Source organism: Kosakonia sp., assembly GCF_032052965.1.
GTDB lineage: Bacteria > Pseudomonadota > Gammaproteobacteria > Enterobacterales > Enterobacteriaceae > Kosakonia.
Genome location: NZ_DAMBVN010000003.1, coordinates 1 through 55423 on the forward strand (window position 1 = coordinate 1; position 55423 = coordinate 55423).

Here is a 55423-nt window from a genome sequence, read left to right on the forward strand (position 1 = left end):
AACCAACCGACATTACTAACTGAAGGTTGTATCTAATCCTGGGGGCAGGTCACACGGCGCTAGCGCCAAATCAGAGGTACAGGATGGTTATACAAGAGAAAATCAGGCTCTGTCTCTTGTGAAACTAATGGATGCGCTGGGCTATGACAAAGCGAATGTGATCGGCTACTCAGCCGGAGCCTGGTTGGCAATGGGACTGCTGGATTTGTATCCTGAACGGGTGGCTTCCGTTGTTTTAGGTGGTTGGGACTGCTTAAACGGGATTCCGGAAACACCTTTCGGCAAACTCAGTTTTGAAATGTTTATGGACTTCGCTCGAGAGACTGCACCCGAGCTCACCCATTCTCTGTCAGCTGCGGATGAGAGAAGTGCGGAGTGCTTTTTTAATGAACTCAGTAAACACTGCAACGATGATGGCGATTTACTGACCCGAAGCACACCTAAATTATTTTGGGTGGGAGCCAGTGATCCCTACTACACGCCTATGTCAAAACTGGCAGAGAAACAGGTAATACCGTTGATTTTAGGTAAAGGAGACCATCTGGGTGAAGTGAATAACCCGGACAGGACAACAGTAATGGAGATACTTAAATTCATTAAAGGCTAGATATTTTCCTGGTATCTAAGAGGGTCCTGAGACCCACATGTTCCCACGTCTGGCATGGACCGGACGGACCGTCCGTTTTGAGCGAGGAGCGGACAATGAGAAGTGCCGTTGGATTCCCGTTTTTTATGGCCGGAAAATTCTTCTGCAAAACTGAGTGAAAATTAGATAGCCACGACCAGCTCCGATCGTCAAGATACTTGTCTGCTTGAGCTTGATTTTTGTTGGCTGCTACACAGCACGCTATTGAAGGTGAAAGGGTAGGAAATAAGATAACTCTCATCTGTTGCTTTTCATAATGATGTAACATTACAGCGCTTTGCAATGCTTGGTGCTCGTTGTCTTCAGAGGGAATTTTATGGGATGGAATAAAGAAGCAGCAGTGGATTATCTTATAAAACACGCAGGGCAGACTTCAAAGAGTAAGTGTGCAGTTTATACGCGCCTGGCTATTGCAGCCGGAGGAATAAATATTCTGAATACAGAATACGCAAAAGATTATGGCAATTCACTGCTCAAGGCGGGATTCACTGCTTTACCCTCATCTTCAAATCCTGAAAAGGGCGATGTTGTTGTTATTCAGCCATATCCTGGAAGCCGCCTTCAGGCTGGCCATATGGCTATGTTTGATGGGAAAACGTGGTATTCCGATTTTAAACAAAATGGTTTATATCCCGGTAATGGTTACCGGAGGAATCACCCACCTTACGTTATCTACAGGAAGAATTGATGCGCCTGATACTCACCTTTGTTCTGGCTTTTTACCTGCCTTTTGCCAGTGCAAGTGCACCCGTTAGTGCTCAGAAGAGCGTCACAGAGTTCTATCAATTTTATCTGGCCGATTTTACTAATCTCTCTCCAGATAATTCTGCCCATAAACAAAAAATGACACAGTGGGTATCAAAAAAGCTCCTTGCCCGCCTTGATGCGATCTACAACATTCCCGAACAAGAGTTTCTTGAAGCTGATTATTTTACCTATACGCAAGATTATGCAACTGAATGGATATATCGCTTACGTACAACCCCTGGCATTGCGGATGGCAGCAGCCAGAGAGTGGATGTCTGGTTGGGTATACAGGATAATAAATATAAGCATTTGCAGGTCTGGACCCGAAGGGAAGATGGCGAATGGAAAATCTGGCGAGTGGTTGATGTAGGAAACCATATCGAGCAGAAGCTCTATTGAGTTCTTAAATTATCCGGTGGAAAAGCCTGTGGCGATGTAAGTATCCCCACAAAACGAACCATTAATTTTTTAAGAGTCTCCAGGACGCCAACTTTCGCTCCTGGCACAGGGCTGCTGTTGCAGCCCTCACAAATTAAACTTCAATAGACTCAGATATCTCCAGGGCATCATCCACTTCAGTACCGAGGTAACGGACTGTACTTCGAGTTTTTTGTGACCTAACAGTAGCTGGATCACTCGAAGATTCTTCGTTTTTTATAGATCAGATATGGCTTGGTTCTTCGCATAGAATGCGTACTTTACAGAGTCTCGTCGAGATCCAGCTTATCAATCCATCCATGAAAAATACGGTTATATTGCCTGGTTGAGATATGTCGTGAAGAACCGATGACCTGTTCCCCGTAAATCAACGCAAACTGATGTCAGCAACGTCCACTCCTGGCACAAAGCTACCCGTGAGAAGCCCGGAGCGGGCAGCTTGAGCAAAAAAGCGAACTGTTATCAACCGGTGAATGAAGTTCGAAAGCGTTCAAAATCAAATGGCTTGAAATACCAACCCCGTCAGGTTTCAAGAGCAGCTAAGATTGCCGCTTCCATTTTCTCCGGGGTGGTGATCGGTGCAAAACGCTTGAGTGGTTTACCGTCGCGTCCGATCAGAAATTTAGTGAAGTTCCACATGATCCGCCCACCAAACACACCGGGTAATGCGTTTTTCAAATAGCGAAATACCGGGTGCGCTGCGCTTCCGTTGACCTCGACTTTCCCGAACATTGGGAAACTCACCCCGTAATTGATGAGACAGGTTTGGGCTATTTCGTCGGCGCTGCCGGGCTCCTGTTTACCAAACTGGTTGCAGGGGAAACCAAGCACCACTAAACCTTGGGCGGCGTATTTCTTATAGAGCGTCTCAAGGCCACCGTATTGTGGCGTGAATCCACACCGGCTGGCGGTATTAACGACCAGAACCACCTTACCGGCATAGTCGCTCATAGCGATAAGCTGACCGCCCAGACTGGTGGCGGTAAGTTGATGAAAGGGTGTCATAGCGGGATCCTTAAAGCAGAACCTGTTCAGTGTCGACACTGCCACGCAGCATGTTGCTGCCGGTGAACAGGCCATGTGGAGCCAATCCCTTTCTGAGGGTGTAGCAGGTCAGGGATCGCGCGGTACATCTTTGCAAAGTCGAACGAAAAGAACAACAAACAGGCAGCCCGAAGCGAGAAGAATACGTTCTATTTTAAGTGGAGATGCATTGTGCCAGCTCCATTCGCTATGGCAATTCACTGCCGCCTCAGGTTGCTAAGGTTATATCGTTCAATTTCTGCTGCATGAAATCAATAAGCGCTCTTGTTTTCGCCGGCAAATAACGCCGATCTGAATAAAGTGCAAACAATTGCAATGGCGCAGCCGCTTGTTCGAACTCAACCTCAATTAACCGTCCATCGCGAATATAAGGTTGGCAGGCTTGTTTCGACAGAATGGCAAAACCCACACCCGCTACCGCAGCGCGTCCTGCCATCTCTCCGCTGTTTACCCGATAATGCCCGTTCACCTTAATTGTCTCGAATCCCCCCTTAATATTGACAAACTGCCAGGGCGCACCTTTCAGTGCACTTACCGTGGTAATACAGGGTAACGTTTCAAATTGCTGAATATGAGAAGGCGTGCCATAACGCTGAATGACGGAGGGAGCAGCAACCACGGTGCAAGGGATAGTCATCAAATGACGGGCTATATAGTCACTGTCATCCAACTGACCACGAGTAATAATGACCGCTAAATCCAGCTCATCTCTCAGGGATTCAAAACCTGACAAATTGGTGACACAGCTTATTTCCAGATCCGGGTACTGGCAGGCAAAATCGGCGATAACAGAACCCAACAATGCAGGACCTACTTCATTGGGAATACAGAGGCGCAACGGGCCCTTGAGCTGCATTTGTCGCGATGTTAATTCGGTTTCAGTTTGCTCCAGTGCCTCCAGTAAGGGTTTCGCGCGTAAATAGAGCACATGCCCCGCCTGCGTGAGTTTCATATAACGGGTGCTACGCTCAATAAGCTGAAGATGTAGTCTTTCCTCTAATTGAGAAATACAACGGCTCACATTGGATGACGGCATTTCGAGGACTTTCGCAGCCCCAATAAAACTGTCGTTTTCAACCACTGCAATGAAGACTTTCAGGGCAGTAAAGTCAAGAGCTGGACGCATTAGCTATCCCACAATTGATAATAATGATCGCCATTTTTACCATCTAATCATCATTTTTGATAGCGGTTAAACTCGGATATCTTTCATCCACAGGTTGCTTGCTATGCCACCGATCACCCCAATGTTTGATCATAAAGCCCTTATGCGGATAGCCATTGTTATGGCTTTTATCCAGTTCACGAATGCGCTGGAATACATGATGTTTAACCCTGTATTTGCGTTTATGGCCGCAGATTTCTCAGTTCCCGTCTCATTCTCCGGCTATGTGTCCGGGATGTACACCTCGGGTGCAGTCCTTTCGGGTGTTATCGCTTTTTACCGGATTGGTCGTTTCAATAAAAAACGTTTTTTAATCGCCAATATGGCACTACTGGGCCTGCTGACACTTTTGACCACATTCACCGCCAGTTTTAGTCTCCTGCTGATATTACGATTCTGTGCAGGCTTAGTTGGAGGGACAACAATGGGGGTGGGTACCAGTATATTAATCAATAACGCACCGACTCACCTGCGCGGAAAAATGCTGGCAACGGTCATTGCGGCATTTTCGTTGGTAAGCATTGCAGGAATGCCGGCTATATTATTTTTGTGCACGCATTATGGCTGGCACGTTGCGTTGTGGTTAATCAGTGTACTTTGTTTATTGGCCTTGCCGCTAAGCGTATTCATCCTACCCGCAGACGCTGGCTCTTACGACACGCTCCGCACGCCGCCTCTTGATGGGAATACTTTATTGTTTGCATCCAGTAATGCGCTTGTACAGTTTAGTCCAATGCTGGTCATTCCTGTTCTGGTACCGTTAATGACACGGCAACTGGGCGCTTCGCAAGACTTGTTGCCCTGGTTGTTCTTCGGCGGGGGTGTGGCAGGTTATCTGTCTACAAAAATTACCGGCCTGTTAATCTCCCGGTTTTCTGCTTTAGTTTTGGCTACAGGTTCAACAATCCTCTTTATCGTGAGTTTGCTCATTCCCGTCCTGGGATATTCGCACGCGGCGTTATTTATCACTTTATTTCTCGGTGCGTCTTACAGTCGCCTGGTTGTATCTTCGGTGGTGACGATCCCGTTTCCAGATGACAGACACCGGGCGGAATTCTCTTCATTACAGACATCAATCATGTATCTGATTACAACCGTCGCATTTTTCCTGTCTGCTTTTTTATTACCTGAACATGGTATGGCACCACAAAATGTGAATACGTTGCTGGCGGTTTGTGCCGTTTCCGCATCAGGGTTCCCGATTATCGTTATCATTCTGCAAAAGAAACTGGCTAAACGTACTGCCCAGCCAGACTAACTCATCATTGATGAGTTCTGGCTCTTATTTCTAACGAAGGGTGAAGGATAAGATAAATCTCGTGTTTACTGTTTGCCCTGTTATGCATTCCACGGTCAGCCACTGCCGGTAAAGGGAGGCTATCCGGCTGTTTAATACAGGCAATCCCGGCTATCTGGGTGATTTGCGGAAAAGGAAAACAAAAAAATCGGCAGGGGACATCATCTCCTGCCGGCCAGACACATAAAGCGGCACCGTGACCTTGTGCTCTGCATCCCGACCTGGTAACAGCCATCGTCTGCAGAGATGAGGGGCAATCTTGTGCGTGTGCCGCACACTATAGAGATATTCAGGTAGATTTTTCACGGTCCACGCCTGGCATAAGACAGACCCGGCACATGCCCATGTCCACACCGCGCGTAAAAAAGACTGTCGTGTGGCAAAACATTCTTTTCGAGGATGCCTTACATAATAAAAATTACATTACCCTTCATGAAAAATACTATAATAATGAAATCCGTTAATAGCTAAAAAATATAAACATCTCACTCCCACAGAGTGCATCTCAATCAATCCCATACTGGCATTAACATTTGCACCATTACAGTTTACTTTTAAAATGGATATTATGAAAAATAATATACCTTGCATTTCAGAGCAGGTTTTCTATTAATTTTTTGCAAATAACTCACAAATTACCCCCCCCGCATTTTCGTTACAAGTTAATTATCAATCGCTGAAGGATTCATGAAAAAAACCGCTGGGATAAACCGCAACCAAAAAGGCTTTTATTGCTAAAATATATGCTTTTTTATGTGATCAAGATCACAATACCACTATCTGCAATAACCACAGAATTAGAGAGGCTAATAAAAAAGGACATCAGCATGTTTAATATCAGCAGGATTGAACCCGTATTTAAAGAAGATATGTATGGTTTCACACAGAGCCTGCTCAGTTATATCAATGGCGAAACGAATAAATCACCGGATAGCGAAACACTGCGCGATATAATGCAACGGGCCTATTATCAGGGCGTGGCCTCCGACCAGAAAATTGCCCAGCATGCACTTTTTATTATTTACCAGAGCGTACTGGCCCACCCGCTCTCCGCCCCTGCATCACACCAGTACGACCCGGCGCTGCTGGAAATTAAAAAGACCATTGAGGATGGATGGCTGGAACATGAATTCGGCCAGCTTTCTGTGCCCCAGGAGGTGAACACAGCCCCGCATTATGGGGATTATTTAAAAACAGTGTGGCATGCACATAATGCCTCACATCATCCTCTTTTTGAGTTTCTGGAAAAGGACGCCTCAACAGAGCAACTTTATTATTTTTTTAAAAGTGACAGCGCACTCAACCTGATTTTCTTTGATCTGGTGGCTTACACCCTCATAGGCTCCCAGCCAGAAACACGTGGAACGATCAGTGAAAACCTGTGGGATGAAATAGGGCATGGTGACAATGTCTTCACACATGTCAATCTTTATAAGGACGTGCTGGCACGGCAGGATATAAAACTCCCTGATAACCATTACATCGACATGTACGGGGCTGAGGCCCTGGCCGGGCATAATGCCTTTATGATCGGTTCCGTTAACCGTAGCCACTATTACAAATTGCTGGGGGTAATGGCGATGACTGAAGTACTCGATCCGCCCCAGTATGAAAAACTGGTTAATGGATGCCTGCGTCTGGGGCTTATCGATCGCGATGTAAAATATTATACGGAACACATCACTATTGATATCAAGCACGGGGATGACTGGCTGTATAACGTTATTGATGTGATCGCCGAGCGGTACCCTGAAACCCGCAAAGAATTCTATCTCGGCAGTTTACTGAGGCTGAGGACTGCGGAGCGCTATTACGATCAACTGATGCAGAAACTGACGAAACTCTGATGATACCGGCCCGGAGAGCGCTCCGGGTTTTTAATTGTGCTGAACGGGAGTGAATGTGTGGCTTACTTATTACTGGCGCTGGCCGCAATTTTTTGGGGTGGGAACTATGTCGTGGGGCATATACTGGTGCAGTACGTCGACCCCTATGGGCTGAGTCTGATCCGCTGGGGTGGCACCACCCTGCTGATGCTTTCATTTTACTGGAAGCGATTCTGCATCGATTTCGCCTCATTGCGAAAGAATATTCGCATAAATATTCTCCTCTCTTTTTTGGGCCAGGTTTGTTTCCCACTGAGTTTATATATCGGCCTTCAGTACACAACCTCCCTTAACGCAGCTATCTACATCTCCAGTACCCCCTGCCTGGTTCTGTTTATTAATCATTTCCTTTTTCGCGAATCCATTTCGGCGCGAAATATTGCTGGCGTTGTGGCCAGTACGGTGGGGGTGCTGTACCTCGCATTTTCCAGTGCCAGTGGCAACGGGCGGATGCAGGCTTTTGGCTGGGGGGATGTGCTGACCATTATTTCCGCATTGAGTTGGGCATTTTATTGCGCGTTCTTACGCCTTAAAGACACCTCGGTAACAAATACGTCCTTTGTCGCTTTCAGTTCCCTGCTGGGTACGTTAATTCTCGTACCGATGTTTATCCTGCATGCCCTGTTCGCACCGGAGTACCAGGGCGTTATTTACCGAGTGTCCCCCTCCGTCATCGCCGGTATTCTTTACCTGATTATTTTCCCGTCATGGCTCTCCTATGTGTTCTGGAATAAAGGCGTATCACTAATAGGTACCACCCGGAGTGAGATTTATACCCATCTTATCCCTGTCTCCGGCGGTATTATGGGCATCGTGTTTCTTGGCAATGAACTCCGAACTTACCACATCGTTACACTGGTTTTGATTGTGTCAGGTATCGTGTGCTGTTCGGCCCGACATCGCGTCAACCACACCCGCGAACAACAATGAGGCTTGGCATTTTGGCGTTGCGCCATTATAACTACACATTCAATGTGTCCATTTACGCTATCCGATGAGCAATTTTATGAATGAAGACAACGCCTGGAATAAGTCTTATAAGATCACGGTAAGAAGCAAGCCGGAAGCAATATGGCAGGCGTTTGTCGACACCGATAACTGGAAGCGATGGAACCCTGGCGTAAAATCGATCACTATCGAGGGGCCATTCCAGACGGGAACATGGTTCACCATGGAATTACCGCAAGGCGATATTGTCCGTAGTCAGCTCACCGATGTTTCAGAAGAAAAACATTTCATTGATGAGACATGGGTGGATGAAACACGGGTCAAAGTTGAACATCGTATTGAGGCATCCGGCCCCGGTGAGAGTACTTTGATTTATGCTATTAGTACCCATGGGCCTCAGGCGAAGGTTTTCGGAGAAGGAATTAGCGCGGACTTCCCGGAAGTGATGGAGGGATTAGCTCAATACCTTGCCGAAACAGATTCACTGTAAATGATATTTGAAAGCATCAAGCCTCTCCCCCCATCATTGAAGTTCATGCCGCAGAGCGGGCTGAAAAAAGGCATCAAGCCGGCTCTGAACATGACGCGGACATTACACCTTGCATATTAATGCGCGGCACCTTCAACCAATACAAACGTTCCGGTTGCAGCACCCGACCGTATTGACCTTGCTGCCTGATAGTCCGGGCTTTCATAAAAACGTTTCGCTTCCGCAAAAGAATCGAATTCAAAAACGACATGACGATCATGCGATTCGCCCTCCAGATTTTCGTACTGCCCGGACCAGGCAATTATCTTCGGATTAAAATTCTTCATGACCTCTCCGGCCGCTTTGGCATACTCAGCGTATGCGACGGGGTCTGTAACAGTCACATGGGCGATTAAATAACCTTTATTCATCTCTTTATCCTTTCAGGCGAGGGTGTATTCCAGCGTAAGTCCATAAAAAAGCGATAACTTAAGCTGAACTGGTTTTCAGACTTCAGTGTCACCCGATGTATTTACGATGCGTTCACGATGTTTTGCTTATCCATCCCGTTACCCTCATCAAGCGTGATGCGAGATACGCGGTGTGAAAGCAGTCTATTAAGTATTAATATCGCCATAAATAGCGAAAAAAATAACGCACTGTTACCCAAAAGGTGAACAATGAAAAATCTGGACGCATTGATAATTTTTGCGCGTGTGGCGGAAATGAAGAGCTTTACGCAGGCGGCTGAAAGTTTAGGCATCCAGAAAGGACGCGCGTCTGTGGTAGTCCGCGAGCTTGAACAAGAGGTCGGTGCGACGCTTTTACACCGGACAACGCGAACAGTGCAGTTGACGGAAGACGGGCGGACTTTTTATTCGCGCGCCCGCGACCTTCTTTCAGAAGCCGAGGAATTGAAATCCATGTTCTCCCTCGAGGGGACATCCCTGCGAGGGAGGATACGCGTTGACATGCCCACGGTATTGACACAGAGCGTGGTGATCCCTGCTCTGCCCCAGTTGATGGAAGCACACCCTGACCTTGAAATTGAGCTTTCAAGTACTGACCGCCGGGTCGATCCGGTTCAGGAAGGGTTTGACTGCGTGGTTCGTCTCGGCCCCGTTGTTGATGAGACGCTTATTGCACGTCCACTGGGACATCTGCGCATGATCAATGCCGCAAGCCCGCGTTATCTGGAGCGATTTGGGGTACCACAGTCTCTGGATGATCTGCTCAAACAGCAGCACAGGATGGTGCACTATGTGCGTAATTTGGGTTCGAAACCTGACGGTTGGTCGTATCCGACGAGTGCTGGCTATAAGTCGCTGATCTTACCTGGCGCGGTGAAAGTCAACAGCGTACCGGATTATCATGAGGCAGGGCTGGCGGGGTTAGGTTTGATTCAGGGCGGTTATTCCTCGCTGTTACCTCACATCAAACGTGGCGCGCTGGTGGAAGTTCTTCCCGACTTGCGTCCAGAGCCGCTCGCGGCGTTTTTTGTCGTTGCGCACCGGCGTAATTTGTCGCAGCGAGTCCGGGCCTTTATGCACTGGACTGAAGATATTTTAAAACCTTACTTTGACAGTCCTCAGGCTTCATCATCGGTATAAGTAAGGCAAGTTTGCCACGTCCGCATTTGGCGCAAAGCGCCTGCATTACACCGCGTCGATACGCACCCGCCTTGCCTCATGCCAATACCTGCGATTGCCCCCAGCCCTCCGCGGGTTGCGGGCGAATGTTCAGGCAGATGTGTAGCCTGGGAAATCAACCGTTACCATGAGGCCACCTTCTGCAGACGTGCTCAGGCCAACGCTGCTGTTGTGCTGCTGCGCAACCGCTTTGACGATTGCCAGGCCCAGGCCACTCCCGCTTTGCATCTGATTTGGATCGCGAAAAAATCTGTCAAACACCCGTTCTCTTAACTCAACGGGAATGCCGGGCCCGGCATCGGAGACTCGGAGCTGCGTGGCGGTGTCGAATGATCGCACATCCACTTCTACCCGTCCGCCCTCTGGACTGTACTTCACGGCATTTTCAATCACATTATCAATCAGCGACATCAGGCGTTCCCTCGCCCCTGTGATCCAGATTTCATCCTGCGTGTAGAATTCAAGTTCAATCCTGCGTTCGGCAGCGAGAGGGGCTAACGCAGCCATGCGCTCTTGTATGAGCGTGGTCAGCGGCACAGGCACCATAACCGTGTCAATGCGCGCTTCGCTGTGCATCATCAGCAGCAGTTGATTAACGAGGCGGGCCGCACGGCTATTGCTGCGAACAATCCCCGCAAGCAGCTCTTGTTGGCTATTGCTGCTGACATAGGACTGTAGCGCCTCAACGTTGATGCGCATTGCCGCCAGTGGCGTTCGCAATTCGTGGGCGGCGTCTGCAATGAAAACCCTTTCCCTTTCCGTGCTTTCTCGCACCCTGGCAAGGAATCCATTAACCGCATCGACCATTTGGCGAAGCTCCCTGTGCCTCGGGACTGCTTTTAAGGGAGAGAGATCTTCCGGCGTTCGTAAGGAAATTTCCCTTACCACTTTGCTCCAGGGGCGCATGGCAATGCGAATGGACAGCCACGCGGGAAACACAAGAAAAGGGATGCACACCAGCAACGGCAGTATGTAGTAGCCGCGCGAGTTAAGGTAAATAAAGAAGTTCCAGCCTCCGGCAGGAGTGATAAGTGTCACCTCCGCGTCGGAATTCCCGGACATCAGGGTACGGCTAGTCCAGGTACGACCGTCACTCTGAATACGCTGAATTTCCCCATAACGGGTGTTGGTCACACCCGTCGGGGCGCCAGCAGATGAAAACAGTATCGCGTTATTCTTGCGCACGATGAGGCTCACTGACAGTTCAGGATCATCACCACCGCCATAATCTTCCTGCAATGCCTTGCTGAACGCCGCTAGCACATTCGCCCGATCCTGCGGGCGATCGTCCATGCTATCAATCACGGTAAACAGGGTTTCGTAAGTCTTATTGCCCGTTAATATTGGGGGGCTGCGCAGGTCCTCCCACAAAACGTAGGTCAGAAAAAGGCACCAAAGCAGTGTAAGCAGTACCATCTGGGCGATCATAATTCGCCTGACGAGTGTTGGGTTCCTCAGGTGGTGCCAAAAATTTTGCATCAACCTGCTCCCTTCTGAATCGGTACGGTATCAATGACATACCCTACCCCCCTCACCGTGCGCACATAGCCGTCGCCGATTTTGCGACGCAGGTTCCCCATATGCACATCGAGCGCATTACTCATATTTTCTTTGGCACCAAAGATCCTCTCTTCCAGAAAACTGCGTGTCAGCACGCGATCAGCACGCAACATTAACGTTTCCAGCAGCGCGTATTCGCTGGCTGTCAATTCAACATGGCCCGTACTCACGGTGACGCGGCGCGTCGGCACATGGAGAGAGAGCCCGCGGATTTCGATCGCCTCATCCTGAAAACCATAACTGCGGCGTGCCAGGGCTCTCACCCTTGCCAACAACTCGGCGAGCACAAAAGGTTTGACCAGATAGTCGTCTGCACCGGCATCCAGCCCGCTCAGGCGATCTTGCAGGGTCCCTCGCGCAGTCAGGATGATGACAGGGATGCCCTTGCAATGCTGACGCAAGCACGCCATCAGGCTCATGCCATCGCCATCGGGCAGCCCGAGATCGAGCAGCACAAGTTCTGGCACACAAACATCAATTTGATGCAGCGCATCCTCTTTGCGGCGAACCCATATGACGTCAAATCCTTGATCAGCAAGCGCAATGCGCACGCCATTGCCAAGATCCAGGTCGTCTTCGATTAGGAGAATTTTCACGATGGTTACGGTATCAGCGGTGAATGAAGAACGTCTGAAGAAAAAATCGGTATCAGGAAATCTATCAGATTTACGTTACCAGTTTTTACTTCACTCTTTCTTCATTTTCGGCTCATCAGAACTTTAGGGTAAGCATTCAACATGAGCATTCTGGCGTTAACCACTTACTTCTATCGTAATCATTTGAATCCACAAGGACTTCTTTAATGAGAAATACCGAACTGCGTCATACATTCCCCCCATTGCGCTCGGGTCGCAGCCTGAAAAAAATAGTGCCGGGCGTTGCACTGGCGTTGCTCGCCACCCCAACACTGGCGGCAGAACAGCAACAAGCCACCGCGCTGACTCTGGGGGGAGGCGTGAATGTTGCGCCGCGTTATTCTGGTTCGGATAAGAGCCACGCCACAACCGCCCTGGTGCTTGATTACTCCATGGCAAATGGCTTCTTCATTAGCAGCACGCGGGGCATCGGTTACGGCAACACGCTCGGCAAGCTGAATTTCAGCGCTGCGCTGAGCTATCGCGCAGGCCGTAAGGATCATAACGCTGACAGTGGCTCGGTCAGCAGCGGCAGCGATGAGTTGCGGGGAATGGGCGACGTCAAAGGCTCGGCTATCGGTGTACCGACATTGGGGTACAAGGTGGCCGACTGGCTTAATTTGCAACTGCAGGCTGAAGTGCCGCTTTCTGAGCGAAGCAACGGTACGGCGCTGCATTTTGGCATTACCAGCCCGCTGTATACGTCAGCGAAAAACTCCGTGACGCTGGCCCTGACCGGCAATTGGGGGACGAGCCAGTATATGCAAACTTACTACGGCGTAAGCGCCTCACAGTCGGCCGCCTCAGGGTTTGCTCAGTATGATGCCGGTTCGGGAATGTATGCCTATGACATGAATATTGACTGGACCTACAAGCTCACCCCGGACTGGAGCATAGTGACGACAGCAGGCTATACGCAGCTAACGGGTGACGCCCGCAACAGCCCGATTGTGCAACGAAAATCATCACCCACGGGAAGCCTGATGGTGACCTATAGCTTCTGATCGTTATTCCACGTGTTTCGCGTCAGCGTGTGGCTCTTCACGCTCACTGACTACGCAGGCGATCCGCCCCGTTTCGGATAACGGGGCAAGCCTCAACTCCCCCCGCCCTGATCATGCCCGTTACGCAGCGTCTTTGCCCTTTGCCCTTTGCCCTTTGCCTCAGCTCAGGCTCCGGACACGCCGGGTAGCATCAGCCCGGAACAGAGCAAAAGCCAGGAGCGGAATGAACAGCATGTCGCTTACTACCCAGCGTTGCATTGCGCCAGTGCCTGCACTAACCGCGCACGAATTTGTTCGTCCGGCTCCTGCTGGCATGCCGTTTCAAGCAGGCTATGCGCCCCATCGGGAAGCGAATGCGGCGGCCAGCTTTCCAGCGCAGTGAGCGCCATATGGCGATTGCGGATCACCGGGCTGCGCAGACCCGTTTCGATAAAACGCCAGCCGATGCCGGGGAAGCGATCCAGCTCCTGCAGGATAAAGTCCAGCATGCCATGCTGCTGATAATGCGGGCCTACCCCCGTTTGCATATCCGGCCCGCTGGCAATCGCCGCCAGATCCAGCTGCGATTCGGCCAACCCCAGCACCTGCTCAATGCGCGCTGGAAAGCGGCTCTGCATTAAATCGTACCAGTTATTTTCCTGCGCATCGGCTGCCTGACGGTCAAAAACCACAGGCCAGGTATCAATGCCGAACAATTTCGCTGCCCGCAGCGTGATATAAAAATCCGGCGCGTCGCGGTTAGCAAGATTGCGTTCCACTCTTTGTCGCCATTTCGGCTGCGCGAAGATAGCCTGAACGTCGTCACGAATACGCTGGCGAAGATCTTCATTCCACCCCAGCGCGAGTAATGGTTCCCACTCCTTTTCGTCATCGTTCACAAAATAACCGATTGCATCCACATTGAGCAGATGGCGCAAATCATCCTCCGGCGACTGGCGGACCCGCGCCAGCCAGTGATAGCAGGCCTGTGCGCCATCGGCATAGTCGGCGATGTCGCGCGCAGGCCCGCCGTTAATTAGCGCCGAGAGAATGTCACCCGCGCCAGCCAACAATGCGGTATCCGGCTGGCCCTGCATTAATGCCGCCAGAAGCTGCCCTTTGGTGGCGCAATCCCAGGCGGTGTATTCCTGCATCACCGCATTGTCGTAGCCTTCACGCAGCAACCAACCGCGGGTCGCGGGGGATACCACTTCCGGCAAGCGTTCAATAAGCTGAATACGCCCCCAGCCCTGCACCCGTTTCGCCAGCGTCACCAGCGCATCTTCATGCAGATTTGCCGGCAACATGTTGTGCAACGCGACGGCGGTAAACAGGGTAAATTCTTCGTGCAGCCCGAGCGTAGTCACCCGCGCCCGGTTCTCTTCTGAAGGGAAAAAAGCCAACAACGCAATGGCGCATTTCACCGGGTTACGATCGGGGCTCTCTTGCGCCAGCCACTGCATCAGATCGTGAACTTTCTGCGGCGAGAGTGAGGCGGTCTGCGGCAGTTTTTCCATCAGGCTGTCAATGTAATCGATCGGTGAATGCCCGGTGAGCAATGCATACAGTTGCTGCAGGTTGCCGGGCGTGGGCTGCTCAGTCGCGGCAATCAGGGCGCTGACCAGTTGTTCCGCCGTTTCCTCTGCGTTTCCTCCACCGCCATGATGACCGAATGCACCATCCATGCCGCCAGCGACCCAGCGTAGCTCCCCTTGCAGGCGATCATCGTCCGGCAGGGTTTGTGCGCTTTCCGGCAGCGGACCGGCTTTCTGCGCATAAGGCAATAAAAAACGATAAAGGCTCTGCCGGTGGCTTTCCCAGGGGATCGGGAATGCACCATCTGTGGTGTTGGGTTGCGCGGGAGCGTGTTTGCCAAAGAGTTTTGCCAGCCATTGCTTCATGCGGGTTTCCTTATCAGAGATTCCTGCTCTAATTGATCTTGCGGCTTTTTATAGCGCATTCCTGATGCGCTTAATAGCGGTGATCCCCTGATCCAGTAGGTGCTCACACCGGGCCGTTCGCGTCAGAATGTCGCAGGATATCTTCCCTCTAACCACCGCCACAAGGAAATGCAGCGATGATCAACCCGCCCGGTAGTCGCCCCTCACTTCACCCTTCGACGGTGGAGAGCGGTCGCACGCCAGCGCAGCCCGTTTCATCTGCTGCCGCGGAGAATGCAAGCGTAAACGTTAACAGCCAGGTAAAAAACGCCGTGGTGTTGTCTTCACTCGCACAGCAATTAAGTGACAGTGCAAGCCGGGCGGATACCGGGTATGCCGGTCTTAACAGGAAGGCACTCGCCGCGAAGGCTGCCGCACGTTTACAGGAGATAAGCGGCCCTGCATGGGATGCCAGCCGCGCGCGTCATGACGCAGACGTGCCAGATTCAACCGATCCCGAGCGGCTAGCCAGGGCCGAAGCGGCCACTCAGTTTGTTCATCAAAATGGCAAAAACCCCTTTGCTGGCCTGTCGCGCGACAAGCTGGCATTAATCACCTACGACGACAGCGGGCTCTACACAATCAATGAACGGCGGGCAGCATTGAAAGAGACGGCCGATCAGGAGTATGCGTGGCGAAAAGAGGTCGTGGCCAAAGCCATGGCTGAGTACAGCCGTAGCGGCAAATTAACGGATTTTTTTAGCGAGGTCCTGGAGCATTATCAGTCGCTACCGGCTATCGAGCAGGCGCAATATCCGGACGACTACGCAGCAAAACTTCAGCAGTGGATTGATCTCGACTACAACTATTTTACCGATACCGTAGAGGGTAAAGGGCAGCCGGGCGATATTCTCACACTGCAACAAAGCCTCGACATCCTGAAATAAGCGCCGCGATCTGGCCGTTGATTTTACCCATGCATAACGTAGCAAGCGTTATGCCCACAATGAGAACAGGAGCGAGCCAGTGGCCAGTTTCTTAAAAAAACTGTTTGGCAGTAAAGAGAAAAACGCCGGCAACGAGCCGGAAGTGCTTTCAGAGCCGGAACTGACCCTCGCCCGCGCCAATAACGAGCTGCAGTTGCGCACTCAGGCCGCCGTGGAGATGTGGGGGATTGATACCGCCTCATGGGCCGTGGATCTGGACGAAGGCACCATCACCTTTACCAGTGAAGAAAAACAGCGGGTGGCCACCGCCCCGGTGCAGGTCATTGGTACCTACAATACCGATGATGGCACATGGCTGTGGGGCTGGGATCATCCCTCTGTGAGCGAACCGCTGGCCGCTTTTGCCCGTCGCGTACGCGACTTTGGCGAGCAGTACGGAAAGGCGGAACTCACCACCCGTACTCTTTCGGCGTCGATGGAAGAGGTCTGGGCGTTTACAGCCCTGGCCTGCCACCTGAACGGTGGCGAAGGCGCTTACAGCGGTGCATCCGGATCAACCCGTGTGCAAATGGTTTATGGCCCGGTGACGCTAAGCCCGTTGCAAGATTAACCCCCTGCCGGCCCTGCTGATCTTCACTATGTTACAGGGCCCGTTGCTCCCGGCGCCAGGTCCATGCTGGCGGTGATGAGGCATCAAAAGAGGTCGTACAACCCGCGCTGCAAAATCAGAAATCGTGACATTGTTACGCGCTTCGCCTTGTCCTATCTTCGACGTGTGTACTTCACCTCAAGGGTTCAACATCATGCTTACACGTCGCACTTTTAAAACTGCACTTGCGGCGGTTATCTCTCTCGTTATGGTTGCTTCACCTGTCTATGCCAACCCCGGTAACGGCAATGGCGGCGGCAACCATGGAAACAGTGGCAACCACGGAAACAGCGGGAACAATGGCCAGGGGAATGGCAAGTCGAATAGCGACCATGGCAACCGCAAAAACGCCGGTAAACCCGATAATGTTAACGCTGATATCACCTTCGCGCGCGCCCGCTCCCTTGCTGTTAATTATGGCCTTGTCGGCTATCAGGCCCTGCCGCCAGGGATCGCGAAAAATGTCGCCCGCGGGAAACCGTTGCCTCCAGGTATTGCCAAAAAAACACTTCCTGCCTCTATGCTTAACGCTTTGCCCTATTATCCGGGCTATGAATGGCGGGCGGTTGGCGATGATTTAGTGCTTATTGCGTTAAGCACTGCCATTGTGACTGCCGTCATCAACGGCGTGTTTGATTAACCTCTCCCCTTTTTGGAGCCCCGCCACAGCGGGGCTTTTTTGTGTCCGCGCAGCGTCATCATCGTCTGGCGACGAGCATTCGGCAGGCCTGCCGTTATGAGATATAGTAGCCGCTTATCTTTTGCAAACAGGTGGCACCCGCCATGGCTCTGATCCCAAAAAACTACGCGCAGCTGGAAAGCGGCTACCGCGAAAAAGCGTTAAAAATTTACCCCTGGGTGTGTGGACGCTGTTCCCGCGAGTTTGTCTATTCCAACCTGCGTGAACTCACGGTTCACCATATCGATCACGATCATACCAATAACCCGGCAGATGGCAGCAACTGGGAACTGTTATGTCTCTTTTGCCATGATCATGAACATGAGAAGTACACAGAGGCCGACCAGTACGGCACACGGGTAGTGGCGGGCGAGGACGCCCAAAACGACGTTGCAGCCGCCACCTGGAACCCGTTTGCCGATTTACAATCGTTGCTCAATAAGAAGAAGTAGTCTCGCCCGCACGGTGTCTCTGGGGCGTCACAGAGACACTGGCGGATAACCCGGCCACTAACTCTACCCCTTCAGGCAAAGTATCAATGTGAATGCGCACCGGAATACGCTGTGCAAGCCGCACCCAGTTGAAGGTGGGTTCCACATTGGGCAACCCCAGCCCGCCTGTCTCGTCATTATTGTCACCGATCCCATGCCCAATGCTTTCCACATGGCCGCTGAGGGTAGGCTCAACCCCCATCAGGGCGATTTTGGCGCTATCCCCCACACGAATATGGTGCAGTTTTGTCTCTTCAAAATAGCCAACGACCCAAAAACTGTGCGCGTCGATAATCGCCACGTTCGTCTCCCCGGCCGTGGCATAGTCGCCGGCACATAACCGGAGATGCGTGACATAACCCGAAACAGGCGCCCGCACCACAGCGTGAGCTAAATTGAGCCGGGCCAGCTCCAGCGCAGCCTGCGCCCCCTGATAATTCGCGGCGGCCACGCTTGCGGCACTGCCTGTTTGCTGGAGGTCTTCGCCAGAAATCATGCCTTTAATCTGTGCGCGTCGCCGGGCTGCATCCTGGCGCATCACCCTCTCATGGTGCTTTGCCTCAACGTCAGCCTGCGCACTGGCGACGGCCAGCTGCAGCCAGTGCGGATCAATGGAATAGAGCACATCGCCACGTTCCACCCACTGATTATCGCTCACAGCCACCTGATTCACGGGACCGGAAACGTCTGGTGCAATCCGTACCACGTCCGCACGCACCCGGCCATCACGCGTCCAGGGGGTTTGGGCATAATGTTTCCAGAGAAGGTACGCCAGAAACGCTGCCATCATCACGGCACTTAACGTCAGTGCATAGCGGCCCAACAGAGAAAAAAACGATTTCATGCGAATAACCCCAGCGCATTCAGCCCCTGCAACAGCAAGGAAAAGGTGACGATATACAAAGAGAGCCCCATCAGCGGGCGACAAGGCAAGCGGCGGCAGAACCTGCTAAAAGCGAAAAATGGCACCCATCCCAGTGTGCAGAGCAGCGCCGCCAGCGCGATGAGCAGCAGGCCGGGTACATAGACACCGCCAAGATTGATGTCATTAATCACTCATCTGCTCCTTCTCCCGCTCCCACAAGGCGCAGTGCAGATCCACCAGTCGGTCAGTCAGCACACGCGTTGCCTCATCCGCCGCAGGCGAGTAAATACCAATCAATACAACGATACGCTGGCGTAAAGCCGGGAGGTCTGTCCGCCGGCTTAGCCGGGCCAGCACCTCATTGATGTCGCGAGCCACATCACTGCCAGCCGGGGCAGTGATGCGGCGTAAATGCAGAACAGCGAGGCCAAGACTCAGGTAATGCAGTATCTCGTTAAGCACCTGCCCGGAGGCGCGATCGCTTCGCTGCAAGCGCGGCAGCAACAAGGCTGTGCGGTCAATCATCAGATTGGTCCAGTGCACGTCATCATGCTTAAAAGTGCCTTTTATGCTGTGCCGAATGTCGCGCCGGCACAGGGCCAGCAAACGGTTGATGGCGGCGTCGGCCTGCACGGTTTGCAGCAGGCTCATTCCAACCACCGCAAAACCGGTAGCAGCAAATAAGGCGATCGCGGTGTTCACCGCCGCCGCAAAGTCACCGCTGTAGTGAGCGCCTAACTCACATAACACCGGTAATGTCAGGGTGATGCCCATCGCCATAAAAGTGGTAGGTGGCCGCGCCTGCAGCGATCCGGCCAGCAGATAAGCCGGGGCGAGCACGGCCACCAGCACCGGAAATTCAGCCACCTGCGGCAGCAGGGCAAAGCTGTAGAGCAGGCTTATCACCACGCCCCAGAAAGAACCGATAATGTATTTCACAATGTGTGGCGCAGGCGTGTCGAAACTGCCAAACAGCGTGCAACAAACCCCAAGAATAGAGACCGCCGTCCCCCCATCAGGCCAGGCCGGGAAAATCCACACCAGGCAACCGCTGAAGATAATCACCGCCGCGCCCAGCGCAGTGCGCGCGGCCGTCAGGGGATCGCGATGAAACACATAGCCTTTTATCCCCTGCTCTTGCGCCTCCATCGGCAGCGGTTTCGCATGGTGGATAGCCGCGGCAAAACGCTCGCTTTGTTGCAGCAGTGCAACGGCCTCCGTCAGATGACGGGCGATGCTCAATTGCACGGCCTGCTCACGATTGCGCACATGGGCAGCGCGCTGCTGCATTACCTGCTCACCGTATTGCTGTAGCGCACACCCCCTGGTTTTGCGCTCCACGTCTTCCTCACAGGTCAGCCAGGCCTGCACATCGTTCAGCAGTCTCTGCAGGTCGGCTGGCAGCGCGTTAATCATCTGTAAGCGATCGCGTAATTCGCCGCTCACTATCAACAACCGTGCCAGTCGATCGTGAATGGCTTTTCTCGCCTGTCGTACAGGTGCCGAGAGAGTGAAGTCATAAGGAATATGGTGGCTGATGCCCTGCAGGAACTGCAGTGACTGAGCCAGCCGCATAGTGACGTGTAGCTCATGCACATTGCCGCTTAGGGTGTCGGCAAGGCGCTGCCGTGCAGAGCGCAGCGTCTCTGCTAAGGTGCTGTTGAACAGACCGGAAAGCCGTTTCGGCAACACATAGCGATGGATCACGGCGGCGCAGAAAAGACCAATGGTGATCTCCTGTACCCGGGTGATGGCGGTGTCAAACATCGCCCCCGGATCGGTAACCGCAGGAAAGCCAATCAAACTGGCGGTGTAACCCGCCAGCACAAAAGCGTAAGCGCGCGGCGTGCGCTCAAGTAGCGATAAAAAAAGGCAGAACGTGATCCAGCCAGTAAGCACCGCGCTGCATAGAATCGGCATATTCACGAAGGCAGGCACAATCAACACGGTCGCCCCGGCCCCGATGACCGTTCCAGCCAGACGATAGAGACTCCGACTCAGCGACGCACCCACCGAGGTTTGCGACACAATATAAACAGTAATGATTGCCCAGGAGGGCCTTTGCAGGCCGACTGACAACGCGATGTAATAGGCCAGCATCGCGGCGGCAAAGCTTTTGGCAGAGTACAGCAGCGCATTGGCATCATTCAGTACGGCAGGGGCAGCAAGCGCCCGCAGCACCCGGCGACACACCTCGCCGGTAGCCCGCCAGGCGGGCGAGTAAAAGCAGTCTGTTTTGTTCATGCCGGGATTATTACCGGCTTGCAGATGCGATTAAATACTCTATTCTGTCAAAAAATACCTAAATGTGGCCAATCACGTGAACCCTCAATTCGCTACAACCTTGTTTGACCCCGATAGCACCGCGTGCCCGGCTGTCGCACGTCATCTGGATTTTATGGAATATGCCGCAGAAGTGCCGGTGCATACCCACCGCAAAGGGCAACTGATTATTGCGCTGTACGGCGCGGTGATCTGTCGCGCGGAAAACGATATCTGGATAGTGCCGCCCGATTGTGCTGTCTGGATCCCTGGCGGCATTCCGCACAGCGCCACTGCAACCTGGAATGCGCATCTCAATTATTTGTTTATTGAACCGGGGGCCGCCGCGTTGCCGGAAAAATGTTGCACGCTGGCGATTTCCCCCCTGATTACTGCCCTGGTGGACCGGTTAACCCGCGAAGGGGTGGATCAGCCGCCGGATAGCCATGTCACCAGGCTGACCCGTGTGACGCTGGATGAACTGGTGACAATGCCGCAGCAAAAACTGAGCCTGCCGGTTTCCGCCAACCCTAAAATCCGTGCCATGGCCGATACGCTGGTCAGCCACCCGGAGGATCGCAGCACCTTTAAAACGTGGGCAAAACGGCTGGCGCTCAGCGAACGTTCCCTTGCGCGTTTAATGCTGCGCGAAACCGGGCTGACTTTCGGGCGCTGGCGTCAGCAACTGCATTTGATCATTGCACTGCAAGAGCTGGCCAGCGGCGTATCCGTGCAAAATGTGGCAGCGAAACTGGGTTATGAGTCGGTCAATGCCTTCATTACTATGTTCAGGAAAACCATGGGCAGCACACCTGCGCACTACTTTGCCGAACGCAAAGCCGGTGCGCGCTAACGGTGGGCATGCCCCTTACTCAGGCTGCGCGAAAAAACGACCTTTACGACGATCCTGTTCCAGAATTGGTAGATACCCAGCGACGAACAATCACTGTATATAGAGTCAGTATTATCCGCGTTCAGGGAACCGCAGCATGAGTCGGGACAGATATCACCTTTCTATTGCCGTCTTCGTCTTACTTCTTGAAGGAGACGAGATTTTGATGCTACAACGCGCCAATACGGGCTGGATGGATGGCTGCTATAGCTTACCCGCAGGAGGACTTGAACAGGGGGAAACGCTATCTTGTGCCGCAGCCAGAGAATTAAAGGAAGAGACCGGTGTTGAGGCCTCGCCTGCCTCAATGCATCTTGCTCACACCCTGCATGTGTGGACTGAAAACCGTTCCTGGATGGGTCACTTTTTTATCTGCCGTCAGTGGCGGGGGCTGCCTTTCCTGGCGGAACCCGACAAACACGCAGACGTCCGTTGGATGAATATCACCATGTTGCCTGACAAGACCATCCCGTATGTGCGCCAGGCGATAAACGCCATTCATGACGGGCAAACCTATTCAGAATTTGGCTGGGATGAAAGGGTTTGAAACGGGTTAGCAGCAGGAAGTACAGCGTCTGCCCTTATAATAAGCAGCCGCTTAACACTGAGCAACACGAGACAAAACATTGCCAACATTAAGGGTAAACAGGAAAGAAATATGACCAATCTTGCGCGCACTGCGGCTAACAATACCACGGGCGTTTTTGCCCTTCAGAACTATAAAGATCAGGGATACCGCATCCATTGCAGCCGGGAGCAGGTGAAAAAATTAACGGGCGTTGAAGTTAAACCGGAACACCGCCGCTTTTTCACACACGCGCGTGGCGAGGTGTATCTTTCCCAACCTTACCCCACGGTTGAAGAAGGCAAAGAAGCCGCAATCAAGTTCTTCTCGCTGATAACGGGCGTTCAGGTCTACTGGAACCCTAACGAAAAATAACGCTATTGCAGAGGTAGCGGCGAAATGATTGAACGCCTCCCTATTCATACAGACATCAATGGGATTTTTTATCGGGCAATCGATCCCCTCTACCGGGAATTTGCGTTGTCGGGCTCCAGCGCGCCTGGACGCTATTCGAACAGCCATCAGCCTACGCTCTATCTCAGTTCCTCTCCCGAAGGGGTAGAAGCCGCAATGCAAACGCATAAAGGCAACCGGAGCGCCCGCCTGGAAATTGTAAAAGTCAGAGTTATCGCGCATAAGATTCTGGATTTGAGAAACAGTGAGGCACGACGGGCCGCTGGCATTGACCTTAACGATGCGATTTCTCCCTGGCAGGAAGCGGTGAAGGAGGGAGGTATTCCACGCTCATGGCATGTCCGTGAGCGCCTGGAATCTTTAGGAATAAACGGGTTAATCGATCCCTCCCGCAAAGCGCCCGGCCTCTGGCATCTGGTGCTTTTCTCCTGGAATGGCAGCGGCCTGGCTCAGGTGTCTCTTATTGAATAAATGATTCCCCCAAAAGCGGTTACGCCAACAAGGGGGTAAAGATGGTGTTAACTGAACCGGATATGACGTCGGTATTGCCGCGGTGATCACCTCATAAGTGCTATCGACTGCTTATGTGGTACAGTACCGCGTCTGCTTTCATGCGAGTCCATTTCCCAATGTAAAGATGCTCTCTTTTTAACAGTTTTGCCCTTCCGCACTGCCAGTGGGCTTTGCGGGCTTCTGTTATTTATGATGAGAATCTTTATACATGAATACCTTACTGCTTGCGCTCATTCGCGCACTGCGTCGCCATGGCTGGCTGCGCTTCCTGGGTTTTGCCTACATTTTGTCATCACTCGGTAATGGGCTTACTCAGGTCATTGTGTTTTCAACACTTTTACACTGGCAGGCTTCCCCTGCGACACTTACCCTCGTTTATCTGTTGTCGATGGTGCCCAGTTTTATCGGCAGCTTGTGGGGCGAGACGCTTTGCAAGCACGTTTCACCGCTGCGGATCCTTATTCTGACGGAGCTACTCGGGCTGCTTGCCCTGGCTTTCCCATTATGGGGGGTGTTGTGGCATAACATTCCGGCGCTGCTGGCTGTTCAGAGTCTGGAGGCCCTGCTCAGCGGCATGAGTTATCCGGCGCTGACACTGCTGTTTAAACGTGGCTTACATCATGACGAGTTACCCGCAGCCACCGCGATGGAAACCCTCATTTTTGCCGCCCACGTACTCCTGGGAACCGGCCTGGGCGTATTACTGTTCGACGTGATGTCGCCTCTCCATCTTCTTGCCATAGACGCCCTGAGCTTTGCCGCGTCTGCTGTTTTATTGCTGGCCTCGGCGTCTGTATTTCAGGTACTGACGTGCCATCCTGAAGAGAAAGCAACGGTTATGCAGAAACGCTTCTGGCCAACGCTATCTCCCTTGCAAAAACGAAGCGTGATGCTGTTACCTGCGCTTGCCGCAGTGGGTTCTCCGGCTATGGCACTTTTACCGGCGCTGGCACAGGAAGTCAGGCCTGAAGATCCCGCCAGCCTGGCACTCCCGTTGCTTTTCGCTCGTAGCCTTGGGCAACTCTGTGGCCCGCTAATGCTTGATGCCCGTAAAATGCAGCGCTATGGCGCGAATAACCGACTGTGGCTGGTATGCCTGGGCGGGTTTATTGGCGGGTATTTTCTGTTACCGCTCTCCGCCGGATCCCTCTGGGCCGGGCTGGTGATAATTTTCAGTGCCCACGTGGCGTCGAATATGGTGTTTGCGTTGGGAACCTTCGGCGTGCTTAAACACTTCCCCGAAGACCAGGTGGCGAGAGCCAGTGCAATGACATGGCGTTCACAAGTCATGACCGCCGCGTTCTTTACCGGCATCACCAGTGTGATCGCAAACAACCTGAGTGCATTTACGGCGCTTTACAGCATGTCACTCCTCAGTCTGGGTGGCGTTGGCGTTTTGCTCTGGGTCTATAGCGCAAGCACAACAGACTAAAATCCGCCCGGCCTGTTTCTGGCCGGGCATATCAATACTTAAGAAAGGACTGTGGTGAAGCGTGCTGCCCTGGGCGGCACGCTTTGCATCACTGACCACTCATTAATCAGTTACTTTGCCGCGCGGATCCTCAATGTGCTGTTTCGCGACCTCATAGCGAACCCCTTCACGATGCAGGATGCGTACATGTTTAACTACCGTCGCCAGCGCCGTTAAAAACGTCTCTGCGTTTTCATGCCGTTCATACGCCTCGATGTCGGTCCAGCCCTCAGACAAGTGAAAAGCGTCCGGGTTAAGCAGATCCTGAGAAAAGGCATAAAACACGCAGCCTGGCATTTGTTGTGCGGCCTGCATGTCCGGTTTTACGGCATCGATAAAAGTCTGGCGATCCTCCGGATGTACGCGGTACCAGGCGCTCACCACAATTTGGGTGGCCTGCGTTTTATCATGGTCGCCCATAGAAGACGGACGTGCAGCCGTTGTATTTCGTTTCATTTTTCTCACCTTAGTGTCGATAAATTCAGAGCGTAAAGGATTAAACCGACGGCCATCAGGCGGACTGCCCGCCGCCGAAGGCGCGCCATGCTGCCAGCGTATCCAGCGACTCACGCAGCAGCGTGATTTTCCCCCCTTCGGCCACCAGCCGTCCGGCATAGGTCTGTTTATAAATACGGTCGGTCCCGGCGATTGCCGCCTCTACGCTGTATTCACCGAAAGCCTGGGTCGGGGTATCGATAAAAAACTGGATATGTCGGAAACGAAAATCCGGAACCTTTGCCAGTAACCCGGTGATGAAGGCCTCGATTTGGGCAGGCCCCTGTGCGCGATGCGGCAGACCCAGCGTTTGCAGGTAAGGCAGCTCTAGCACGCCTTCATCGGCAAAAAGGGCGGCGGCGATGCCGGGATGCTGAATGCTGTCCAGGTAGTTTTGCAGTAACTGCACGGCGGTTTTCATGGTGAGTACGCTCCTGTTATTGAGGTGCCGGGCCGGTATCGGCGGCGTTAAGCCACAATAAAGAGACTCAGGAGCGTGTGAAATAGCAAAGAATGAAACTCATCCTTTCAAAAATGAAAGGATGGCCGCCACGGGGAGATCAGCCGGGCCAGCGCCAGACGGGCTGGCTGAGATGCCGGGCAAAGAAGTCGGACAATACTTTGACTTTTAACGGACGACTGCGCGATGTGGGCGTAACAAAATAGAGCCCACCCTGGGTCATGGACCACGGTTCCAGCAGCTGCACAAGTTGCCCGTTTTGCAAATACTCTGCTGCAATAAACTCCGGCAGCTCGGCTATACCCAGTCCTGCCAGCAGCGGCGGCAGCAACGCATCGGAATTGGTCACTCTGAGCGGGCCGTTGGGCACGATATCCTCCTGCGCGCCGGACGGATGGGTAAAACGCCAGACCTGGCTGCGTGCCCGGTAGGCATAACTGAAACAGGGCCGGGAAGATAACTCGCGAGGATGCTGTGGCGCGCCGTGTGCTGCAAGGTACGCAGGGGCGGCCACCAAATATTGCGTTACCGCGCACAGCTTGCGCGCCACCAGCGAGGAGTCCGGCAACGCGGCAATACGCAGCGCGGCATCATAGCCTTCTGCAATCAAATCAGCGGACGCATCAGACAGATGCAGATCCACGCTCAGCTCAGGGAACGCGCGGATCAGTTCTGGCAACAGAGGTGCCACCCAGCGCAAGCCAAACGACATTGGCACCGCCAGCCTTACCAGGCCGCGCGGCTGCACCGACAGTTCATGCGCTTCGCTCTCCACCTCTTCCGCCTGGCGATACATCTCCGAGGCTTTTGCGGCCATGCTCTGACCAAACTCCGTGAGGGCAAGCTGGCGGGAGGTGCGGTTAAACAACCTGCCGCCCAGGCGCTCTTCAAGCCTTGCAACAGCACGCGAGACGGTCGGCACGGAGACGCCCATCACTCTTGCCGCTGCGGCAAAAGAGCCCTCTTCGGCCACTTTGGCGAACATCGCGAGTCCTTCGAAATCAGGGAACCTGGTCATTTCAAATCTGCAATGATGAATTTCGAATCATTCTATTTTGAAAACATCCTGCCGTCGATATGCTTTTCCCATCGCAACCCTGACAACAGGAACAACCCCATGAAAACGAACCGTATCACTTCAACGCTCTTTGCATCTTCGCTGCTGTTAGCCGCAGCCAGCATGGCTGCACCGGCTTTCAGCGCCCCGTCCGCGCCGCTGGTCGCCGTGGCGGGTGTCGATCATACCGGCATCAATGTGCCGGATCTGGACAAGGCGATCGTTTTTTTCCAGACCACCTTCGGCGCGACGCTGGAGACAGACGCGACACCTGGCCCCCTCCCGGCAACGTGGAAATCTGCCTTCAACTGGCGCCGCTCCAGCAAGCTAACGCGTTTTGTCATGTTGCGTCTGCCAGACGGGACCGGGGTGGAACTCTTTCAGTACCGGGGCGAGCACATTAACCATCACCGCCCACACCAGGATGACGACGCGGCCACCCATATCGCGCTGAGAACGCATGATGTCTTATCCAGCTATGAGGCGATCAAGAAAGCGGGACTGAAAACGCTTAACGAACCAGTGACTAATGCCGATGGTACTCAGTGGTTTTACTTCCTGACACCCTGGGGCTCGCAGATTGAACTGGTGGGCAACGCCCGCCCGAGACAGTGACGGCCTGCACTCACCGGAGAAAGCAATGAAAACGTTAATCCCCAAAAGGATACTGCTGGCTGCACTGCTGGCAGGCACATCTGTCACCTTCGCAAAGAGCACGACCATGAACATTGAGACAACCCAGGCAGCCCCTGCAGAACTGCAACAGCTCATCGACAACCATTTTGCGCTCTGGAATAACACCGATGCAGCAGCGCGAGCGAAAGGTTTTGCCGCTGTCTACACGGCCGATTTTTTCGTGGCCGACGAAAACGGCCTGTCAGCGGGATCGGCGCGTGTCAATGCCGCCATCCGTCAGGTTCAGGCACAACATCCGGGGTTTATCTTTACCCCAGCGGCGGCAGAGTGGAATCACGGCATTGCCCGTGTAACCTGGGGTTACGGCCCGCAGGAGAACCCTTATCGGGTGCGCGGAGAGGATATCTTTACGCTTAAAGACGGTAAGCTGTCGAGTGCACGCGTGTTCCCTGGTCGTTGAGGCAACAGGCTGGCGGGGACTTCCCCGCCAACGCGCGACCCGAGGTAAAAAAGCGCTGAGCGCGTTAACGCTCTTACCCGCCAGGCAAAGCCCTATTGCTCAGCGGAGTGTCGCGATTCCCAGGCCAGTAAATAACTCAGCAATGCCGGCAGCAGTGTCAGGGTAAAAAACGTGGCTGCCACCAGCCCGCCGATAATGGCAAATGCCATCGGTCCCCAGAAAACCTGCCGGGCAATGGGGATCATGCCGAAGATCGCCGCACAGGCGGTCAGCATAATAGGCCGGGCTCTGTGTTTCGCCGCATTCACAATCGCATCCTGGCTGGCGAGGCCCGACCTGAGGTTCTCGTCGGCCTCGCTAATCAGGATTATCGCATTACGGATGATCATGCCACTCAACGCAATAACGCCAAGCAGCGCGACAAACCCCAGTGGCGTGCCGGTTGGCAGTAACGCGGCAACCACCCCGATAAAGCCAAATGGCGCCATCAGCGTGGCGAGGATCACCCGTGAATAACTCTGCAGTTGCACCATCATGACGCCGAGCATCACGATCACGGTTACCGGCAGCACGGACATCAAAGAATCGTTGCCTTTGTCAGACTCTTCAGATGCCCCGCTCACCGCCACTTTGTACCCGGCCGGCAGCGTTTGCCTGAAGCGATCGATGACCGGAACCAGCGCGGCTCCCACCCGGTTGACATTCTGCCCGGCGATGACATCGCCCTGAATCGTTACCGAAGCTTCCCGGTTACGGCGCTGGATCTCCGGGGTGGTTAAGCCCCATGACAAAGAAGCCACCTGTGATAAGGGAACTTTCGCGCCCGTCGCGGTTGTAATCAGCGTCCCTTCCAGACCGGAAAGGTTGTGTCTGTCTTCATCGCTGCCCTGCAAAATAACCTCTGTACGGTGCGTGTTCTCCCGCAATTCAGTCACCGGCAGACCGGTATAAAACATGTTCAGCGTTTTCGCGATGCGCTCAGCGTCAAGGCCCGCGAGGCTGGCGGCGGCCTGGTTGATTGTGACCTTCACGGTACGCTGCGGATCGCCCGCCGTCATATTCAGTCCCGTGACGCGCGTATCTTTTGCCAGCAGGCCAGACAGTTGGTGTGCATAAATGCGGGTCTGATTGAAATCCGGCCCGGTAACACGGTATTTCAATGGCCAGCCAACCGGCGGGCCCAGTTCAAGCGGCGCAATACGCGTCACAATATCGCTGAACTGCTGTTGCAGAACGGTGGTCAGTTCAGCCTGCAGCGTTTCCCGCGCGGCCAGATCTTTCGCGACCACCACCAGTTGAGCGGTATTTTCTGCGTCCGACAAAATATCCATCGGCAGATAGAAACGCACCGCGCCGGTGCCAATGTACGAGGAGTAGCGGCGAACGTTCTGATTGTTACTGAGAAGGCTCTCCAGCCGCCGGGTCTCTTTTTCGGTCAGCGCTTGCGTGGCGTTTTGCGGTAACGTCAGGCTGACAAGCAGTTCCGGGCGGTCTGAGGCGGGGAAAAACTCACTTTTCAACCACTGACTGCTCCAGGCGGCGATCACGAACAGCAGCACGGATGAGGCAATAACGGCGATGCGGTGACGTAGGGTAAATGCCAGCAAGCGGTGATACATCCCCGCCACGCGACCGGGTCGGGCATCATCATGCCGGGCGACCTTCGCACCATTGAGTAGCCAGACTCCGCTAAGGGGGGAGAACAGCACCGCCACAATCCAGGAACTGAGTAAGGAAATAAAGATCACCGCAAATAACGAATAGCAGTACTCCCCCGCCATCGATTTGGCGAACCCGACGGGAATAAACCCGGCAATCATCACCAGCGTGCCTGTGAGCATTGGAAAGGCGGTTTTGACAAAGGCGCTGGAAGCCGCTTTGCGCAACGGCTCCCCTTTCTCAAGGTGTGAAACCATCGACTCAATGGTGATCATGGCGTCATCCACCAGCAGACCCAGCGCGATGATCAACGCACCCAACGAAATCCGCTGTAGCCCTACCCCGGCCAGATCCATCCCCACGAAAGTCAGCGCCAGCACGATAGGAATAGCCACAGCGACAACCAGCCCTGCCCGCAACCCCAGCGAAACAAACGACACGGCCATCACAATGATGATGGCTTCCAGCAGGACATGTAAAAAGCCGTCGACGGCCTCGTCAACAATCGCAGGTTGCGTGGCGACTTTGGTTATCGTGATGCCATGCGGCAGCGTGGCGGTGATCTGCGCCAGCTTGTTATCCAGTGCTTTGCCAAACTGCAACATATTGCCGCCCGGCGACATCGCGATGCCGATGCCCAGTGCAGGCTGGCCATTAACATGGAACACCGGCTGCGGCGTTTGCGCGTTTTTTCGCGTAACGGTAACGATTTCCGGCAGCGAAATGGCGCGCCCGCCGGCATGCAACGTGATCTGTTTCAGCGCATCCTCATTCAGCTTCGTGCCGCTGATTTGAAAACGGATACGGTCATCCGCGGTGCGTAAATCTCCTGATGGCGTGACGGCATTATTGTTTTTCAGCGCCGTCAAAATGTCGTCCGGGGAGATCCCCATGCTCGCAAGCTGGCGTGCAGAGAAGCTCAGGATCACCTGCTGGGGCTGCACACCGATCTGTACTGTGCGGCCGATATCCTTCACCGTGCGGAGATCGCGCTGGATGTTATCGGCGAAAGTGCGTAACTCCTCGCTGGAAAACCCCTCACCGGTGATGCCATAAATCGTGCCGTAAGTGGCATCGTACTCATCGTTCACCGCCGGTTCGCTGGTACCTTCTGGCAGGCTGGGGGCGATATCGCGCATTTTTTTGCGCAACGATTCCCAGGATGGCTTCACCTCAGAAGGCGGCGTGACATCCAGCAGGTTCACGGTGATTTCGCTATGGCCGTTACGGCTCAGGCTGTCTACGCTGTCAAACCAGCGTAGCTCCTGCACCGCTTTTTCGATCGGATCGGCCACCAAATCGACCATCTCCTTCGGGGTGGCTCCCGGCCAGTCAACGCTGATCACGGCGGTTTTAATGGTAAAGGCCGGATCCTCGTCACGCGGAAGTGCGGTGAAAGAGAGGCAACCTGCGGCCATAATGATCAGCAGAAAAAAACTGACCAGTTGCTGATGGGCTAAAGCCCATGCGGAAAGGTTATATTTCTCAAGATTCATTTTGCGGCCTCAGCACCGGTACTCACCTTTTCCCCGTTCTGTAATGTATTGACGCCAGCCGTGACCACTTTCTCGCCGGTTTTCAGGCCCGCCGAGACGTAGGCTTTATCCGCAGAAAAACGGGCGATGCTGACCGGGCGGATATCGAGTGCGCCGGTGGTCGGGTTGACAACAAATACCGCCGGTTGATCGCCCGCACGCGTCAGTGCAGAGGCAGGTAAAGGCATCACCTGCTCTTTTGCAACCGCAAGCTCAACAGAGACTGCTGTGCCAAACACCGGATCAACACCCTCTGTCACCAGCGAGGCGCGAACCAGACTGGTGCGGGTGGTGCTGTCGAGTTGCGGAGTGATGTACCTGATGTGTCCGGGCAGGCGGCGACCTGCGTAAAGCACAGTAAGCCCGTCGCCGGGGTGAAGCGCTGCTGCCAGTTCAGAGGACACGCTGAATTGCACTTCCGCCTGTGCAGAAGCGATCTTGAGCACATCCTGACCAGCGGAGATGTTTTGCCCAACCATCGCGGGATAAGCCGTCACCCTGCCATCGAACGGCGCCTGCAGTTTGCTGAAATCGGATCCATTCAGGGCGTTATTTTTTTGCGCCTGCGCACGGACTTTGCGCGCGGTCAGTGTGGCAAGAGAGGATACCGCCTCTTCAAGTTGAGCGCGTGAAACGGTGCCAATAGCAAACAGCTTTTTACTTCTTTCCAGGGCCTGGCGCCCCTTCTCCTCGGCCACCACGGCATCCTGATATTCCGCCAGTGCCGCAGCGGTGTCTTCGGCGCTCTGCGTTGCCGTCAGTTGCGCTACCGTCTGGTTTTTCGTCACGCTGGCCCCAACATCGACCGGCTTGCTGCCCAGTTTACCGTTGAGACGAAATTGCAGTGTGACCTCTTCGGCAGGCTCAATTGTTCCTGTCCAGGTCATGGACGGCGCGGGCTGCGCCTGGCTAACGATCCAGGTCTTCACGGGCCGCAGAGACACGGTTTTTACCTGGCTATCATCGCACGCCGCCAGCAGCAGCGAAAAAGCAAAGGCGCAAATCACTTTACCTGAAGGCGAGGTGATCCGTTCCTGAAGCGTTGTTTTTTTCTGATATCGCATCATATCAATCCCGGGTTATTCCAGGTCAGTATCTCAACGCAGGAAGAACAAGGAATAGATGAGGGATTATCAAGATATGGTCAACGCTAATAAAAAATCCCCCTTTACCACAATATTGCGTCAACCTTGAATGGCCCTTGACCGTTTATTGATAAAGCTCTGGATAATCTGCCGTGCAGGCGGAAAAAGCCGTCTTTCATTCATATTCACGAGGCTTCGGAGACGGAATAATGGCGTCAGCGACCACCCCACTTTCATTATTAACTGCCGCACTGTTTTCAGCATTATTAACAGGCTGCCATCTTGCGCCGAATTATCATCGCCCGGACGCGCATATCCCCCTGCGCTGGAATCAGCAGATCATTGCGGATAATACAGTAGCTGTCGCTTCTCACACCGCCCCTCCTTTTTTTAGCGATGCCCGATTACAACAATTGATCGCGCTGACCATCGCCGGTAATAAAGACATGCAGGTTTCAGCGCTGAATTTAAAAAAAGTCGCGGCGCAATATGGCGTAGAACGGTTATCACCGCTACCGAATATCACTCTTACTCTCGAGAAAACCGCGGCCCATGAACCGGCTGGCATCTTCGACACCGTCGATACGGGAGCGGTAACGTGGCGACAATATGATGCAAAACTGGTGTCAGCCTCGTGGGAAATCGATTTTTGGGGGCGTCTGCAAAGCCTGAAAGAGGCCGCGCTAAACGAGTATCTCGCTGCCGGAGCCGCCTCAAGGGCGCTGCGCATTAATTTAATCGAACAAACCGTCAGTGCCTGGTTTACTTATCTCTCCACCCAGCAAGCCGTGGGTATTTATGAGCGCCTGGTTAACAATACACTGACGCTGAAAGAAATGGCGCAGCAGGCCTGCGCGGCAGGCGCGTTAAGCCAGAATGAAGTCATGAATGCCAGCAAAGCGGCCGACCGCGCGCAAGCGCAACTGATGCAGCTTAAGTTACAGGCCCAGCAAAATTACAATGCCTTGCAACTTCTTGTCGGCCAGCCGTTGCCTGCCTCGTTGTTCACTGGCGCGACCCTCGATCAGGCCTGGCATTTCCCGGTGCTGGCAAGCGGCTTGCCCTCCGAAGTGCTGCTCAAACGCCCGGACATCGTGGCGGCAGAGTACCAATTGCAGGCTGCAAACGCGCGTATTGGCGCGGCGCGGGCAGCTTTTTTCCCGACCATCTCAATTACCGCGGCGGGCGGCTCCTCCTCGGCAGATCTCGGTAAGCTGTTAACAGGCGGCACCGCGGCCTGGAGTTTTGTGCCCTCCATAACATTGCCCATCTTTGATGGGGGAAAAAATGCAGCCAACCTGACGAACGCCGATCTGAATAAGCAAATTGAAATAGTGAATTACCAGAAAGCCATTCAACAGGCATTCAGGGATGTCTCCGATGCCCTTGCAGGCCAGACGGCCATGAAAGCCCAGTTGGATGATAGTGAGGCGATATACCGCGCGGCACTAAAACAGTACCAAATGAGCACCATGTCGCAGGCTGCCGGTCAGCTCAGTAAAGAGAGCCTGATAGAGCAAAACAACGACCTCCTCGAAGCACAAAAACAACAGCTTGAATCGCGTCTGCACTATCTGATTCAGACGGTAAAACTGTATGCCGTGCTGGGTGGCGATAATACGATTTAACGCTTTTTTAATTCAGGTTACGGAATAATGAATATAAAACATAAACTCATGGGGTGGTCCCCCTGTGATTTTGAACGTTATGCCGCTGCGTATTATCAATTTGGTGGCAGCGTAAATATGCACCCGGATCTGGTGCAATTCTTTTTAAAAAAAGGGCGTATGAAGTTCACATTCTGGCACTATTGCCAGCGGGGCGAAACCACTGCTGCGTATTTCACTGCTGATGGGAAACACGTCGGATTGAATGTCTGGCGCGACTATCCGATATCCTATGATGAGGTGATGATGCCAGTGGCTGCGGAACAAAAAGTCTGGTTTCCAGAGCGAACGAATCGCCTGTCGGCGGCAAATCGTCGCAATATTATTAATGCGGCATTTATTTACCGTAACAAACGCCAGATATGCCGCATAAAGGAGCACTTTTCCGTCAAAACCACACGCAAAAGAAACAGTGAATTAAAAAAATTTCTTGCGGCCGGCGGCACCTGTTATCCGCTCGCTGAATTGTCCTCCGCCGAGATTGCCCGGCTTTATGTATACCTTTTCAAACGCCGTTTTGCTGATACGGTAAGATGCTATGACCGAATGAAAATAACAGAATTGCTGTCTGCTGTGCGGCATATGATTTTTGGCAATGTCTTGTTTTTTGACGGCATGCCCTGTGCCATTGACCTGGTTCTGGCGGCTCCGAGCCAGCGTATGATTTATTTTGATGTACCCAATGGCGGGCTGGATCCGCAATTTGCGCAGCACAGCCCCGGCAGTCTGTTGATGTGGGCGAACATCACCGATGCCCGCAAATTATGCCACGCACAAAATAAACACATGGCCTTTGCTATCGGACTGTACGACAAGAACTGGGAATATAAACTGCGGTGGTCAGAACCGACGCGCACCGGCAAAATAATCTGCTAACCGCTTCGTACAGCGGTTATTTTCGACGTGATGCGGGAGCATCCAGCATTATTGCCAGCACAATCTGAACAGCAAAAAGAAACAGCGCGATGATGAGTATCCAGATGCAGCGATAAGGCATTTTATGATACGCGGACAGCAAACAATCAATGAGCGTAAACGACATGGTAAACCTCCGTTTACCCTGTATTTAACGCCCTCATCATCAAGTTTCTGCGCGTGTATTGTTAAGAATACGTCAACCTACCCAATAAATTAACGCACGCGAAGTTGCACATTGAATGCCAGCCCACCCTCGCTGCACTTTTCAACGCTCAGCTTACCGCCATGCGCTGCACAAATGGCGTGAGCGATGGATAACCCCAGCCCGGAACCACCGGCATGGCGGGAGCGGGAGGTATCTTCGCGCACAAACGGGGCAAAGATATTTTCCAGAAAATTATCCGCTACCGCGGGCCCCTGATCCCTGAAAATAACGCTGACTGTCTCGCCGTCGGTGCGATAACTGATCGCGATGATTTTCCCGTCAGCGGCATAGCGCAACGCATTATCCATCAGTATCAGGAAAACCTGGCCAATACGATACGGATCGGCCATTGCCGTAAGCGCGGGCAATTTCTGCTGGGTAATGGCGACCCCGGCCTTTTCTGCCGTTGGCGTTATCCATGCAATCTTCTCCCGGACAATATCATTGATATTGACCGGCATAATATTGAGGTTAAGCTCACCGGCATCTGCCAGTTTCAGCAAATGCAGATCTTCTACCAGCCGGTTCAGGGCTTTCATTTGTCGCATGACCATATTCAACTGGTCCGGCGTGGGTTCAAATATCCCGTCAATCATCCCTTGTAAGCGCCCAATGGCGGCAGTAAGCGGCGAGCGAAGCTCATGCGCCAACATGACGTGCGCTTTTTTCAAGTCCTTTTCATACCGTTCAAGCTGCAACGACATGCCATTAAAGTTTTCAGTGAGGCTGCGTAATTCAAGCGGCAGTGTTTCAGGAACCGGTATTTTATAGCCGAACCCCCCCGTGGCCACAGAGCGGGCAGCGCGATCCAGCCGGCCGATATGGTGTGAAATGGGCCGCGCAGCCTTCAGTGTAACCAGCACAATAACGGGAATAAACACCAGCACCAGCGCAACCAGAATCAACCAGTCCATAACCCCGATAGTTGGGTCGGAATAGTGTAGCCCGTACCAGGTATCAATAATTTGGTGGTAACGGTTAATGTCCTGCATCGGGTTCTGAAGCAGCACAGCGAGTTCCGCTCGCACTGCTTCCGGCATCCGATATTCGTGCCATTTATTCTGCACATAAAATCGCAGCCACATGAGAAAAGCGATAATGAAAATGCTGCCGACGGCAAGCGAGACCAAACGCCGGCAAATCCATGCCCATAAGGTGCGCGGTTCTTTTTGCGGCTGGGACTGAAAGGGTTTCATAGGTTGGCAAACCTGTAACCAATGCCGCGAATATTAATCAGCAGATCGGTTTGCCCTGCCGCTTCCAGTTTTTTGCGTAAATTATAAATATGGGTATCCACCACGCGTTCCAGCGCATCACTTTCAGGCAGGCAGGCTTCCAGCAACGCCTGGCGGGTGAACGCTTTATTCGGCGACTTCAAAAAAGTGACCAACAAGGAAAGCTCCGTCGGCGTCAGATCCAGTATTGTTGAGGCCCCGTTTCCATCTTCCACACTGACGGTCATCGACTCGGTGTCTGCTTTCAGCCCCCTGAACTGAATCAAGGCATTACTGCGTTCGCCCGCATAGCGCCGCAGCACGGCATGCACCCTGGCCACCACTTCACCGGGGTTATAGGGTTTGACCACGTAGTCATCGGCGCCAAAACGCAGCGCGGTGATTTTATCGCTACCGTCACTGACCGCGGTGATCATGATCACCGGCACATCGCTCCGGCGGCGCAGCGCAAGCAAAACATCCGTGCCACTCAACGCGGGCAGCATTACGTCAAGCAAAACAATGTCAGGCTTCCAGCTAAACACCAGCTCCAGACCACGCTGGCCATTGCTGGCGATGGATGTTTGAAATTGATCATGCTTGAGATAAGCCTCAAGCACATTCGCCGCATCGAGGTCATCTTCAATAATTAAGACACGTTTCACATTCGCACCTTGACAGAATCTTGATTAAATCTTGCAGGTATTTTGATTATCTGCATGCATACTTTGAATCCCATTGTTGTAAGCATAATTGATCCCGGGAGTTTTATGAAGGAAATAAAAACCACTGTTGCTGCATTATTTATTATTTCATTTTCAGCGCACGCTGCAGCAGAAAATTCATCGTCATCAATTACCCTCGGACTGGGCGCACAGTATGCACCAAAATATACCGGTTCCGATAAGTATGAGACGCATGCATTACCTTACTTCGAATGGACTTCTGGTGGCTGGTTCCTCAATACAGAAAAAGGCCTGGGTTATAGCCATCAGTTCGACAATGGTCTTTATCTCGGTCAGGCGATTGGCTATTCGACAGGCCGCACGGATAGCGGTAACTCATGGATTCAGGACGGTTCGGACACGCTAAAAGGCATGGGGAAAATCGACCCTGCAATGACCACCACAGCGACGATGGGATGGTGGGCCACCCCGTGGATTGGCTTTGAAGGTAATATCATTGCTCCGCTGACGGACAGCCAGGGGATGCAATATACCGGGAAAGTGAATATTGTGGCCTTTAATAATGATATTGATACGCTCGTTTTCAGCTCTGAAGCCAAATATGGTGATGCCCGCTTTAATAATACCTGGTTTGGTGTGAATGATAAACAAAGCGTAAATTCTGGCTTCAGAAAATATTCTGCGGGGAGCGGTATTAACAGTATTGATTACGGTATTAACTGGCAACATATGTTCAGTAATAACTGGTCAGGTTATGCTGATGTGCGTTATACCACTTTACCCAATCGGGTGAACAACAGTCCGATTGTTAAAAAAGACGATTATTTTACCTTCACCCTCGGCGCAGCTTACACATTTTAAGATGCGAAAAACCTGTCTGACGGCATGAAGCCAGCAGGCAGGTTTACCGCAACATCGTCTCTTGCAGGGCGTGGCTGAACGCCTTTTACAGCGGTGTAACCGCGTCCACCTGATGCTGAAAAACATAGGGGTCGGACAACAACGCAAAAACCTCATCGTCCGGATAGGTCACGGCAACATGATAATGTTCCCCGGCGAATGCCTTCACCGCCGCAAGATCCTGCCAGTAGGTGGCAAGAAAAAAATGCGCCCAGTCCCCCTGATCTTCTCTGCGCACCCACGCGCCCCGGTTTCCCGCGATGCTTTTAGCATGTAATACACCGGTAAGTTCAAGGTGTTTCGCGAAGCCTTCCGCATGCTGAAGCGGAACGCAACCGTGCCATGTACGGACAATCATGCGTTTTTCCTCTGTTGGTCATGAAGGAGCAGCATACCCTCCTTCGTTAGGCAGAGTGTCACGCCCGCTACAGGCTGTGCCAGGCTTGAAGGGTAAACAAAAAAAGGACAACGCGATGATCACACTTTGCAACGCCTGCGGCACTTCCTGGTCCATAACGTCCTCCCCTCCGGCACGGTGCGCCATTTGTGCGGATGCACGTCAGTTTGTGCCCAAAACTGGGCAGCAATGGGTTAACTTCCCTGACCTCATTGCCACGCACACCAATAAATGGCAGCAGCACGAACACGATCTGCTGAGCATGAGCACGGTACCGGAATTTGCCATCGGCCAACGAGCGTTCCTGCTGCGCACCCCGGAAGGCAATATTTTATGGGACTGCATCGCCAACCTGGACGATGCCACCAAAACGCTGATTTCCGCACTGGGTGGGCTAAAGGCTATCGCCATTTCACATCCGCATTTTTACACCACCCTGCAAGACTGGGCGGCAGAATTTGCGGCTCCGGTTTACCTGCACGCCAGCGATCGCCAGTGGATCATGCGCGACAGTCCCTACCTGACATTGTGGGAAGGCGATTCCTTTGCGCTAAACACAGAGGTGAGCATTCTCCGTACGGGCGGGCATTTCCCCGGCAGCAGCGTGCTGCACTGGTCACGCGGCGACGGCGCGTTGTTCACCGGCGATACGTTGCAAGTCACGCCTGGCGCAAATGCCGTCTCGTTTATGTGGAGCTACCCCAATATGTTGCCGCTCCCCGGCGCAACGGTTAGCGAGATGGTGCGCCGCCTGGAAAGTCTGCGGTTTGCGAAACTCTACGGCGGGTTTGAAGGCAGAGAAATAACGGAACAGGCAGACGATATCGTGCGCCGTTCCGCTGAAATGTATATTGCCTGCCTTGAGGACACACCGGCAAATCATTGCCGGTGAGAAACGTTGGCCAGAATGGCTGTGGCCCGCTTTTTAGCTTCCGCCTGGGCCGCTGGCGGCGATCACCTTCGCTGTCGGTGCCCACTTTTCCGCGAAGCCCTGCGCAATCATCGCCGGTTCAATGCTGTAGATCGTCACGCTGACAAGGTGATAGTCGACAAAGGGATCGGTTTGCATGTACTGCACGACGTGCTCTTCATTTTCCCCGTCAAGCAGAATAAACCCGCCGCGGTTGTCACTTAATGGCCCGGCGAAAATAACCTTGCCTGAACTCATCCCATTAATTAGCCAGGTTTTATGCCCTTCAAGGTGAACGGTAAGTTCCTCTTTGCGGCACTGGTAATGCAGTATGACAGCATGCAACATCATTATTTCTCCGCACGTAAAAGATCGTCGATGACTGAAGGCAGGGTTTCCAGCGCTTGTGCAATCCCGCGCTGTTTGATTTCATCGGTTTTAGACGCACCCTCAGCCCGGATCACGGCAATATCTGTAATGCCGAGGAAACCCAGAAACGTGCGCAAATAACGCTCCTGAAAATCCATTTTTTCCAGGGGTGTTTGATAATAAAACCCCCCTCTTGCGGAAACGATGATCACCTTTTTCTCTTTCACCAGCCCGATCGGGCCTTCTGCGGTATAACGGAAGGTTTTACCCGGCTGGGCAAGGCGGTCAAGCCAGGCTTTCAGTTGGGAGGAAACAGAGAAATTGTACATCGGCGCGCCCATTACAATCACATCACTTGCCAGAAACTCAGCCATCAGTGTGTCTGACGTTTGATATTCACGGGTCAGTGCGTCGGGTGTGGGCTCGTTACCAGGAACCGGGCGGAAACCTGCGGCGATGGCTCCCGTTAAATGGCTGATTTCGTCTTTCACCAGATCCCGGTAAATCACGCTATTAACGTTTCCGCGCGCGGTCAGCGTATTGACAACCTCGCGGGAAAGCTGACGAGTAAGGGAATATTCTCCGGTAATACTGGCGTCGAGATGCAGGACTTTCATACGTTCCACCTTTGCAAAGAAGGGTTAATGAAGACGACGTGCAGCCCGGTCTATCAGTTCGGCCACCGCTGCAGGGTGCGACATCATAGACATGTGAGCTGAAGGTACTCGTGAAACATGGGCATTGATCTGCCTGGCGAAACGGGCCTGAACCGCTGCGTTCAGCGCGTGGTCATTTTCGGTAATGAGATACCAGCTCGGTTTGTCACGCCACGCAGCAGCAGTCACTTTCTCCTCAAAGGCTGCCGCCGTAATAGGTTGTTGAACAGCGGCCAGCAGACGCGCCTGCGGCGCGGCAAGATCATTGGCCATCAGGCGCTGAAACATCGCGGCGTTATCGAGCCAAATCAGGCCCTGCTTATCCGCTGTCATACCCTGCATTGGCGCACCAAACCGCGCCAGCGCTTGTGCTACCGATTCACCCCTGTCCGGTACCAGCGCAGATAAATAGACCAGCCCCTTTACCGCTGCCGCATTTCCGGCCTGGGTGATCACCGCGCCACCCCATGAGTGCCCCACCAGCAACACACTCCCTTTCTGCCGTTCAATCACCCGTTCTGTGGCTACCACATCCTCATGAAGCGAGGTCAGCGGGTTTTGCACGGCGGTAACGTGATACCCCTTAGCCTGAAGCCGTGCCGTTACGGCAGACCAGCTTGAGCCATCGGTAAAGGCACCGTGAACCAGGACGATATTTTTGATGTTGCGATCCTCCGCGTGTGAAGCCGGGTTAAACGCCACCAGCAGGCCGGTCATTAGCGTCAGTCGTCGAATGATGTTATTGAAATGTCTCACCCTGCCCCGCTCCTTTTGCGTGAGTGCAGTGAATTTTCATCAGTGTAACGGCCAGCGTTGTGCGCTATGAAGTGTCTTTAATGACATGTAACATGCAAAATCAGACATTATTTCAGCTTCGGGAATTCACCATGAAAATTGGCTTACTGGCACTGCCGGGCAGTATGCGATCGGCCCTCTCCGGGCTGGCGGACATGTTCTGGCTGGCAAATCAGGTTATTGTGCAAAACCCGACGCTCAATCCAGCGCTGCAACGCGACTCGCCTTTTTTTGACGTCAGCGTGATCACCCGCGACGGTAAACCCGTTGCCGATGTGCAGGGTCGGGAAATAGCCAGCGACGGTGCCTTTGACAGCGTGCCGCGCTTCAATCTGATCATTGCCAGCGGCATGCAACTGGATGAGCAAAAATACCCGCTAGAGCGGGAAGCCGTGACAGCCGCCGCCGCGTGGCTGAAACAGCAATACCAGCAGGGAAGCGGTGTAGCCGGTGCCTGCGCCGGCAGTTTTGTGCTTGCTGAAGCGGGGTTACTGGATGAACGGGATTGCGCCACCACCTGGTGGCTGTATCACACCTTTCGGGATCGCTACACAAAGGCCCGACCGCAATGGGGAAGAGTACTGGTCGAACAGGATAACGTGGTGACCACCGGCGGCCCCCTGTCATGGGTCGATTTGGTTATCCACCTCGTCCGCCAGCATGCGGGGAGCGAATTAGCCAGACTGACCGCCGATATGGCGGTGGCGGACAGCCAGCCCTTGTCGCAACAGCTTTATGCCCCTGGTGGCTTCCTTAATGCCAGGCACCCTCTTCTGATGCAGGCAGAGCATCTGGTGCGGTATCAGCACCCGGACATCACCGTCGAACAACTGGCGGCGGCGCTCAACATGACCACCCGCACACTGAACCGCAAAATGGCGGCGCTCATTCAGGAAAGCCCAAAAGCGTTTATTACCCGGGTGCGAATTGAAAATGCGGCCATGCTTTTGTCCATGCCGGCGAAAAGCGTATTACAGGTGGCGCTCGCTTGCGGTTACAAAGATGAGACGGCGTTCCGGCGGGCTTTTAGTGCGCTGATGGGCATGTCGCCGGGCAGTTACCGCCAGTGGGTTAAAACCCGCATGGGCGATGTCAGCCCCACCTGACCACGCCGCCTTCTACCGTTGCGGATCGTCTCTGTCAGCCTGCTGTCAGGCGGCTGTCGCCTGCCTGCCGTGGGCCTGACGGTGAACACAGGGCAACCTCTTCCTGCTTGCGAACGCTGGCTCTGGCCGTCCAAAAATGCGAAGTCATCAGGGGGAGTGATGTCATTAATACCGTTTATTAGCAATACACCGGTGTGGGTGTGGGGCCTGTTTATGTTGCTGCTCTTTCGTGGGGTGAAGGCGCTGTCCGATCGGGAAATGCCGCCAGGCAGGCTGTTTTTTCTCCCGCTGCTGTTTCTGGTGTGGGGAACCGTGACCCTCACAGGCGAGCTGGGCCATGCGAAAGTAGGCCTGGCAATGATGGCTGCGGGTATGCCGGCAGGCGTTGCCCTTGGCTATCTGTTATGGCGCACGCAACCACCGGTGAAGCGTGCCGGTTCGCCGGGCCTGATCATTCGCCCTGGCACACCGCTGACGCTGGTGCTCATTCTTCTTGCCTTCGGCCTTAAATATGGGCTGAACGCCGCCCTTTATTTGCACCCTGAACTGCGTAACGCACCGCCTTTTTGCCTGCTGTATGGGCTCCTGACAGGGCTGGTCGATGGCCTGTTCTGGGGGGGTACGCTGCGGGTGTTTATACCGTGGTACCGGCACCGCGCCGGGTAACACGGGCCGGATGCCAGTGCTAAGCATAAAAAAAGACGACAGTGAAGTGTCGTCTAAGGTGGCATGTGGTGTGCCCTACAGGGTCAGGTGGGCCTTCTTTTCATGAGTGTTAGCTAACGGCCAGACGCAGACCTAAGTCGTCCGGATACGGGGCAAAGTAGTTTTGTTGCAGCAGGTAGTGGTCCGGGTACTCCGCCAGATAGTGCTTCAGCAGGGTTATCGGCGCGAGGATCGGCAGCAGGCCGTTGCGATAATGGAGGATCACATCGCGCAGCTCTCCGCGCTGGCGACTGTTTAAGTGCTCGCGGAAATAGCCCTGAATATGCATCAGCACGTTGGTGTGGTTCTTCCGCGAGGCGTTTTTTTTCAGGATCGCCATCAGTTTTTCGCGGTAGACGACGAAAAACGCGTCCAGATCGTCCCACTCATGCAGCGACGCGACAAACGGCCCAATTTCGCGGTAGCCCGCCTGATGATGAGCCAGCAATTGCAGTTTGTAGCGGCTGTGAAAGTCCAGCAGTGCGTGACGGGTCAGGCCGCTGGCGCGCAGGGTGTTCAGTTCATGCAGGGCGAACACACGCTCAACAAAATTCTCTCGTAGCTGCGGATCGTGCAGACGACCGTCCTCTTCGACCGGCAGCCACGGGTAGGCGTCGAGCAACGCACCGGTAAATAATCCCACCCCCTCTTTACGTCCGCGATTGCCCTTCTCATCGTACAGCCGCACACGCTCCATACCACAGCTCGGCGATTTGGCGCAGACAATAAAGCCCGACAAACCTGCAAACTGTGGAAGGCTGGCAGCGTTGAAGGCCGCCATTTTTTCGGTCACATCATCGTGTGGCGCATGGCTGAAACGCATACGACTTTCCCCTTCAGGGGTCTGCACCAGACGCAGCGCCGGACGAGGCACTGGCAGGCCGATAGCCATTTCCGGGCAGATGGGTTTATAGGTCACCCACTGCCCCAGATCGTCCATCACAAAGCCCATCCGTTTGTGCCCGCCATCAAAACGTACGGCTGAGCCGGTCAGGCATCCACTGATGCCAATGACGGGTTGCGTGTTCATAAGCCCTCCTGTTACGGCGCTTTACGGCTGAAGAAAAGTGTTACGGTCCCGACGGTGAGGCCGAATTTCTTCATCTCGGTTTTGTTAAAGAGATGCGTCCCGTCCTGCAGATACATCCAGTCATCGAAGTGTAGCAGCCAGGTGCTGCCGCTGGCCTTCACGTTCATGCTGTAGCGCCAGTGAAAAGCGTTACCTGCCGCCTGCCCGGTGGCGACGCCGTCGATATCGCCCGCGGTGCCCTCGTAGCGGTCAGCGCCAATGCGCCGGATGTGCCACACCCGCTGCTGTTTCTCGCCATCGTCATAGACAAAATGTTCATTCAGCGTCAGCGTCTCGCCCGCCACCTCGCCGTGGATCGCAACATGGAAGCGGCGCAGCTGTTTACCACTGCGATCCTGCACCATGCCCCAGGCTTCGGTGTCGCCCTGGAAATAGTGAAAAATATCCAGCGGCGGTTGCTGGTGGCGGTACTCTTCAATCCCTGTGCTACAACCGGCCAGTAGCATCATCAGCGCCAGGCCAATCATTATCATGCGTTTCATCAGTGACCTCCGATTAACTGCTTACGCAGTTCAGGGTATTGCGTGTTGGGATCAAGCCAGATCGCCAGAAAACGGCGGCTAAAGGCGGCTGACTGGCGTGGACCCAGCGGGGTAAAGCCCTTCTGTCGTGGCGAAGCGCGATACCAGAACTGCCCCTGCTGAGCGGTGAGCACAAACGCCAGCTGTGCGCCTGGCGTGACGTCCGGCCAGAGCGTCTGCAACATCTGCAACCAGGCCTCGCTTTGCGGCTCCTGCGTCAGGATCCCCTGTGCCTGCCATTGCTCACGGGTAGCCTCCACCAGCGTCTCGCGGTCGATATCACGTTGATAGGTGATAATGAGCGCTTGATCCGCGCCAGGCCCGCTATAATGCCCGGCTGGCGTGCGCAGTTGCGAGTTATAGACTGTAAACGGCCCCCAGCTCAGGGTTGCGTCCCCCACTTTGCGCCAGTTCAGCCAGTCGGCGGCGCTGGCAGGCGCAGCTGCGACCAGCAGCATCAGCATCAGTACTGTGCGTCTCATGGTCGTCTCCCCAGAAAGATGTGGAAAAACAACATCATTACCAACCAGCCAGAGGCCATCCAACTGACGACAATAAACGTGGGTTGCAGGAACACGATCGCCCCCAGCCGCTCACCGATGAGGTATGCCACCGGGCCGCCCAGCGTTGCCAGTACCACCAGCAGCCATTCCGGCAGCGTGGTGGTTCGCGTCAGTGACGTCCAGACGGTGGCAAACATCAGCCACAGCGCCACCATCCACAACGGCAACAGCCCGTCGCCGTGAAAGTTGAGAAGCCCTGTCCCTGCCCAGGCGGCATCCAGCCCGCTACCTGCGGCCGCCAGCAATACGGCATTAAGGCGTTGCGCAGGCGAAAGCAACATGCAGGCGAGGATCGCCAGGCCCAGCCACAAAAACAGGCCGCGCTCGCGAAAGAGCACCACCAGCGTCCAGTAGAGATCAAAGGCAACCGCCAGCAGAAAAACCTGCAGATAGCGTTTCATACCCGCTCCGCAGTGAGCTGCACCACGCTGATGGTGCGGGCATTAAACCCGGCTTCGCAGTAGCCAAAGTAGTAAAGCCACATCCGGCGGAAGCGGTCATTGAACCCCAGTTTTTCAATCTCCAGCCAGGCGTTAACGAAGCGCTGCCGCCAGTGCGCCAGCGTGCGGGCGTAGTCCGGCCCCATATCGAACAGATTACGCACCACGAAATCGGTGTGGCGCGTCATTAAGGTATTCATTACCGTGATGCTCGGTAAAAATCCGCCGGGAAATATATAGCGCTGAATAAAATCAACGCTTTTGCTGTACTCACGGTAGCGTTGATCCTGAATGGTGATGGCCTGAATCACCATGCGCCCACCGGGGCGTAAACGCGCCTGACAGGTGCGGAAGAACGCGGGCAGATAACGTTCCCCCACCGCTTCAATCATCTCTACCGAGACCAGCTTGTCGAACTCACCGGTCAGATCTCGGTAATCACACAGCAGAACCTGCACCCGATCCTGTAACCCCGCACGGGCAATCCGCGCGGTTGCCCAGGCATACTGCTCGTGCGATAGCGTGGTGGTGGTTACACGGCAACCGTAATGACGCGCGGCGTACTCCGCCATCGCCCCCCACCCGGTGCCGATTTCCAGCAGATGATCATCCGGCGTTAATGCCAGTTGCTCGCACAGACGGGCCATTTTGGCCTGCTGAGCCCCGCCGAGATCCTGATCCTCTGCCGTAAACAGGGCGCTGGAATAGAGCAAATCTTCATCCAAAAAGTGGGCATAAAACGTGTTGCCCAGATCGTAATGTGCAGCGATATTTTCCCGTGCCTGCTGGCGGTGATTGCGTCGCGTCCAGTGGCGCAGCCGCTCAATCGGCCTGCCGAGCCAGCGAAAACCGCTTTCCAGCCGTGCCAGCACCTTGCTGTTGAGTGCCACAATCTGCAACAACACGGGAAGCTGGTGGGTCTGCCACTCGCCATCTATCCAGGCTTCTGCGGCAGCGAGACTGCCGCCTGTCAGCAGCCGCCAGTAAACGCCTGGCACCAGGATCTGCACCTCGGCATGCAGCGCGGCTGAAGGATCGCCAAACCGGAAGGTCTGCGCCCCATCACGTATCGTAAGCGCCCCCTCGCGGATGCCACTCAGCAGGCGAAAAAGCAGCCATCGTGCGATACGGACGTTGCGCGAAATATCGGGTTCAAGCGCAAAGGCGGGATCGGTCATGAGCGTTCACTCCTGCTAGCGGGATGGTTGTAAAGGGGGACGCGCTTCAGCCACAGCCGCAGCGCCTGCCAGTAAATGGCCAGTACGGTTTTGAGTGTCATAAACGGAATACGCAGCAATAGCGAACGCAGGCTGGCGCGCGTCAGCGGCTCGCGGCGGAGCGTCAGCGTGGCATCGAACACTTTCGCCTGTTGATGGTTTTCAATATGCATATGCAGCGTTTTACCGGGGCTGTTGAAACGCCAGTGATAAACCATGTCCATCGGATTAAAGGGCGAGACATGGAACGCTTTCTCCAGCGGGCGTGCCGCCTGACCGTCTACGGCGTAATAGTGGCGCTCGTTCCACGGCGTATTACGCACTTCCGCCAGGATCCAGCGCAGCACGCCAGCAGCGTCGTAACAGTAGTAAAAATTGACCGGGTTAAAGTGAAAGCCGAAATAGCGCAGTTGCGTCAGCAGCATTACGCAGCCATCGGGGCGTTCCCCGGTCAGGCTTGCCAGCCGGTTGAGCACGTTGTTTTTCAACGGTGTGCCAAGCGGATAGTCCGCATCGTGGAATGCCGCCGCGGCAAAACGGTTGCGATGCACGCCAACCGACGGCAGACAGTTCAGTTCGTCCAGATCGAGCCAGGCCATAAACACGCGGTAGCGAAAATGGTGCGCTTTTGGCTGCAGGCGACGGTGGCGCAGCACCCCGTGATAGAGGCAGCTGTTCATTTTACTGGCCCTCCCCGGCAGCAATACCGTGCACCACATCAAGCGCACTGCGTACCCCGTCTTCGTGGAAGCCGTTGTACCAGTAGGCTCCGCAGTACCAGCTGCGCTGCTGACCATTGATCTCGCTGCGCCTGGCCTGAGCACGCCAGCTTTGTGGGTTAAACAGGGGGTGCTCATAGACGAAGCGCCGCCAGACGTGGCGGTCATCGATCGGGGCATCCGGGTTCAGGGTCACGCAAAACAGCGGACTGCCCGCTGGCAGCCCTTGCAAAATATTCATGTTGTAGGTCACACAGGCACGATGCTGATCGCTGTCGCTCAGGCGATAGTTCCAGCTTGCCCATGCACGCTGACGCACCGGCAACCAGCGAGGATCGCTGTGCAATATCACCTCATTGCGCTGCCAGCCTATATCACCCAACACCGCACGTTCGGCGGATGTGGGTTCGGCAAGCAACTGCAACGCTTGTGCGGAGTGGCAGGCGAAAATGACCTGGTCAAAAGTGTGATGAGCATTTGCAAGCTGCAGCGTGACACTGTCCTGATGGCGAACCACCTGATGCACCGGGGAATCCAGGTGAAGCGTCAGGCGATCGCCCAGTTTTGCCAGCAACGCACGGGTATATTCGCGTGAACCACCGGGCACCACGTACCACTGCGGCCGATCGGCAATATCCAGCAAGCCATGGTGGGCAAAAAAGCGCAAAAACAGCGGCAACGGGAAACGTCGCATCTCCTGAAGCGAGGAAGACCAGATGGCTGCCCCCATCGGCAAAATGTAATGCCGGGCAAAAAAGTCGCCAAAACGGTGTTGCTCAAGAAAGGTCTGCAGCGTGGCGTGGTCGTCTATTTCAGCCACCAGCGTCTGTTTCGCCAGCCGGTTAAAACGCACAATCTCTTTCAGCAACCCCCAGAATGCCGGGTTAGCCAGGTTCCGCCGCTGCGCAAACAGCGAGATGAGGGTATGCCCGTTATATTCCAGCCCGCTGTGCGGGTTATGCACAGAGAAGCTCATCTGCGTTTTTTGTCCGCTGAGGCCCAGTTCGCTGAGTAAGCCCATAAAGCGTGGATACGTGCGGTCGTTATAGACAATAAACCCGGTATCGATGGCATATGTACCCTGCGGGGTGGCGACATCAACGGTGGCGGTATGGCCGCCGACCGTCGGCTCCGCTTCGAACAGTGTGACCTGGTGATGCCCCGCCAGCCGCCAGGCGCAGGTCAACCCGGCGATACCGCTGCCGATAATGGCAATCTTCATGAGCGCACCATCCTGCGCAACAGCGCATATTGGAGAAAAACAGGTAACGCCGACAGCAGGCGCAGAACAACACTGAAACCGGACGGGAAAGCAATGTGATTTTTCCCTTTCGCCAGCCCGCGGCGGATCGCCTTTACGGCGTCCGCCACGCTGACCTGGCCCGGCATGGCAAAATCGTTTTTACGCGTTAGCGGGGTATCGACAAAACCTGGCGACACCACCGTGACGGCAATGCCTTTTGGCTCCCAGTCGAGGCGCAGACTATTGGCAAACCAGGTGAGCGCGGCTTTGGATGCGCCATACGCTTCAGCACGGGGAAACGGCAGCCAGTGGGCCATGGAACTGACCAGCACCACGCGGTTGCCGGCAACAAGCTGCGACTGCAATGCCGCCAGGCAATTTACCGGTCCCAGCACATTGGTGGTGAGTACCCGTTCCACCAGTGCGGCATCCACCAGGCCGTGATCCAGATACTCGCACGTTCCCGCACACAGGATGACCAGGTCGGCAGCACAGTCCACCAGCGACTGGCGGCAGGCTTCAGCATCGGTCATGTCAAACAGCCGGACGCTGATGTTCGGGTGGTACTGGCGCAGCGCCTCAAGCCGCTCGGGATCCCGGCCGCAGGCGATGACATGGCAGCCATCGTCGGCCCAGGATTTCGCCAGTCCGGCGCCAATACCAGAGCTGGCGCCTGTGATGAGGACAGTCATCATGCGCACACTCTCCGTTTTACACCACGTACCGCCCATCCCAGCAGGGGAAGGTGTTCGTAGATCATCTGCCCCGCATCGTAGTAATCCCGCTGGCGAATGATCAGGTTGTCCTGCACATCGACGATTGAGCAACCCGGAAGCGTCAGCGTCTCGCCACCCGAAATGCGCGGATGCGACCAGTACATCGTCCAGGTCACGGCCCAGCGGTTGCCGTCACACAGCAGGGTATCGATGGAAAAACGGCAATGCTGCACGTTGACCAGCAGGTGGGTGAAATAACGCTGGATGGCGAACAATCCCTGGTGCTCGCCAAACGGATCGATAAGCCCGGCATCCGTGTGGTAGAGCGCAGCCAACGCCGCAGGCGGCTGGTTCTCCAGCCCGGTGTAGTAATCAACAAACCGATCGATGACAGAGGACTTTGTGCTCATGGGTTTCTCACCTGGGCGTTGAACAACGTGGTGTAACGGCATATCTAAAACTTACACAATTACTTTTATTTGTCCAAGTTTTGATGAAAATATTTTTTATAAATCACTAATTTCAATAACTTAAAAAGAGTTAATTTATGCAGTTATTTTTGATATTTTTTTAAAGACGTAGCAAGGCGCCTTCCTGAAGGAGGGTTGCCTGCAAACAAAATGGACGGGGAAAGACGGGGTTAGAGCGGAATCACGTCGAGGAAGCGTACCTGCTGCTGCCACTGTTCAAGCTGTTTTTTGCGCGCAAGGGTGAGTTTGCCGGAGGTCACCAACAACCATTTGCGTTCCGGGAAGATCTCCGGGGCCAGCGTGGCGGGCGGCACAGGGAGCACGTCAATCCGGTGCCCCTGCCCGGTGCGTTTAAGCGCTTCAAGCCAGATTTCGCATGGGTCGGTGAGGTGCCAGCCGGTGATCAGGTAATTATCACCCGGTGCTTTTTTATCCCCTTCGAGGCAGAACGAGGTATAGGCAATGATGATGCCGTCGAGGACTTCGCGCAGGGTCATCATGGCCGGAACGTTGGCGGAAACTTTACTGCGCAGCGGGCGCAAGACTTCCGTGACCAGTTCCGGGCGCGGATATTCACGCCCTGCGTCGTAAACCAACTGGCGCAAAGATTCGATTTTGCCATCTTTCAGCCGCTGCAGCATGTTCTCCTGCAGAGTGAGCCAGTTATTAGTACGCCGCGCGCCTGGACGCGCCAGCAGCGGTTTAACCTGGCTGACCGGTACGCCTTTTTTCACCCAGTCGAGAATTTTCAGCGCTTGCTGAACATCCTCGTCACTGTATAACCGGTGGCCTCCGTCCGTGCGCAGCGGTTTGAGCAGGCCGTAACGACGCTGCCACGCGCGTAGCGTGGTTGCGTTTATGCCGCACAACTGGGCAAATTCACCGATGGAGTAAGACATGGGGTACGCCTGATAACAAAGAATACTCTCAATATAATACGAATATTTCCGGGGTGAATGAAGTACGCAATGATTGCACTACACTTTCTCCCAATCGCGTAATGAAAGGAGTTCTCATGAAGCTATGGCCCGTTGTTACCGGTGTCGCTATCGCCCTGACGCTGGTTGCCTGCAAATCGCCTACCCCACCGAAAGGGGTTCAGCCCATCACAGGCTTTGATGCCAGCCGTTATCTCGGCAAATGGTATGAAATTGCCCGCCTGGAAAACCGCTTCGAACGCGGCCTTGACCAGGTCACCGCCACCTACGGCAAACGCAGCGATGGCGGCATTAGCGTGCTCAATCGTGGGCATGATCCGCAGAAAAACAGGTGGAGCGAGAGCGAAGGGAAAGCCTACTTTACCGGCGAGCCGACCACTGCCGCGTTAAAAGTGTCGTTCTTTGGGCCATTCTATGGCGGTTATAACGTCATTAAGCTGGATGAGCATTACCAGTACGCGCTGGTTAGCGGCCCGAACCGTGAGTACTTGTGGATCCTGTCGCGCACACCAACACTGCCGGATGCAGTCAAGCAGGATTACCTGAACACCGCACGAAGCCTGGGTTTCAGAGTTGATCAACTGGTGTGGGTAAAACAAAAAGCGTAACGCGGAATGCGGGAGTGATTCGCCAGCCCGTCGGCGCTGCGCTGAGAACTCCCGCTGCCCGCCCGCGCACACTCACCGCTATGTTGAGTTGAACTCACACTACGCCGCAGTTTTTTTCGTTTTTCAAAATACTTTCTCTCGCTAATACTGTTTCAGCAAACAGATATATTATATTCATTGGCAATATTATTGCGCCATGAAATACAGGAACTCAAAATAAAAGCCCTCACCTGCTGATGGTTATTTGAGCGTCTTTTTGAACAGGACATTACGTTTGCGTAATTAACAAACTGATAAAGCCACTGCCCATCTCTGTCAATCGCATTTTTTACAGAGTAAGACTGCCAATATAACCAGGTGTCACAGATGACATTAGAAATTTTAAATTATTTAATTGAAATTGCAGCACTTAACAGTGCGCAAACCAAGGAAGACCATAAAACCGCACCGCCGCAGAAACAGGTGGCAGATGAATTATCGGCATGGGTAACCACGCTGGCGGCAGAAAAAGAAAGCGGCGACATTCTGTCAAAAATAAAATATCGCTTAGCACTGCTGGCACTGGCAAAAAAAGATCCGTCGCAGGCAGAAGAGTTATTATCTGCCAATGTTTCGCCGGATAAAGAGGCTTTTCCTTTAATCGATTTTACCGAATGGCCGACGGTGCGTTATGCCGTTTCCGGTGAATTACAAACCGCCGATTCCGAGGCATATTTTGCCCGGGTTTCTGCCGCCGCCTTCACTATCCGTGAGGCCATTGTCAGTGCAGAACGTGCGAAAGGTACACCCGCTTTCTCCATTCTGGAGAAAGTACTGGCACTGAACAGTGCATTGCCGGAACGCTATAAAGCGATGGCGAATATTCAGTATTAATTTGCGCGCCAGGTCAGCACTGGCGCTAAAAGGCGATGGTGAGCAGATGTCCTTGCCGGGTGGTGATAAACGCATCTGCCTGTTTCCCCTGTTGCATGGCAGCGAATGCTTTGCCGGGATCCACCACGCAGACGTCTTCAAGGCAGCCATTTGCCGGCAGGATCACCAGCCGAAGAGCAATCGTGCCGTGAACATCGCCCCCTGCCAGCGCGCTGTTCATCACCACCGCGAGAATAAGACCTAATGTTATCCGCTTCATAACATCTCCGAAATTTAAAGTAAATCAACAGCCTGCCTGAGAGGTGACGGGACGATTGTGTTCTACTTTAAGTATCGGCTGAAGCGGATATATTTTTAGGGCTGAAAATATATTTTCATGAATGGCAACAGAAGTTACTCGTTGCCCCATTGATTCAGGAAATTAGCGATATCATCAATACGCGGTTCCTGGATACCCGCTTCACGGGCCATCTCCTGCTGAGAGGCTTCGCTGATTTCTTCATTATTCATTAAGCGTGTGAGCAGCAGCTGGAAATAGTACGCCAGTGCGTCACGTTCAGACTCGTTAACCGGCGTTGCCGATTCCGTCGAATACTCATCGACAATGTCATAAAATTTCAGCGGTACTTGCTGGCTCATAGGTCTTCCCCTGGGGTTAATGTCGGTGACAGTGTTGGTTCGCAGCATCCAGCGAGGATAATAGCACTCTTATTTTATTTTTTGTTCCGGCACTCATCATATCATCGGGACACCGAATAATTTTTTACCCCTTCGCCACCCGTCTCAGCATTACGCCCAATCCATCACCATGACTGCCATAAAAACGACAAGGCAGGCTTTCGCCTGCCTGTGCTTTCTTTCGGTAAAGCATTAGCCGAGTTTAAAAACGGCCACCGTCTCTTCCAATACCTGCGACTGCTCTTTAAGCGAATAGGCCGCTGCAGACGCTTCCTCTACCAGTGCGGCGTTTTGTTGCGTAACAGTATCCATCTGTGCAACAGCCTGGTTTATTTGGTCAATGCCCCGACTCTGTTCACCGGTCGAGAGTGCAATTTCCGACATTAACCCGGAAACATGCTGAACAGCGCTGATAATTCGCTGCATGCTTTCACCCGCCTGCGATACCCTTTCGCTCCCCAACAGCACTTGCCTGCTGGACGCCTCAATAAGTTCTTTGATCTCTTTCGCCGCCAGCGATGAGCGTTGCGCCAGGTTTCGCACTTCGCTTGCCACCACGGCAAACCCGCGCCCCTGCTCGCCGGCTCTTGCGGCTTCAACCGCTGCGTTCAGCGCCAGGATATTGGTCTGGAAAGCGATGTCTTCAATTAATGAAATGATGGTGTCGATTTTGCCGGAGCTGGACTCGATCTCCTTCATCGACATCACCGCTTTTTCAACGATCGTGTTACCTTCCTGCGCAGAGTCACGCATCGTTGCCGCAAGGGTGTTCGCCTGCTGGGTATTTTCAGAGGTGTGCTTCACAGTAGATGTCAGTTGTTCCATGCTGGCCGCGGTCTGCCCAAGTGAAGCAGCCTGCTCTTCGGTACGTGCTGAGAGATCGGTATTACCGGCAGAAATCTCTTCTGCCGCGTGCGCCACGCTCTGGCTGGAGGTACGTACCTGAGTAATGATTTCCACCAGCGACAGACGCATCTGCTCCAGCGAACCCAGCATATCGCCAATTTCATCTTTCGAGCCGTGATTCACAGGAAGATGCAACTCCCCTTCTGCCATCTGTTGGCAATGGCGGCGTGCAGTGTCCAGCGGCGAAAGCACACGACGTCGAAGCAGGATAAATATGGCAGCAATGATCAGCGTAAACAGCACCACAAAAACGCCAAGGGTCACCATGCTGTTCACAAAGCGATTCTGCGCCTCGTTATTAAGACGCTGGGCGTATTTTTCGCGAAAAGCGAGCAAGTTATCGAGTGTAATCTCAAACTGACGGTCAAGTTGCGGAATGGTCGTGCTGACAAGCTGATTAAACCGTGCAGTGTCATTGGCACTTGCGGCATCCATCAGCGGGCGCAGCCCTTCGTCGACATAGGTCTGCCAGGCGCGGCGATAAGGGGCGGAAAGCGCCTCTTCCCCTTCGACAGCAGGCGCAGCCTGATAATTATTGAATGCATCTGTCGCCTTCTGCATCACGGCTTTAGCGCTCTCAAGCGACGCCTGCGTTTTCTGTTTGTCGCCCAGGGAAGCATTAATCATGGCTTCCATCAGCCGCACCCGCAGTGTGCGACTGTGGTTAATCGGATCGATGACCGACAGCACCACACGAATTTCTTTATTCACATTATCCAGCGAGTCGTTACTGCGGGTCAGTGACCACAGGTTAGACGCTGAACTGACGAGGAAGATACCAAGTAAGAGGCTGAAAACGAGAAACGAAAAACGCCTTACTGACATATTTATTCCTTTGCTTGAGATTATTTCAAAAAAAGGCCGCGCCGGAGCACAGCCAATAAGATTAATGTTATCGGCCACTTAGCGTTGAGATTTAACTTAATTTTCTTTAGTTTTTTAAATCAAACAGTTAGACAGGGCATTTATAAACCGGAAAACGCAGCAATCACATGCCATTTAATTCAAACCGGCTTTTTATTTATTTTTTGAACAGAGAATTATTATATCGCCACGCTGTAAAACAGGGAGCGGCTCGCTCAGGTGAATGAGATGAGATTTTCCTGACGCCAGTGAAAAGTCAGGACTCTTGCGGTTAAATAAAACGCGAACTCAATTTTAAACTTTCGTATGCGTTATTTTTTGCGGGTTCGGCACAGTTAAAAGTAGGCTTGACAATAATCTGGTTTGTCTCTGCAAGAGAAACAAGCTGCGGAAGGGTTAATGCGGCGACTTTCTCCAGCATCTCACCGCTAAGACCGTTGCTCAACGTGTTGACGTCGCCGGTCTCACTTGCCAGACGCTGGACCAGTAAGAGGTAGGCTAAATTTAATTGATGAATATCTTGCAGAAGGTTGTCGCGGTTAATCATTTTTTTGCCCCAGAGAATAT

At 53.7% G+C, this 55423-nt stretch carries 62 protein-coding genes and 1 pseudogene; 28 read left to right on the plus strand and 35 right to left on the minus strand.

The features are described from left to right. Positions 1-19: 19 nt before the first annotated feature. The 3 genes from RTX30_RS05085 to RTX30_RS05095 all read left to right on the plus strand — a co-directional run bounded on the left by RTX30_RS05085 (position 20) and on the right by RTX30_RS05095 (position 1792). Positions 20-607: an alpha/beta fold hydrolase gene (locus RTX30_RS05085; RefSeq protein ID WP_312688192.1), complete on the plus strand. Its 588-nt coding sequence runs from the start codon at positions 20-22 to the stop codon at positions 605-607. 355 nt (positions 608-962) lie between these two features. Continuing rightward, positions 963-1334 carry a hypothetical protein gene (locus RTX30_RS05090; RefSeq protein WP_312687481.1) on the plus strand — a complete coding sequence of 124 codons (372 nt, stop codon included), beginning with the start codon at positions 963-965 and terminating at the stop codon, positions 1332-1334. Further along, the gene (locus tag RTX30_RS05095; RefSeq protein WP_312687482.1) at positions 1334-1792 is read left to right on the plus strand and encodes a DUF3828 domain-containing protein; all 459 of its coding nucleotides are present in this window, start codon (positions 1334-1336) and stop codon (positions 1790-1792) included. The genes RTX30_RS05090 and RTX30_RS05095 overlap by 1 nt, the downstream gene beginning before the upstream one ends. A 133-nt stretch (positions 1793-1925) precedes the next feature. Here RTX30_RS05095 and RTX30_RS05100 read toward each other — a convergent pair. The 3 genes and pseudogenes from RTX30_RS05100 to RTX30_RS05110 form a co-directional block, all read right to left on the minus strand. Further along, positions 1926-2169, minus strand: a pseudogene (locus RTX30_RS05100) (tyrosine-type recombinase/integrase); the annotation flags it as partial. A gap of 184 nt (positions 2170-2353) precedes the next feature. Continuing rightward, the gene (locus RTX30_RS05105; RefSeq protein ID WP_312687484.1) at positions 2354-2836 is read right to left on the minus strand and encodes a glutathione peroxidase; all 483 of its coding nucleotides are present in this window, start codon (positions 2834-2836) and stop codon (positions 2354-2356) included. A gap of 247 nt (positions 2837-3083) precedes the next feature. Continuing rightward, positions 3084-4001 carry a LysR family transcriptional regulator gene (locus RTX30_RS05110; protein ID WP_312687486.1) on the minus strand — a complete coding sequence of 306 codons (918 nt, stop codon included), beginning with the start codon at positions 3999-4001 and terminating at the stop codon, positions 3084-3086. Positions 4002-4104: 103 nt separating this feature from the next. On the opposite strand from RTX30_RS05110, the gene RTX30_RS05115 reads away from it, so the two are divergent. From RTX30_RS05115 to RTX30_RS05130, 4 genes are all read left to right on the plus strand, one after another. Then, entirely contained in the window at positions 4105-5298 is a 1194-nt protein-coding gene (locus RTX30_RS05115; RefSeq protein ID WP_312687488.1) for an MFS transporter, read from the plus strand. Between the two features lie 866 nt (positions 5299-6164). After that, the gene (locus RTX30_RS05120) at positions 6165-7184 is read left to right on the plus strand and encodes an iron-containing redox enzyme family protein (protein WP_312687491.1); all 1020 of its coding nucleotides are present in this window, start codon (positions 6165-6167) and stop codon (positions 7182-7184) included. Positions 7185-7241: 57 nt separating this feature from the next. Continuing rightward, positions 7242-8153 carry a DMT family transporter gene (locus tag RTX30_RS05125; RefSeq protein WP_312687493.1) on the plus strand — a complete coding sequence of 304 codons (912 nt, stop codon included), beginning with the start codon at positions 7242-7244 and terminating at the stop codon, positions 8151-8153. A gap of 76 nt (positions 8154-8229) precedes the next feature. Continuing rightward, positions 8230-8661 carry an SRPBCC family protein gene (locus RTX30_RS05130; protein ID WP_312687495.1) on the plus strand — a complete coding sequence of 144 codons (432 nt, stop codon included), beginning with the start codon at positions 8230-8232 and terminating at the stop codon, positions 8659-8661. A 116-nt stretch (positions 8662-8777) separates the two neighbouring features. Here the strand turns inward: RTX30_RS05130 and RTX30_RS05135 are convergent, their stop codons facing one another. Continuing rightward, positions 8778-9071, minus strand: coding sequence for a DUF1330 domain-containing protein (locus RTX30_RS05135; protein ID WP_312687497.1), 294 nt, complete (start codon positions 9069-9071; stop codon positions 8778-8780). A 249-nt stretch (positions 9072-9320) separates the two neighbouring features. Here RTX30_RS05135 and RTX30_RS05140 point away from each other — a divergent pair, with 249 nt between their 5' ends. After that, positions 9321-10250, plus strand: a complete 930-nt coding sequence (locus tag RTX30_RS05140) for a LysR family transcriptional regulator (protein WP_312687499.1) — start codon at positions 9321-9323, stop codon at positions 10248-10250. A 129-nt stretch (positions 10251-10379) separates the two neighbouring features. On the opposite strand, the gene RTX30_RS05145 is transcribed toward RTX30_RS05140, so the two are convergent. Beyond that, on the minus strand, positions 10380-11768 hold the full coding sequence (locus tag RTX30_RS05145) for an ATP-binding protein (protein ID WP_312687501.1): 1389 nt from the start codon (positions 11766-11768) through the stop codon (positions 10380-10382). Next, entirely contained in the window at positions 11768-12445 is a 678-nt protein-coding gene (locus RTX30_RS05150; protein ID WP_312687503.1) for a response regulator transcription factor, read from the minus strand. Before RTX30_RS05150 ends, RTX30_RS05145 begins: the two co-directional genes overlap by 1 nt. Positions 12446-12651: 206 nt before the next feature. Between RTX30_RS05150 and RTX30_RS05155 the strand changes: the two genes are divergently transcribed. Continuing rightward, entirely contained in the window at positions 12652-13488 is an 837-nt protein-coding gene (locus RTX30_RS05155; RefSeq protein WP_312687505.1) for a MipA/OmpV family protein, read from the plus strand. A 242-nt stretch (positions 13489-13730) separates the two neighbouring features. On the opposite strand, the gene RTX30_RS05160 is transcribed toward RTX30_RS05155, so the two are convergent. Further along, positions 13731-15368: a hypothetical protein gene (locus RTX30_RS05160; RefSeq protein ID WP_312687508.1), complete on the minus strand. Its 1638-nt coding sequence runs from the start codon at positions 15366-15368 to the stop codon at positions 13731-13733. Positions 15369-15544: 176 nt separating this feature from the next. On the opposite strand from RTX30_RS05160, the gene RTX30_RS05165 reads away from it, so the two are divergent. From RTX30_RS05165 to yajD, 4 genes are all read left to right on the plus strand, one after another. Continuing rightward, a complete protein-coding gene (locus tag RTX30_RS05165) occupies positions 15545-16294 on the plus strand; it encodes a hypothetical protein (protein WP_312687510.1) in 750 nt (249 codons plus the stop codon). Positions 16295-16373: 79 nt separating this feature from the next. Continuing rightward, positions 16374-16904, plus strand: coding sequence for a DUF6882 domain-containing protein (locus tag RTX30_RS05170; RefSeq protein ID WP_312687512.1), 531 nt, complete (start codon positions 16374-16376; stop codon positions 16902-16904). A gap of 193 nt (positions 16905-17097) precedes the next feature. Continuing rightward, complete coding sequence (locus RTX30_RS05175) at positions 17098-17583, plus strand: anti-virulence regulator CigR family protein (protein ID WP_312687514.1); 486 nt, start codon at positions 17098-17100, stop codon at positions 17581-17583. A 143-nt stretch (positions 17584-17726) separates the two neighbouring features. Continuing rightward, positions 17727-18074 carry an HNH nuclease YajD gene (yajD, locus tag RTX30_RS05180; protein WP_312687516.1) on the plus strand — a complete coding sequence of 116 codons (348 nt, stop codon included), beginning with the start codon at positions 17727-17729 and terminating at the stop codon, positions 18072-18074. On the opposite strand, the gene RTX30_RS05185 is transcribed toward yajD, so the two are convergent. From RTX30_RS05185 to RTX30_RS05195, 3 genes are read right to left on the minus strand one after another with little or no spacing between them, the layout of a single operon-like run. Beyond that, positions 18058-18957: a biotin/lipoyl-binding protein gene (locus RTX30_RS05185; protein ID WP_312687518.1), complete on the minus strand. Its 900-nt coding sequence runs from the start codon at positions 18955-18957 to the stop codon at positions 18058-18060. The two genes, yajD and RTX30_RS05185, sit on opposite strands and share 17 nt — an antisense overlap. Then, positions 18954-19169: a DUF1656 domain-containing protein gene (locus RTX30_RS05190; protein WP_312687520.1), complete on the minus strand. Its 216-nt coding sequence runs from the start codon at positions 19167-19169 to the stop codon at positions 18954-18956. The genes RTX30_RS05185 and RTX30_RS05190 overlap by 4 nt, the downstream gene beginning before the upstream one ends. After that, a complete protein-coding gene (locus tag RTX30_RS05195; protein WP_409429803.1) occupies positions 19162-21078 on the minus strand; it encodes an FUSC family protein in 1917 nt (638 codons plus the stop codon). The genes RTX30_RS05190 and RTX30_RS05195 overlap by 8 nt, the downstream gene beginning before the upstream one ends. A 220-nt stretch (positions 21079-21298) precedes the next feature. Here RTX30_RS05195 and RTX30_RS05200 point away from each other — a divergent pair, with 220 nt between their 5' ends. The 5 genes from RTX30_RS05200 (at position 21299) to RTX30_RS05220 (ending at position 25056) form a co-directional block, all read left to right on the plus strand. Then, positions 21299-22093: a helix-turn-helix transcriptional regulator gene (locus RTX30_RS05200; protein WP_312687524.1), complete on the plus strand. Its 795-nt coding sequence runs from the start codon at positions 21299-21301 to the stop codon at positions 22091-22093. A 136-nt stretch (positions 22094-22229) separates the two neighbouring features. After that, complete coding sequence (locus RTX30_RS05205) at positions 22230-22679, plus strand: NUDIX domain-containing protein (RefSeq protein ID WP_312687525.1); 450 nt, start codon at positions 22230-22232, stop codon at positions 22677-22679. Between the two features lie 111 nt (positions 22680-22790). After that, the gene (locus RTX30_RS05210; RefSeq protein ID WP_312687527.1) at positions 22791-23072 is read left to right on the plus strand and encodes a hypothetical protein; all 282 of its coding nucleotides are present in this window, start codon (positions 22791-22793) and stop codon (positions 23070-23072) included. 24 nt (positions 23073-23096) lie between these two features. After that, positions 23097-23582, plus strand: a complete 486-nt coding sequence (locus RTX30_RS05215; RefSeq protein WP_409429801.1) for an RES family NAD+ phosphorylase — start codon at positions 23097-23099, stop codon at positions 23580-23582. A 250-nt stretch (positions 23583-23832) separates the two neighbouring features. Next, a complete protein-coding gene (locus tag RTX30_RS05220; RefSeq protein ID WP_312687529.1) occupies positions 23833-25056 on the plus strand; it encodes an MFS transporter in 1224 nt (407 codons plus the stop codon). A gap of 102 nt (positions 25057-25158) precedes the next feature. On the opposite strand, the gene RTX30_RS05225 is transcribed toward RTX30_RS05220, so the two are convergent. The 3 genes from RTX30_RS05225 to RTX30_RS05235 form a co-directional block, all read right to left on the minus strand. Beyond that, entirely contained in the window at positions 25159-25551 is a 393-nt protein-coding gene (locus RTX30_RS05225) for a putative quinol monooxygenase (protein ID WP_312687531.1), read from the minus strand. A 55-nt stretch (positions 25552-25606) separates the two neighbouring features. After that, positions 25607-26011, minus strand: a complete 405-nt coding sequence (locus RTX30_RS05230; RefSeq protein ID WP_312687533.1) for a nuclear transport factor 2 family protein — start codon at positions 26009-26011, stop codon at positions 25607-25609. Positions 26012-26150: 139 nt separating this feature from the next. After that, complete coding sequence (locus tag RTX30_RS05235) at positions 26151-27035, minus strand: LysR family transcriptional regulator (RefSeq protein WP_312687535.1); 885 nt, start codon at positions 27033-27035, stop codon at positions 26151-26153. A 132-nt stretch (positions 27036-27167) separates the two neighbouring features. On the opposite strand from RTX30_RS05235, the gene RTX30_RS05240 reads away from it, so the two are divergent. Further along, positions 27168-27722, plus strand: coding sequence for a VOC family protein (locus tag RTX30_RS05240; RefSeq protein ID WP_312687536.1), 555 nt, complete (start codon positions 27168-27170; stop codon positions 27720-27722). Between the two features lie 25 nt (positions 27723-27747). Then, positions 27748-28203, plus strand: a complete 456-nt coding sequence (locus RTX30_RS05245) for a nuclear transport factor 2 family protein (RefSeq protein WP_312687537.1) — start codon at positions 27748-27750, stop codon at positions 28201-28203. 92 nt (positions 28204-28295) lie between these two features. On the opposite strand, the gene RTX30_RS05250 is transcribed toward RTX30_RS05245, so the two are convergent. Together RTX30_RS05250 and RTX30_RS05255 are read right to left on the minus strand one after the other, a co-directional pair. Beyond that, a complete protein-coding gene (locus RTX30_RS05250) occupies positions 28296-31358 on the minus strand; it encodes an efflux RND transporter permease subunit (RefSeq protein WP_312687538.1) in 3063 nt (1020 codons plus the stop codon). Beyond that, positions 31355-32464: an efflux RND transporter periplasmic adaptor subunit gene (locus RTX30_RS05255; protein WP_312687539.1), complete on the minus strand. Its 1110-nt coding sequence runs from the start codon at positions 32462-32464 to the stop codon at positions 31355-31357. Before RTX30_RS05255 ends, RTX30_RS05250 begins: the two co-directional genes overlap by 4 nt. A 227-nt stretch (positions 32465-32691) precedes the next feature. Between RTX30_RS05255 and RTX30_RS05260 the strand changes: the two genes are divergently transcribed. Together RTX30_RS05260 and RTX30_RS05265 are read left to right on the plus strand one after the other, a co-directional pair. Continuing rightward, complete coding sequence (locus RTX30_RS05260) at positions 32692-34110, plus strand: efflux transporter outer membrane subunit (RefSeq protein WP_312687541.1); 1419 nt, start codon at positions 32692-32694, stop codon at positions 34108-34110. A 27-nt stretch (positions 34111-34137) separates the two neighbouring features. Next, positions 34138-35025 (plus strand): GNAT family N-acetyltransferase, encoded by an 888-nt coding sequence (locus tag RTX30_RS05265; protein WP_312687543.1) that lies wholly within the window; start codon positions 34138-34140, stop codon positions 35023-35025. A gap of 255 nt (positions 35026-35280) precedes the next feature. Here the strand turns inward: RTX30_RS05265 and RTX30_RS05270 are convergent, their stop codons facing one another. Beyond that, entirely contained in the window at positions 35281-36468 is a 1188-nt protein-coding gene (locus RTX30_RS05270) for an ATP-binding protein (RefSeq protein ID WP_312687545.1), read from the minus strand. Beyond that, positions 36465-37151, minus strand: coding sequence for a response regulator (locus tag RTX30_RS05275; protein ID WP_312687547.1), 687 nt, complete (start codon positions 37149-37151; stop codon positions 36465-36467). The genes RTX30_RS05270 and RTX30_RS05275 overlap by 4 nt, the downstream gene beginning before the upstream one ends. A gap of 54 nt (positions 37152-37205) precedes the next feature. Between RTX30_RS05275 and RTX30_RS05280 the strand changes: the two genes are divergently transcribed. Then, positions 37206-38033 (plus strand): MipA/OmpV family protein, encoded by an 828-nt coding sequence (locus RTX30_RS05280; RefSeq protein WP_312687548.1) that lies wholly within the window; start codon positions 37206-37208, stop codon positions 38031-38033. Between the two features lie 85 nt (positions 38034-38118). On the opposite strand, the gene RTX30_RS05285 is transcribed toward RTX30_RS05280, so the two are convergent. After that, positions 38119-38430, minus strand: coding sequence for a hypothetical protein (locus RTX30_RS05285; protein ID WP_312687549.1), 312 nt, complete (start codon positions 38428-38430; stop codon positions 38119-38121). A gap of 115 nt (positions 38431-38545) precedes the next feature. Here RTX30_RS05285 and RTX30_RS05290 point away from each other — a divergent pair, with 115 nt between their 5' ends. After that, the gene (locus RTX30_RS05290; protein ID WP_312687551.1) at positions 38546-39361 is read left to right on the plus strand and encodes an MBL fold metallo-hydrolase; all 816 of its coding nucleotides are present in this window, start codon (positions 38546-38548) and stop codon (positions 39359-39361) included. A 33-nt stretch (positions 39362-39394) separates the two neighbouring features. Here RTX30_RS05290 and RTX30_RS05295 read toward each other — a convergent pair whose 3' ends face one another. Genes RTX30_RS05295 through RTX30_RS05305 form a run of 3 tightly spaced genes read right to left on the minus strand, consistent with a single transcriptional unit; the run spans position 39395 to position 41121 of the window. Then, positions 39395-39730, minus strand: a complete 336-nt coding sequence (locus tag RTX30_RS05295) for a YciI family protein (protein ID WP_312687554.1) — start codon at positions 39728-39730, stop codon at positions 39395-39397. Continuing rightward, complete coding sequence (locus RTX30_RS05300; protein ID WP_312687556.1) at positions 39730-40365, minus strand: NAD(P)H-dependent oxidoreductase; 636 nt, start codon at positions 40363-40365, stop codon at positions 39730-39732. The genes RTX30_RS05295 and RTX30_RS05300 overlap by 1 nt, the downstream gene beginning before the upstream one ends. A 24-nt stretch (positions 40366-40389) precedes the next feature. Continuing rightward, positions 40390-41121, minus strand: coding sequence for an alpha/beta hydrolase (locus RTX30_RS05305; protein WP_312688198.1), 732 nt, complete (start codon positions 41119-41121; stop codon positions 40390-40392). Positions 41122-41240: 119 nt separating this feature from the next. Here RTX30_RS05305 and RTX30_RS05310 point away from each other — a divergent pair, with 119 nt between their 5' ends. Together RTX30_RS05310 and RTX30_RS05315 are read left to right on the plus strand one after the other, a co-directional pair. After that, the gene (locus RTX30_RS05310; RefSeq protein ID WP_312687558.1) at positions 41241-42305 is read left to right on the plus strand and encodes a helix-turn-helix domain-containing protein; all 1065 of its coding nucleotides are present in this window, start codon (positions 41241-41243) and stop codon (positions 42303-42305) included. Between the two features lie 159 nt (positions 42306-42464). Continuing rightward, positions 42465-42971, plus strand: coding sequence for a DUF6622 family protein (locus tag RTX30_RS05315; protein WP_312687561.1), 507 nt, complete (start codon positions 42465-42467; stop codon positions 42969-42971). 109 nt (positions 42972-43080) lie between these two features. Here the strand turns inward: RTX30_RS05315 and RTX30_RS05320 are convergent, their stop codons facing one another. The 10 genes from RTX30_RS05320 to RTX30_RS05365 all read right to left on the minus strand — a co-directional run bounded on the left by RTX30_RS05320 (position 43081) and on the right by RTX30_RS05365 (position 50888). Next, complete coding sequence (locus RTX30_RS05320) at positions 43081-44040, minus strand: DUF523 and DUF1722 domain-containing protein (RefSeq protein WP_312687563.1); 960 nt, start codon at positions 44038-44040, stop codon at positions 43081-43083. Between the two features lie 11 nt (positions 44041-44051). Further along, the gene (locus RTX30_RS05325; protein ID WP_312687565.1) at positions 44052-44582 is read right to left on the minus strand and encodes a DUF3833 domain-containing protein; all 531 of its coding nucleotides are present in this window, start codon (positions 44580-44582) and stop codon (positions 44052-44054) included. Beyond that, positions 44582-45103: a hypothetical protein gene (locus tag RTX30_RS05330; protein WP_312687567.1), complete on the minus strand. Its 522-nt coding sequence runs from the start codon at positions 45101-45103 to the stop codon at positions 44582-44584. The genes RTX30_RS05325 and RTX30_RS05330 overlap by 1 nt, the downstream gene beginning before the upstream one ends. Then, entirely contained in the window at positions 45100-45585 is a 486-nt protein-coding gene (locus tag RTX30_RS05335) for a DUF2878 domain-containing protein (RefSeq protein ID WP_312687569.1), read from the minus strand. The genes RTX30_RS05330 and RTX30_RS05335 overlap by 4 nt, the downstream gene beginning before the upstream one ends. Continuing rightward, positions 45582-46802, minus strand: a complete 1221-nt coding sequence (locus tag RTX30_RS05340; protein WP_312687571.1) for a cyclopropane-fatty-acyl-phospholipid synthase family protein — start codon at positions 46800-46802, stop codon at positions 45582-45584. Before RTX30_RS05340 ends, RTX30_RS05335 begins: the two co-directional genes overlap by 4 nt. Further along, a complete protein-coding gene (locus tag RTX30_RS05345; protein WP_312687572.1) occupies positions 46799-47521 on the minus strand; it encodes a DUF1365 domain-containing protein in 723 nt (240 codons plus the stop codon). The genes RTX30_RS05340 and RTX30_RS05345 overlap by 4 nt, the downstream gene beginning before the upstream one ends. 1 nt (position 47522) lies before the next feature. Continuing rightward, positions 47523-48782 carry an FAD-dependent oxidoreductase gene (locus RTX30_RS05350; protein WP_312687574.1) on the minus strand — a complete coding sequence of 420 codons (1260 nt, stop codon included), beginning with the start codon at positions 48780-48782 and terminating at the stop codon, positions 47523-47525. Beyond that, on the minus strand, positions 48779-49498 hold the full coding sequence (locus RTX30_RS05355; RefSeq protein ID WP_312687575.1) for an SDR family NAD(P)-dependent oxidoreductase: 720 nt from the start codon (positions 49496-49498) through the stop codon (positions 48779-48781). The genes RTX30_RS05350 and RTX30_RS05355 overlap by 4 nt, the downstream gene beginning before the upstream one ends. After that, positions 49495-49929 carry a nuclear transport factor 2 family protein gene (locus RTX30_RS05360; protein ID WP_312687577.1) on the minus strand — a complete coding sequence of 145 codons (435 nt, stop codon included), beginning with the start codon at positions 49927-49929 and terminating at the stop codon, positions 49495-49497. Before RTX30_RS05360 ends, RTX30_RS05355 begins: the two co-directional genes overlap by 4 nt. 230 nt (positions 49930-50159) lie before the next feature. Then, entirely contained in the window at positions 50160-50888 is a 729-nt protein-coding gene (locus RTX30_RS05365) for a MerR family transcriptional regulator (protein WP_312687579.1), read from the minus strand. Between the two features lie 116 nt (positions 50889-51004). Here RTX30_RS05365 and RTX30_RS05370 point away from each other — a divergent pair, with 116 nt between their 5' ends. Then, the gene (locus RTX30_RS05370; protein ID WP_312687581.1) at positions 51005-51535 is read left to right on the plus strand and encodes a lipocalin family protein; all 531 of its coding nucleotides are present in this window, start codon (positions 51005-51007) and stop codon (positions 51533-51535) included. Between the two features lie 366 nt (positions 51536-51901). After that, positions 51902-52408 carry a hypothetical protein gene (locus tag RTX30_RS05375; RefSeq protein ID WP_312687583.1) on the plus strand — a complete coding sequence of 169 codons (507 nt, stop codon included), beginning with the start codon at positions 51902-51904 and terminating at the stop codon, positions 52406-52408. Between the two features lie 25 nt (positions 52409-52433). Here RTX30_RS05375 and RTX30_RS05380 read toward each other — a convergent pair whose 3' ends face one another. The 4 genes from RTX30_RS05380 to RTX30_RS05395 all read right to left on the minus strand — a co-directional run bounded on the left by RTX30_RS05380 (position 52434) and on the right by RTX30_RS05395 (position 55403). Continuing rightward, positions 52434-52667 (minus strand): hypothetical protein, encoded by a 234-nt coding sequence (locus RTX30_RS05380; protein WP_312687585.1) that lies wholly within the window; start codon positions 52665-52667, stop codon positions 52434-52436. 134 nt (positions 52668-52801) lie between these two features. Beyond that, the gene (locus tag RTX30_RS05385; RefSeq protein ID WP_312687586.1) at positions 52802-53047 is read right to left on the minus strand and encodes a YmjA family protein; all 246 of its coding nucleotides are present in this window, start codon (positions 53045-53047) and stop codon (positions 52802-52804) included. Between the two features lie 231 nt (positions 53048-53278). After that, positions 53279-54817, minus strand: coding sequence for a methyl-accepting chemotaxis protein (locus RTX30_RS05390; RefSeq protein WP_312687588.1), 1539 nt, complete (start codon positions 54815-54817; stop codon positions 53279-53281). Between the two features lie 310 nt (positions 54818-55127). Continuing rightward, complete coding sequence (locus RTX30_RS05395) at positions 55128-55403, minus strand: flagellar transcriptional regulator FlhD (RefSeq protein ID WP_312687590.1); 276 nt, start codon at positions 55401-55403, stop codon at positions 55128-55130. Positions 55404-55423 lie beyond the last annotated feature (20 nt).

Coding starts and splice junctions, on each gene's coding strand:
- RTX30_RS05195 (WP_409429803.1), bottom strand. CDS start 21,078: ATGCTGGCCTATTACATCGCGTTGTCAGTCGGCCTGCAAAGGCCCTCC.
- RTX30_RS05375 (WP_312687583.1), top strand. CDS start 51,902: ATGACATTAGAAATTTTAAATTATTTAATTGAAATTGCAGCACTTAAC.
- RTX30_RS05265 (WP_312687543.1), top strand. CDS start 34,138: ATGAATATAAAACATAAACTCATGGGGTGGTCCCCCTGTGATTTTGAA.
- RTX30_RS05365 (WP_312687579.1), bottom strand. CDS start 50,888: ATGTCTTACTCCATCGGTGAATTTGCCCAGTTGTGCGGCATAAACGCA.
- RTX30_RS05095 (WP_312687482.1), top strand. CDS start 1,334: ATGCGCCTGATACTCACCTTTGTTCTGGCTTTTTACCTGCCTTTTGCC.
- RTX30_RS05350 (WP_312687574.1), bottom strand. CDS start 48,782: ATGAAGATTGCCATTATCGGCAGCGGTATCGCCGGGTTGACCTGCGCC.
- yajD (WP_312687516.1), top strand. CDS start 17,727: ATGGCTCTGATCCCAAAAAACTACGCGCAGCTGGAAAGCGGCTACCGC.
- RTX30_RS05370 (WP_312687581.1), top strand. CDS start 51,005: ATGAAGCTATGGCCCGTTGTTACCGGTGTCGCTATCGCCCTGACGCTG.
- RTX30_RS05145 (WP_312687501.1), bottom strand. CDS start 11,768: ATGCAAAATTTTTGGCACCACCTGAGGAACCCAACACTCGTCAGGCGA.
- RTX30_RS05300 (WP_312687556.1), bottom strand. CDS start 40,365: ATGAAAGTCCTGCATCTCGACGCCAGTATTACCGGAGAATATTCCCTT.
- RTX30_RS05280 (WP_312687548.1), top strand. CDS start 37,206: ATGCATACTTTGAATCCCATTGTTGTAAGCATAATTGATCCCGGGAGT.
- RTX30_RS05185 (WP_312687518.1), bottom strand. CDS start 18,957: ATGAAATCGTTTTTTTCTCTGTTGGGCCGCTATGCACTGACGTTAAGT.
- RTX30_RS05290 (WP_312687551.1), top strand. CDS start 38,546: ATGATCACACTTTGCAACGCCTGCGGCACTTCCTGGTCCATAACGTCC.
- RTX30_RS05360 (WP_312687577.1), bottom strand. CDS start 49,929: ATGAGCACAAAGTCCTCTGTCATCGATCGGTTTGTTGATTACTACACC.
- RTX30_RS05090 (WP_312687481.1), top strand. CDS start 963: ATGGGATGGAATAAAGAAGCAGCAGTGGATTATCTTATAAAACACGCA.
- RTX30_RS05135 (WP_312687497.1), bottom strand. CDS start 9,071: ATGAATAAAGGTTATTTAATCGCCCATGTGACTGTTACAGACCCCGTC.
- RTX30_RS05345 (WP_312687572.1), bottom strand. CDS start 47,521: ATGAACAGCTGCCTCTATCACGGGGTGCTGCGCCACCGTCGCCTGCAG.
- RTX30_RS05160 (WP_312687508.1), bottom strand. CDS start 15,368: ATGAAGCAATGGCTGGCAAAACTCTTTGGCAAACACGCTCCCGCGCAA.
- RTX30_RS05340 (WP_312687571.1), bottom strand. CDS start 46,802: ATGACCGATCCCGCCTTTGCGCTTGAACCCGATATTTCGCGCAACGTC.
- RTX30_RS05385 (WP_312687586.1), bottom strand. CDS start 53,047: ATGAGCCAGCAAGTACCGCTGAAATTTTATGACATTGTCGATGAGTAT.
- RTX30_RS05210 (WP_312687527.1), top strand. CDS start 22,791: ATGACCAATCTTGCGCGCACTGCGGCTAACAATACCACGGGCGTTTTT.
- RTX30_RS05310 (WP_312687558.1), top strand. CDS start 41,241: ATGACATGTAACATGCAAAATCAGACATTATTTCAGCTTCGGGAATTC.
- RTX30_RS05245 (WP_312687537.1), top strand. CDS start 27,748: ATGAAAACGTTAATCCCCAAAAGGATACTGCTGGCTGCACTGCTGGCA.
- RTX30_RS05120 (WP_312687491.1), top strand. CDS start 6,165: ATGTTTAATATCAGCAGGATTGAACCCGTATTTAAAGAAGATATGTAT.
- RTX30_RS05320 (WP_312687563.1), bottom strand. CDS start 44,040: ATGAACACGCAACCCGTCATTGGCATCAGTGGATGCCTGACCGGCTCA.
- RTX30_RS05205 (WP_312687525.1), top strand. CDS start 22,230: ATGAGTCGGGACAGATATCACCTTTCTATTGCCGTCTTCGTCTTACTT.
- RTX30_RS05380 (WP_312687585.1), bottom strand. CDS start 52,667: ATGAAGCGGATAACATTAGGTCTTATTCTCGCGGTGGTGATGAACAGC.
- RTX30_RS05305 (WP_312688198.1), bottom strand. CDS start 41,121: ATGACCGGCCTGCTGGTGGCGTTTAACCCGGCTTCACACGCGGAGGAT.
- RTX30_RS05390 (WP_312687588.1), bottom strand. CDS start 54,817: ATGTCAGTAAGGCGTTTTTCGTTTCTCGTTTTCAGCCTCTTACTTGGT.
- RTX30_RS05335 (WP_312687569.1), bottom strand. CDS start 45,585: ATGAAACGCTATCTGCAGGTTTTTCTGCTGGCGGTTGCCTTTGATCTC.
- RTX30_RS05175 (WP_312687514.1), top strand. CDS start 17,098: ATGCTTACACGTCGCACTTTTAAAACTGCACTTGCGGCGGTTATCTCT.
- RTX30_RS05270 (WP_312687545.1), bottom strand. CDS start 36,468: ATGAAACCCTTTCAGTCCCAGCCGCAAAAAGAACCGCGCACCTTATGG.
- RTX30_RS05285 (WP_312687549.1), bottom strand. CDS start 38,430: ATGATTGTCCGTACATGGCACGGTTGCGTTCCGCTTCAGCATGCGGAA.
- RTX30_RS05155 (WP_312687505.1), top strand. CDS start 12,652: ATGAGAAATACCGAACTGCGTCATACATTCCCCCCATTGCGCTCGGGT.
- RTX30_RS05115 (WP_312687488.1), top strand. CDS start 4,105: ATGCCACCGATCACCCCAATGTTTGATCATAAAGCCCTTATGCGGATA.
- RTX30_RS05240 (WP_312687536.1), top strand. CDS start 27,168: ATGAAAACGAACCGTATCACTTCAACGCTCTTTGCATCTTCGCTGCTG.
- RTX30_RS05110 (WP_312687486.1), bottom strand. CDS start 4,001: ATGCGTCCAGCTCTTGACTTTACTGCCCTGAAAGTCTTCATTGCAGTG.
- RTX30_RS05395 (WP_312687590.1), bottom strand. CDS start 55,403: ATGATTAACCGCGACAACCTTCTGCAAGATATTCATCAATTAAATTTA.
- RTX30_RS05130 (WP_312687495.1), top strand. CDS start 8,230: ATGAATGAAGACAACGCCTGGAATAAGTCTTATAAGATCACGGTAAGA.
- RTX30_RS05325 (WP_312687565.1), bottom strand. CDS start 44,582: ATGAAACGCATGATAATGATTGGCCTGGCGCTGATGATGCTACTGGCC.
- RTX30_RS05255 (WP_312687539.1), bottom strand. CDS start 32,464: ATGATGCGATATCAGAAAAAAACAACGCTTCAGGAACGGATCACCTCG.
- RTX30_RS05105 (WP_312687484.1), bottom strand. CDS start 2,836: ATGACACCCTTTCATCAACTTACCGCCACCAGTCTGGGCGGTCAGCTT.
- RTX30_RS05260 (WP_312687541.1), top strand. CDS start 32,692: ATGGCGTCAGCGACCACCCCACTTTCATTATTAACTGCCGCACTGTTT.
- RTX30_RS05315 (WP_312687561.1), top strand. CDS start 42,465: ATGTCATTAATACCGTTTATTAGCAATACACCGGTGTGGGTGTGGGGC.
- RTX30_RS05220 (WP_312687529.1), top strand. CDS start 23,833: ATGAATACCTTACTGCTTGCGCTCATTCGCGCACTGCGTCGCCATGGC.
- RTX30_RS05165 (WP_312687510.1), top strand. CDS start 15,545: ATGATCAACCCGCCCGGTAGTCGCCCCTCACTTCACCCTTCGACGGTG.
- RTX30_RS05295 (WP_312687554.1), bottom strand. CDS start 39,730: ATGATGTTGCATGCTGTCATACTGCATTACCAGTGCCGCAAAGAGGAA.
- RTX30_RS05235 (WP_312687535.1), bottom strand. CDS start 27,035: ATGTTCGCCAAAGTGGCCGAAGAGGGCTCTTTTGCCGCAGCGGCAAGA.
- RTX30_RS05215 (WP_409429801.1), top strand. CDS start 23,097: ATGATTGAACGCCTCCCTATTCATACAGACATCAATGGGATTTTTTAT.
- RTX30_RS05140 (WP_312687499.1), top strand. CDS start 9,321: ATGAAAAATCTGGACGCATTGATAATTTTTGCGCGTGTGGCGGAAATG.
- RTX30_RS05355 (WP_312687575.1), bottom strand. CDS start 49,498: ATGATGACTGTCCTCATCACAGGCGCCAGCTCTGGTATTGGCGCCGGA.
- RTX30_RS05250 (WP_312687538.1), bottom strand. CDS start 31,358: ATGAATCTTGAGAAATATAACCTTTCCGCATGGGCTTTAGCCCATCAG.
- RTX30_RS05330 (WP_312687567.1), bottom strand. CDS start 45,103: ATGAGACGCACAGTACTGATGCTGATGCTGCTGGTCGCAGCTGCGCCT.
- RTX30_RS05230 (WP_312687533.1), bottom strand. CDS start 26,011: ATGAAAACCGCCGTGCAGTTACTGCAAAACTACCTGGACAGCATTCAG.
- RTX30_RS05225 (WP_312687531.1), bottom strand. CDS start 25,551: ATGAAACGAAATACAACGGCTGCACGTCCGTCTTCTATGGGCGACCAT.